General features: G+C 46.7%; 36 protein-coding genes (1 of these 36 cut by a window edge). 18 read left to right on the top strand and 18 right to left on the bottom strand.

Annotation, left to right across the window (positions count from 1 at the left end; genetic code table 11):
- Window positions 1-269: hypothetical protein (locus tag C943_RS22430; RefSeq protein WP_211208904.1), on the top strand; the 269-nt coding region annotated here is incomplete at its 5' end.
- A 7-nt stretch (window positions 270-276) separates the two neighbouring features.
- Here C943_RS22430 and C943_RS20265 read toward each other — a convergent pair.
- Together C943_RS20265 and C943_RS20260 are read right to left on the bottom strand one after the other, a co-directional pair.
- Window positions 277-2,682 carry a ribonucleoside-diphosphate reductase subunit alpha gene (locus C943_RS20265; RefSeq protein ID WP_008631701.1) on the bottom strand — a complete coding sequence of 802 codons (2,406 nt, stop codon included), beginning with the start codon at window positions 2,680-2,682 and terminating at the stop codon, window positions 277-279.
- Between the two features lie 36 nt (window positions 2,683-2,718).
- Window positions 2,719-3,699 carry a ribonucleotide-diphosphate reductase subunit beta gene (locus C943_RS20260; RefSeq protein WP_008631700.1) on the bottom strand — a complete coding sequence of 327 codons (981 nt, stop codon included), beginning with the start codon at window positions 3,697-3,699 and terminating at the stop codon, window positions 2,719-2,721.
- A 581-nt stretch (window positions 3,700-4,280) separates the two neighbouring features.
- Between C943_RS20260 and rplU the strand changes: the two genes are divergently transcribed.
- From rplU to C943_RS20240, 4 genes are all read left to right on the top strand, one after another.
- Window positions 4,281-4,592 carry a 50S ribosomal protein L21 gene (gene rplU, locus C943_RS20255; RefSeq protein WP_008631698.1) on the top strand — a complete coding sequence of 104 codons (312 nt, stop codon included), beginning with the start codon at window positions 4,281-4,283 and terminating at the stop codon, window positions 4,590-4,592.
- Window positions 4,593-4,624: 32 nt separating this feature from the next.
- On the top strand, window positions 4,625-4,885 hold the full coding sequence (gene rpmA, locus C943_RS20250; RefSeq protein ID WP_040481560.1) for a 50S ribosomal protein L27: 261 nt from the start codon (window positions 4,625-4,627) through the stop codon (window positions 4,883-4,885).
- A 216-nt stretch (window positions 4,886-5,101) separates the two neighbouring features.
- A complete protein-coding gene (locus C943_RS20245) occupies window positions 5,102-8,170 on the top strand; it encodes a WD40/YVTN/BNR-like repeat-containing protein (RefSeq protein WP_008631679.1) in 3,069 nt (1,022 codons plus the stop codon).
- Window positions 8,171-8,421: 251 nt separating this feature from the next.
- The gene (locus tag C943_RS20240; protein ID WP_008631677.1) at window positions 8,422-8,733 is read left to right on the top strand and encodes an HPF/RaiA family ribosome-associated protein; all 312 of its coding nucleotides are present in this window, start codon (window positions 8,422-8,424) and stop codon (window positions 8,731-8,733) included.
- A gap of 35 nt (window positions 8,734-8,768) precedes the next feature.
- On the opposite strand, the gene C943_RS20235 is transcribed toward C943_RS20240, so the two are convergent.
- The 8 genes from C943_RS20235 to lipB all read right to left on the bottom strand — a co-directional run bounded on the left by C943_RS20235 (window position 8,769) and on the right by lipB (window position 15,405).
- Entirely contained in the window at window positions 8,769-9,398 is a 630-nt protein-coding gene (locus C943_RS20235) for a rhomboid family intramembrane serine protease (RefSeq protein ID WP_008631674.1), read from the bottom strand.
- Between the two features lie 6 nt (window positions 9,399-9,404).
- Window positions 9,405-10,394: a polyprenyl synthetase family protein gene (locus C943_RS20230; protein WP_008631672.1), complete on the bottom strand. Its 990-nt coding sequence runs from the start codon at window positions 10,392-10,394 to the stop codon at window positions 9,405-9,407.
- Window positions 10,366-12,558 carry a ribonuclease R gene (gene rnr, locus C943_RS20225; protein ID WP_008631671.1) on the bottom strand — a complete coding sequence of 731 codons (2,193 nt, stop codon included), beginning with the start codon at window positions 12,556-12,558 and terminating at the stop codon, window positions 10,366-10,368. The genes C943_RS20230 and rnr overlap by 29 nt, the downstream gene beginning before the upstream one ends.
- Window positions 12,559-12,564: 6 nt before the next feature.
- Window positions 12,565-12,966, bottom strand: coding sequence for a type II toxin-antitoxin system VapC family toxin (locus C943_RS20220; protein ID WP_040481582.1), 402 nt, complete (start codon window positions 12,964-12,966; stop codon window positions 12,565-12,567).
- A gap of 2 nt (window positions 12,967-12,968) precedes the next feature.
- Window positions 12,969-13,205 (bottom strand): hypothetical protein, encoded by a 237-nt coding sequence (locus C943_RS20215; protein ID WP_008631667.1) that lies wholly within the window; start codon window positions 13,203-13,205, stop codon window positions 12,969-12,971.
- 151 nt (window positions 13,206-13,356) lie between these two features.
- Window positions 13,357-14,094 (bottom strand): 3'-5' exonuclease, encoded by a 738-nt coding sequence (locus C943_RS20210; RefSeq protein WP_008631663.1) that lies wholly within the window; start codon window positions 14,092-14,094, stop codon window positions 13,357-13,359.
- 85 nt (window positions 14,095-14,179) lie between these two features.
- Window positions 14,180-14,581, bottom strand: coding sequence for a hypothetical protein (locus C943_RS20205; RefSeq protein WP_008631661.1), 402 nt, complete (start codon window positions 14,579-14,581; stop codon window positions 14,180-14,182).
- Window positions 14,582-14,676: 95 nt separating this feature from the next.
- Complete coding sequence (gene lipB / locus C943_RS20200) at window positions 14,677-15,405, bottom strand: lipoyl(octanoyl) transferase LipB (protein WP_008631652.1); 729 nt, start codon at window positions 15,403-15,405, stop codon at window positions 14,677-14,679.
- A gap of 102 nt (window positions 15,406-15,507) precedes the next feature.
- Between lipB and C943_RS20195 the strand changes: the two genes are divergently transcribed.
- Entirely contained in the window at window positions 15,508-15,864 is a 357-nt protein-coding gene (locus C943_RS20195) for a YraN family protein (protein WP_008631650.1), read from the top strand.
- A gap of 15 nt (window positions 15,865-15,879) precedes the next feature.
- On the opposite strand, the gene ade is transcribed toward C943_RS20195, so the two are convergent.
- Window positions 15,880-17,514, bottom strand: coding sequence for an adenine deaminase (gene ade / locus C943_RS20190; RefSeq protein WP_008631647.1), 1,635 nt, complete (start codon window positions 17,512-17,514; stop codon window positions 15,880-15,882).
- Between the two features lie 293 nt (window positions 17,515-17,807).
- Here ade and cmk point away from each other — a divergent pair, with 293 nt between their 5' ends.
- The 9 genes from cmk (at window position 17,808) to C943_RS20140 (ending at window position 25,548) form a co-directional block, all read left to right on the top strand.
- Window positions 17,808-18,488: a (d)CMP kinase gene (gene cmk, locus C943_RS20180; protein WP_040481554.1), complete on the top strand. Its 681-nt coding sequence runs from the start codon at window positions 17,808-17,810 to the stop codon at window positions 18,486-18,488.
- A 4-nt stretch (window positions 18,489-18,492) separates the two neighbouring features.
- Window positions 18,493-19,395: a 4-hydroxy-3-methylbut-2-enyl diphosphate reductase gene (locus tag C943_RS20175; protein ID WP_008631641.1), complete on the top strand. Its 903-nt coding sequence runs from the start codon at window positions 18,493-18,495 to the stop codon at window positions 19,393-19,395.
- 129 nt (window positions 19,396-19,524) lie between these two features.
- On the top strand, window positions 19,525-20,889 hold the full coding sequence (locus C943_RS20170) for a Na(+)-translocating NADH-quinone reductase subunit A (RefSeq protein WP_008631639.1): 1,365 nt from the start codon (window positions 19,525-19,527) through the stop codon (window positions 20,887-20,889).
- A gap of 2 nt (window positions 20,890-20,891) precedes the next feature.
- Window positions 20,892-22,094: an NADH:ubiquinone reductase (Na(+)-transporting) subunit B gene (locus C943_RS20165; RefSeq protein ID WP_008631638.1), complete on the top strand. Its 1,203-nt coding sequence runs from the start codon at window positions 20,892-20,894 to the stop codon at window positions 22,092-22,094.
- Window positions 22,081-22,857, top strand: coding sequence for an NADH:ubiquinone reductase (Na(+)-transporting) subunit C (gene nqrC / locus C943_RS20160; protein WP_040481551.1), 777 nt, complete (start codon window positions 22,081-22,083; stop codon window positions 22,855-22,857). The genes C943_RS20165 and nqrC overlap by 14 nt, the downstream gene beginning before the upstream one ends.
- A gap of 26 nt (window positions 22,858-22,883) precedes the next feature.
- The gene (locus tag C943_RS20155) at window positions 22,884-23,564 is read left to right on the top strand and encodes an NADH:ubiquinone reductase (Na(+)-transporting) subunit D (RefSeq protein ID WP_008631636.1); all 681 of its coding nucleotides are present in this window, start codon (window positions 22,884-22,886) and stop codon (window positions 23,562-23,564) included.
- 12 nt (window positions 23,565-23,576) lie between these two features.
- Window positions 23,577-24,188, top strand: coding sequence for an NADH:ubiquinone reductase (Na(+)-transporting) subunit E (gene nqrE, locus C943_RS20150; RefSeq protein ID WP_008631635.1), 612 nt, complete (start codon window positions 23,577-23,579; stop codon window positions 24,186-24,188).
- Between the two features lie 131 nt (window positions 24,189-24,319).
- Window positions 24,320-24,877: a DUF502 domain-containing protein gene (locus C943_RS20145; RefSeq protein WP_008631634.1), complete on the top strand. Its 558-nt coding sequence runs from the start codon at window positions 24,320-24,322 to the stop codon at window positions 24,875-24,877.
- A 47-nt stretch (window positions 24,878-24,924) separates the two neighbouring features.
- Window positions 24,925-25,548 (top strand): 3-keto-disaccharide hydrolase, encoded by a 624-nt coding sequence (locus C943_RS20140; RefSeq protein ID WP_008631629.1) that lies wholly within the window; start codon window positions 24,925-24,927, stop codon window positions 25,546-25,548.
- Here C943_RS20140 and selD read toward each other — a convergent pair.
- From selD to dnaE, 4 genes are all read right to left on the bottom strand, one after another.
- Window positions 25,545-26,585 carry a selenide, water dikinase SelD gene (selD, locus tag C943_RS20135; RefSeq protein ID WP_008631626.1) on the bottom strand — a complete coding sequence of 347 codons (1,041 nt, stop codon included), beginning with the start codon at window positions 26,583-26,585 and terminating at the stop codon, window positions 25,545-25,547. The genes C943_RS20140 and selD overlap by 4 nt on opposite strands.
- Window positions 26,561-27,616 carry a tRNA 2-selenouridine(34) synthase MnmH gene (mnmH, locus tag C943_RS20130; protein ID WP_008631623.1) on the bottom strand — a complete coding sequence of 352 codons (1,056 nt, stop codon included), beginning with the start codon at window positions 27,614-27,616 and terminating at the stop codon, window positions 26,561-26,563. Before mnmH ends, selD begins: the two co-directional genes overlap by 25 nt.
- A gap of 76 nt (window positions 27,617-27,692) precedes the next feature.
- Window positions 27,693-28,013, bottom strand: coding sequence for a thioredoxin (trxA, locus tag C943_RS20125; RefSeq protein WP_008631620.1), 321 nt, complete (start codon window positions 28,011-28,013; stop codon window positions 27,693-27,695).
- A 149-nt stretch (window positions 28,014-28,162) separates the two neighbouring features.
- Window positions 28,163-32,449, bottom strand: a complete 4,287-nt coding sequence (gene dnaE / locus C943_RS20120) for a DNA polymerase III subunit alpha (RefSeq protein ID WP_008631618.1) — start codon at window positions 32,447-32,449, stop codon at window positions 28,163-28,165.
- Window positions 32,450-32,853: 404 nt separating this feature from the next.
- Between dnaE and C943_RS20115 the strand changes: the two genes are divergently transcribed.
- From C943_RS20115 to C943_RS20105, 3 genes are all read left to right on the top strand, one after another.
- Window positions 32,854-33,900 carry a sialidase family protein gene (locus tag C943_RS20115; protein WP_051069647.1) on the top strand — a complete coding sequence of 349 codons (1,047 nt, stop codon included), beginning with the start codon at window positions 32,854-32,856 and terminating at the stop codon, window positions 33,898-33,900.
- Window positions 33,901-34,087: 187 nt separating this feature from the next.
- Window positions 34,088-35,149 (top strand): AI-2E family transporter, encoded by a 1,062-nt coding sequence (locus tag C943_RS20110; RefSeq protein ID WP_051069646.1) that lies wholly within the window; start codon window positions 34,088-34,090, stop codon window positions 35,147-35,149.
- A 200-nt stretch (window positions 35,150-35,349) separates the two neighbouring features.
- Entirely contained in the window at window positions 35,350-37,932 is a 2,583-nt protein-coding gene (locus C943_RS20105) for a mechanosensitive ion channel family protein (RefSeq protein ID WP_008631611.1), read from the top strand.
- 125 nt (window positions 37,933-38,057) lie between these two features.
- On the opposite strand, the gene rsmG is transcribed toward C943_RS20105, so the two are convergent.
- The 3 genes from rsmG to C943_RS20090 all read right to left on the bottom strand — a co-directional run.
- A complete protein-coding gene (gene rsmG / locus C943_RS20100; RefSeq protein WP_040481575.1) occupies window positions 38,058-38,690 on the bottom strand; it encodes a 16S rRNA (guanine(527)-N(7))-methyltransferase RsmG in 633 nt (210 codons plus the stop codon).
- A gap of 112 nt (window positions 38,691-38,802) precedes the next feature.
- Window positions 38,803-40,161: a vanadium-dependent haloperoxidase gene (locus C943_RS20095; protein WP_008631607.1), complete on the bottom strand. Its 1,359-nt coding sequence runs from the start codon at window positions 40,159-40,161 to the stop codon at window positions 38,803-38,805.
- 149 nt (window positions 40,162-40,310) lie between these two features.
- Window positions 40,311-42,918 carry the 3' portion of a VCBS repeat-containing protein gene (locus C943_RS20090; protein WP_008631602.1) on the bottom strand. The gene runs 674 nt beyond the window's last position, so the window shows 2,608 of its 3,282 coding nt (coding positions 675-3,282); the start codon falls outside the window, past its right edge; the stop codon is at window positions 40,311-40,313.

Raw genomic sequence — 42,918 nt, 5'->3', positions numbered from 1 at the left:
AGCAATCTCTGCTGGCTTTTTGCTTTTTAGGCCTCCGTCAAAATCGCTTGAGAAACGGATTATTCCAGGAGCTATCAGTCTTTCAAATCGAAGCGAGTTGTGTACGGATTCTTAATTGTATGGAAATGGTTTGCAAAATTGAAAAGCTTGGGCGGAAGACTATCTTTCTTAAAAGTCAGGGCGCAGGTGATAGGCGATTCAGCATCCGCTCACTAAACAAAAAATCGCTTGAGAGCGTCAAGCGATTTTTTGTAAATCCAGTATTGTAGCGATTAATTAACTCCCACACATTTCACAATCTTCAGGATTGTCCAATGAGCAAGCTATCGCACCCTGTTTTTGGGATTTGGTCAAATCCATCGTTGGTGTTTGAGCCACAATAGTTTTATCGGGCTCCAATGCTGATTTGTCTACTGTAAACTGGATCGCAGCTGCAGCAGCCTGGGATCTCAAATAATACATTCCTGTCTTCAGCCCTTTTTTCCAAGCATAAAAATGCATGGATGTTAGTTTACCAAAGTTTGGATCCTGCATGAATACGTTCATACTTTGGGATTGACAGATATATGCCCCTCTATCAGCAGCCATGTCGATGATTACCCTTTGGGATAGCTCCCAAACAGTCTTGTAGATGTCTTTGATATTTTGCGGGATTCCGGGTATGTTTTGAACAGATCCATTTGCAGCGATCAGACGGTTTTTCATCGTGTCGTTCCAAAGCCCCAGTTTGATCAAATCCTTCATCAAATGCTTATTGACGACAATAAACTCTCCCGAAAGCGTACGTCTCGTATAGATGTTGGAAGTATATGGTTCGAAACATTCGTTGTTACCAAGAATCTGGGACGTGGATGCTGTAGGCATTGGAGCGACAAGAAGTGAATTTCTCAAGCCATGCTGAATAACATTCACTTTCAGTTCATCCCAATTCCATCTGCCAGACTTTGGAGTTACCCCCCACATATCAAATTGAAGGATTCCCTTGGATGCTGGTGAGCCTTCAAAGGTCTCGTAGGAACCTTGTGTCTTGGCCAATTCCATGGATGTTTCGACCGCAGCGTAGTAGATCGTCTCAAAAATATCCTCGTTCAATCCTTTTGCCTCAGCTGAATCAAACGGCATTCTCAACATGATAAACGCGTCTGCCAAACCTTGCACGCCTAGCCCAATTGGCCTATGCCTGAAGTTAGACCTGCGGGCTTCTTCGACAGGATAGTAGTTGATATCGATTACTTTGTTGAGGTTTCGAGTCGCAACTTTCGTTATCTCATACAACTTATTGTGATCAAAGAACAACTTGCCGTCTGGGCCTTCAGTAACAAACTTTGGCAATGCGATTGAAGCGAGGTTACAAACCGCCACTTCATCAGGGGCTGTGTATTCAATAATTTCGGTACAGAGGTTAGAAGACTTGATTGTTCCGAGATTCTGTTGGTTGGACTTCTTGTTGGCCGAGTCCTTATAAAGCATGTATGGTGTTCCAGTCTCGATTTGGGATTCCAAAATCTCAAACCAAAGTTCTTGGGCTTTTACTACTTCCCTCGCCCGGCCTTCCTTCTCATATTTTTCATACAGCCTTTCAAATTCTTCCCCATGGCAATCTGCCAATCCCGGAGCTTCATTTGGACAAAACAGCGACCATTCGTCATTTTGCTCCACCCGTTTCATGAATAAGTCTGGGATCCACATGGCATAGAACAGATCTCTAGCCCGCATTTCTTCTTTCCCGTGGTTTCTTTTCAATTCAAGAAAATCCTTAACGTCCGCATGCCATGGCTCTAGGTAAATAGCAAAGCTTCCCTTTCTCTTGCCGCCTCCTTGGTCCACGTAGCGAGCAGTCATGTCAAAATTTCTGAGCATTGGAACGATACCGTTTGAAACTCCATTTGTTCCTCGGATATAGCTTCCTTTTGCCCGGATATTGTGGATAGAAAGCCCTATGCCGCCGGCGGATTGTGAAATCTTGGCGCACTGCTTCAAGGTGTCATAAATGCCATCGATGCTGTCATCTTTCATCGTTAACAAGAAGCAGGACGACAATTGTGCCTTGGGAGTCCCTGCATTGAAGAGCGTTGGGGTGGCGTGCGTAAACCATTTTTGGGAGAGCAAATGGTAGGTTTCTATAGCAGAATCAATATCCTCTTTGTGGATGCCTACTGCGACGCGCATCAGCATGTGCTGTGGACGCTCGACCACTTTGCCATCCAATTTGATCAGGTAACTTTTTTCCAAGGTTTTGAATCCAAAGTAATCGTAGTCAAAATCCCTTGTGTAATCGATTGCCTCATCCAATTTGGCTGCGTGGTTTTTCACTACTCCATAAACGTCGGGGGCGATCAATGCCGCATTTTCCCCCGTTTTTGGGTTAATGTAGGTATACATCCTCTTCATGGTATTTGAAAAGGACTGTGATGTTGTCTTATGGAGATTGGAAATAGCGATGCGTGCCGCCAACACTGCATAATCCGGGTGTTTCACGGTCAAGGACGCGCAAACCTCAGCCGCCAAGTTATCCAATTCGGAGGTCGTTACTCCGTCATAAAGGCCGTCGATGACCTTTTTTGCAACTTCAATGGGATGGATGTATCGTGAATCCAAGCCATAGCAAAGGTTTTCGATCCTAGTCGTGATCTTGTCAAATCTTACCGATTCCCGGCGTCCGTCTCTTTTTATTACTAGCATGATTGAAGATTTTGGGTTGGTTTTGGTGGTTATAAATTAGAAGTCTTCGCCGATGCTGAATCGGTTGACTTCTACAGTTTCTTTTGATTTCATCACTCCAGCTTTCTGATAGTCACCCACTCGTTTTTCGAAGAAGTTGGTTTTCCCTTGCAGTGAAATCATATCCATAAAATCAAACGGATTGGTGGAGTTCCATACCTTAGCACAGTCTAGTTCGACCAAAAGTCTGTCAGCAACGAACTCAATATACTGGCACATCAAGTCAGAATTCATACCAATAAGCTTCACAGGCAGTGCGTCCGTCACAAATTCCTTTTCGATTGCCACCGCATCCATGATGATTCGAGTGACAGTTTCTTTTGGCAAGTGGTTGACGACGTGCTTGGTGTATAGATGGCAAGCAAAGTCACAGTGCAACCCCTCGTCCCTGGAAATTAGCTCGTTCGAGAAAGTCAATCCCGGCATGAGGCCCCGCTTCTTCAGCCAGAAAATCGAGCAGAAAGAGCCAGAGAAAAAAATACCCTCTACCGCAGCAAATGCAATCAATCTCTCTTGGAAGTTCCCGTTGTCAATCCACCTCAAAGCCCACTCTGCCTTCTTTTTGATGCAGTCGATGTGCTCTATAGCGTGGAGTAGCCTATCCCTTTCCACAGCGTCTTTGATATAGGTATCGATCAAGAGGCTGTAGGTTTCGGAATGGATGTTTTCCATGGCTATTTGGAATCCATAAAAGAATTTAGCCTCTGTATATTGTACCTCTGCCACAAAGTGTTCTGCGAGGTTTTCATTTACGATCCCATCGCTAGCAGCAAAAAACGCCAATACATGGGAAATGAAGTGACGCTCTCCGTCGTTGAGGTTTTTCCAGTCACGCAAATCCTGGCTCAGGTCTATCTCTTCAGCCGTCCAGAAACTCGCCTCTGCCTTCTTATAAAATTTCCATATGTCATCGTGCTGGATTGGGAATAAAACAAATCTGTCTTTGTTTTCTTGGAGAATAGGTTCTACGTGTTGCATTGCTTTTACTTGTTTGGTAAATCTTTGATTTTTCGAATCAAAAGGTCTCTAACATTCTCTGGTAAGTACTGGAAAGAAAAGGCCGTCTTTTTCAGAACAGCCTCGTACAAATATGGTCAACAAATACCAGAAATAAAACTGCAAATTGTGCGAAATGATTCGTTTTTTGACCCATGGTCAAATATTTTATAAAAATCTGTATTTAAGTATATTAAGTATATTTAAATAAAGTTTAACTTAAATCAAAAATGCTCTAAATCAGGTATAAATTTTTTTTTGAGGTTAGAAAACTTTTTTTCAGCGATATTTTCGATTTATATTTTTGAACATTGGTCAATTCGATAATTTGTTTTGCTCATGATGTGATTTCATCCTCAATCGCATGCGGTAGCCTTGGAAATTCCTCATTTTCCTTGGGTAATTTCGTGGGCTGGCTTTGTCGACCTGATTATAAAACAAGAGGATAGCGCCGGTTTGGCTTGACGGATTGCAGGACTGAATTTACTTGCGAAACTGGTTTTTGATTTCACCAAACAATTGTTATATTTGCACCTCAATTTCCTAATGCATCTCATTTATATATGTACGCAATTGTAAACATCGCTGGAACGCAGTTCAAAGTAACAAAAGATCAGCAACTCTATGCACCAAAAATGCAAGGTGAAGCTGGCGCGTCCGTGGAATTTGATCAGGTATTGTTGGCAGACGACAATGGCACTGTATCAATAGGGGCACCAACTATCGCAGGTGCCAAGGTATCCGGGAAAATCCTGGATCACGTAAAAGGTGACAAAGTAATCGTCTTCAAAAAGAAAAGGAGAAAAGGTTACAAGAAGAAAAACGGTCACAGACAGCAGTTCACCAAAATTTTGATCGAAAACATCACAATCTAAGGTTTCACAGGAAATCATAAACGAATAATACTATGGCTCACAAAAAAGGTGTAGGTAGTTCCAAGAACGGTAGAGAATCACATTCCAAAAGACTTGGCGTAAAGATATTCGGTGGACAGGATGTAGTTGCCGGTAATATCATTGTAAGACAACGAGGTACAAAGCACCACCCGGGAGAAAACGTTGGGATCGGAAAAGATCACACGCTTTTTGCTTTGGTTGATGGCAAGGTGGCTTTCAAGAAAAAATATGATGGCAAATCTTACATCAGCGTACTGCCATCTGAAGCATAATTAGCATTCGCTAAAAAAAGTAAAAAGGCTTCCCCAACGGGAGGCCTTTTCTTTTTTGTGTCAGTTGATTTGAAGAATTGTAGAATTTGGGTACCCAAGCCGCGATAACTAGGTAATCGCGGCCGATTTGGTTATTTTTTCGCCAACAGTAATTTTTTTTATGGGAATCATTATCTCTTGGACTAAATTGAAGTCCACTTAACTCGAAAATCTGCTATGTATAAAACCTTTAGAAATATCCTGCTCATAGGATTTTTGTTGGCATTTGGATTTCAATATGAAACCCAAGGGCAATCATATGATGAGAAACTCTACGACGCTGTCCAATGGCGTTCAATCGGTCCACACAGGGGGGGACGGTCTGCCACCGCAGTCGGTGTGGCCTCTGAAAAAAACACCTTCTATTTCGGCGCTACGGGAGGCGGAGTCTGGAAAACAACCGATGGCGGCAAAACTTGGGAGAACGTTTCGGATGGATTTTTCGGAGGTTCCATTGGTGCCGTTGCCGTTTCGGATTCCGATCCAAACATCCTATATGTCGGTGGCGGTGAGAAGACAGTCAGGGGCAATGTTTCCTACGGATATGGTTTCTGGAAAAGTGCCGATGCCGGAAAAACCTGGATCCATTTGGGAATGGAAGAGACACGATTTGTTTCAAGAATCCGCATTCATCCGACAAATCCTGATATTGTGTATGCCGCCGTTCTGGGGGATATTTTCAAGCCTACCGAAATGAGGGGCGTGTATAAGTCAGTCGATGGGGGAAAGACTTGGGACAAAACGCTTTTCGTAAGCCCGACAGCAGGTGCCGTGGATTTGGTGATAGATCCGAAAAATCCGCTTGTGATGTTTGCGACTACTTGGGAGGTCAAACGCACGCCGTATAGTTTGGAAAGCGGCGGCCCAGGTTCCAAAATGTTTAAAAGCACGGATGGTGGCGAGAATTGGACTGATATTTCCACAAACAAAGGCTTGCCATCCGGTCTTTTGGGAATTATCGGCGTCACGATCTCCCCAGTCAATTCCAACCGTATTTGGGCAATCATTGAGAACTTGGACGGTGGCGTATTTCGTTCGGATGACGGCGGTGCCACTTGGGAAAAAACCAACGATGACCGAAACCTCAGGCAGCGGGCTTGGTACTATAGCAGAATTTATGCTGACACCAAAAATGACAGTACTGTTTACGTCCTTAATGTCAGCTATCACAAATCCACAGATGGCGGCAAAACCTTCAAAAGCGCCAATGCCCCCCACGGTGACCACCACGACCTTTGGATAGATCCAAATGACAACATGCGCATGGTCATGGCCGACGATGGTGGCGCACAGGTTTCTTTTGATGGGGGGATATCGTGGACTACTTATTTTAACCAACCCACGGCGCAGTTTTACCGCGTGACGACTGACAACCATTTTCCCTACAGAATCTATGGAGCACAGCAGGACAATTCAACCCTCCGCATCAGCCATCGCAATGAAGGGAGTGGAATCACGGAAGAAGATTGGGAAGAAAGTGCCGGCAGCGAGTCAGGATGGCTGGCCGTGGATCCTTTGGACAATGATATCGTCTATGGGGGCAACTATGGTGGACTTCTCCAAATGCTCAACCACCGAACCGGTGCCGCGCGCAACGTAAACGTATATCCCGACAACCCCATGGGTCACGGTGCTGAGGGAATGAAGTATAGGTTTCAATGGAACTTCCCGATCTTTTTCTCGCCACACAATCCGAAAGTCCTGTATACCACCTCCAATCAGTTCCACAGATCTACGAATGGAGGCCAGTCATGGGAGACCTTTAGCCCTGATTTGACTAGAAATGCAAAGGACAAGCTAGGACCTTCTGGAGGACCGATTACAAAAGACAACACTTCCGTCGAATACTATTCCACGATTTTTGCGGCGACCGAATCACCGGTACAGCAGGGAGTTCTCTGGGCCGGTTCCGACGATGGTCTAGTGCACGTGTCCAAAGACAATGGAAAAACTTGGGAAAATGTCACACCAAAGGACTTGCCTGAATGGACGCAAGTGAATAGCATGGAAGGTCATCCATTTGAGGCAGGAGGATTATACTTTGCAGCGACTGCCTACAAAAATGGGGATTTTGCACCTTATCTATTCAAGACCACCGATTACGGAAAGACTTGGACAAAAATCGTCAGGGGAATCGACGCCCAGCATTTCACAAGGGTAGTGCGCGCTGATCCTGTGAAAAGAGGGATTCTTTATGCAGGGACGGAGACTGGCATGTACATTTCCTTCAATGACGGGGCAGATTGGAAACCCTTCCAGTTGAATCTGCCGATCGTGCCGATCACGGATTTGGCAATCAAACAAAACAACCTTATCGCCGCCACACAGGGCAGGAGTTTTTGGATCATCGACGACTTGACAGTTATCCATCAGTTGAATGACCAGATTGCCGCAAAGCCTTTCCACCTCTATAAGCCACAGGACTCTTACCGTATCGACGGCGTGAAGAGAGAATCCAAAACTGCAGGAACCAATCGACCGGGCGGAGTTTTGGTGTATTTTCATTTGCAAGATTCCGCCAAGGAAGAGCTGCGGATCGAGTTTCTCGACAAGGCAGGTAATCTCATCCGGGAGTTTTCCTCCAAAGGCATCGAAAAGGACACTTTGAAATACAAGCTTGGCGCTAATGAATTTAACTGGAACCTGAGAGTACCGGACGCAAAGGGCTTTGAAGGAATGATCATGTGGTCAGGTCCGCTTAGGGGACCGAAAGTCGTGCCGGGGGAATACATAGTGAAACTTACTGTAGACGGAAAGTACGAACAACAAAGCTTCAAAGTGTTACCAGACTTGAGGTATGAGGCAAGCCAAGAAGACCTACAGGCCCAATACGATTTCTTGTTGCAGGTCCGGGACAAATTGACCGAGACGCATGAGGCCATCATTTCCATCCGTCAGTATCGGGATAAACTGAATGCGCTTGCGACCGAAAAGCCGGGACAAAGGCGTCGGATCGAACCTATCGTCAAGAGCATTACCGCGATCGAACAGGAGCTTTACCAAACCCAAAACCGAAGCGGTCAAGATCCGCTGAATTTCCCTATCAGGCTCAACAATAAGTTGGCGCATTTGAATGTGATTGTCGGGACGGGCGAATGGCGTCCAACCGATGGCGCCGAGGCGGTGAGGGTCGAAATCACAAGACAGATCGACGTCCAATTGGCCAAGTTCAGGGATATCGAGAAAAATCAAATTTCGAAGCTCTTGGATATCAATGACCTGAGTCAGCCGATTTCCAAAAAATAGAAAAATCCCCGGTCGCAGGATCGGGGATTTATTGTTCCAATGAGTTTCTGCGAATTAAAATTGGGCCAATCCCATAACCTTACCAATCTCAATATGGATATTGGGAAACTCAAATTCGACATTTGTCATATTTTTAAAATGACTCTTTTAACATTTATTTGGAGAATATTCAATTGAGAAAATCAAATCGGAACTATATTTAAAAACATTTTCATTATCGTTTGACCAAAGTAACCTAAAAGTATTGTACTATGAATTACACGGAAAATTACAAAGGAATCAAAATAGATGTGCAAGCCCCGCAGGTGGATCTGCCCGACGGTGTGCAGGCTCAAATAAGGAAGGCCATTGACAAGCTTTCGAGGTTTACCAACAGCATCAATGCCATTGATTTGTATTTCAATATTTCGGGAACCGGAAAAACAGCGGAAAGAATTCTTGGAATGCGGGTCGGAGTTCCTGGTCCGGATGTTTTTTCCGAGGAAAGAGGGAAAGACCGCTGGAACACGATGCTGCGTGCCGTGACCGACAAGAATATCAGACAGCTCCAAAAAGACAAATAAATTATTGGAAGCCGCTCAATGGAAGAAACTTCAGGTCAAAAAAGCCTGAAGTTTTTTATTTGCTCCACAAACTGGAGCGCCGTTTGGGGTGCCAAAATCAAAATCGCCACAATCCCAAAAAGCGCCCCAAACAAGTGCGCGTCATGGTTGATGCCATCGTTTCCTTTTTTCGACTGCACGATCGAATAGATCAAAAACAGGCCTCCCAATGCAAAACCGGGAAGGCAAATAATCCCGAATAGGCAGATGTCAGAGAGTGGCATTAGCAAGATGCTACCAAAGACAGTCGCCGCCACGCCGCCTGATGCGCCCAATGCCCGGTAATATCCGTGCTCCCGGTGCTTGAAATAGGTTGGGATATCTGCCATCACGACGGCACCAAAGAAAAACCCAAGAAACCCGAGTATTCCCAAGCTCGGTCCAAATTGGTACAAGAAAAACCGCTCGATGATCCCGCCAAAGAAATAGAGCGTAAACATGTTGAAAAACAAGTGCGTGGAATCCTTGTGGATTAGACCTGAAAGTACAAACCTGTCCCACTGATTGGATTGGTGGATTTTCTTGGGAATGAACATCCACCGTTCCATCATGGCAGGGCGTTGCCACGCGAGATAGGAAGTCAATGCGGTGAAAATGATCAGGACAATGGTAGCCGATAAATCCATAAGATGCTATTTTTCCCGATTGGCCAGGTCCTGGGTCAGTTGAAGCAAAAGTGCCTTCATCTTTGGATTCGGTACTTGAAGGCTGGAGAATTGGCCAAATCCTTTTTCAAAGTATTGATGCATTTTGGCTTCCGTAAGTTCACGGATACCCAAAGCATCATAGATTTTGGTTACCGCCGCGACTTTTTTTTCCTTGTCAAATTCCTTCGCATCGATCCACCTTTTCAAATCTTCTTGCTTTTCTCCGGTAGCGAGTTCTTTTGCTTTGATCAGCAAAAAGGTCTTCTTGTTGGAAATAATGTCTCCACCGACCTGTTTGCCAAATTTCGCCTGATCCGCATATACGTCAAGCAGATCGTCTTTGAGCTGAAAACCGATTCCAATGTTGACGCCAAATTCATAGAGTCGGCCGGCATCTGCATCGGGTGCACCTGCGAGGATTGCGCCATATTGCAGCGCAAATCCCAGCAAAACTGCGGTTTTCAACCTAATCATATCGATGTAGGCTTCCTCAGAGACCGAATCCCGGCTTTCAAAGTTCATGTCGTGCTGTTGCCCTTCGCAGACTTCCGCAGCGGTTTTGTTAAAGAGTCGCATGACACTTGGGAGCTTTTCTTTCTCCACTTCCAACAGCATATCATAAGCTTTCACCAGCATGACATCGCCCGATAGAATGGCAATGTTTGGATTCCATTTTTCATGAACGGTAGCCTTTCCTCGTCGCAGCGGGGCATTGTCCATGATGTCGTCGTGCATCAGCGTGAAGTTGTGGAAAACCTCCACAGCCGCCGCCGGTGTGAGGATTTTTTCGTAGTCATCACGATAAAGTGAATAAGCCAACAGCGTCAACAGTGGGCGGATGCGCTTGCCACCCAGGTTCATGATGTAGGATATCGGCTCGTAAAGCTCTATGGGTGATTGTCCGTACTGATAAGTTTGGATATGTTTTTCGAAATCCCCGAGGATCTTATCTACGCTTTCTTTGTTTGGGTCCATTATCTGCAAATTCCAGGTCTATGGTTCTTCTATCAATATCCGTGTTAACTACCCGGACGGATACTTTGTCGCCCAAAGTGATCATTTTTTTGGTTTTGGAGCCAATCAGGCGCATGTTTTTTTCATCGAAATCGTAGTAATCGTCATTCATGTCGGCCACACGGACCAGTCCTTCGCATTTGGTTTCGGTGATTTCCACATACACGCCCCATTCGGTCACACCGCTGACGATGCCATCATAGTCTTTCTCTTCGGCCAATGACATGTATTCGACTTGCTTGTACTTGATGGAGGCGCGTTCGGCGTCTGCGGCTCGTTTTTCCCGTTCTGAGGAATGCACGCATTTTTCCTCCCATGGATCCGGGTCGGGCGATTTTCCATTGTCCAGATAATGCTGCAAAAGTCGGTGCACCATCATGTCGGGATACCTTCTGATGGGAGAGGTGAAATGGGTGTAATGCGCAAACGCAAGTCCAAAGTGCCCTTTAGCCTCGGTGGTGTACTTAGCCTTCGCCATGCTGCGGATCGCCAGTTGCTCGAGGACGTTTTGCTCGGGTTTGCCGACGATTTCATCCATCAGTTGGTTGAGTGCCTTGGAAATCTTGGCTCCCTCGGAGATTTTGAGGTCATGCCCGAATTTTTTGGCAAAGGTCGCGAAAGTCTCCAAACGCTGCAGATCCGGGAAATCGTGGATACGGTACACGAAGGTATCCTTGCCTTTATCCTTATTGTAGATAAATTCCGCCACGGTCCGGTTGGCCAACAGCATAAATTCCTCAATGAGCTTGTGGATGTCTTTTCTCTCCTTGACCATCAGGCCCAGGGGCTTTCCCTTTTCATCCAATTTGAATTTGACTTCCACGGTCTCAAAGTTAACCGCACCCTTATCAAACCTGCGTTTGCGGAGTTTTTTGGCTAGATCGTTGAGAATGGTGAGTTCTTGGTAAAAATCACCGCTTTGGTTGTCGATATTCTCTTGGCCTTCTTCATAGGCAAACCGGCGATTTGAATGGGTCACCGTCCGGCCAATCCAATGCTTGACCACGTCCGCATTTTCGTCCATTTCAAACACGCAGGAAAAGGTCAACTTGTCCTCGTTGGGACGCAGGGAGCAAAGTCCGTTGCTTAGCCTTTCTGGCAGCATCGGGATTGTCCTGTCTACCAAATACACCGAGGTCGCCCGATCAAAGGCCTCTTTCTCCAATTGGGTCTTGGGCTTGACATAGTAGGTGACGTCGGCAATGTGCACGCCGATTTCATAATTGCCATTGGGCAGGACCTGATAGGAGATCGCATCGTCGAAGTCCTTCGCATCCACGGGGTCAATGGTGAACGTGGGGACATCCCGCATATCGCGACGGCTTTGGATTTCCTGCTGCGGGATGGCTTCCGGGATGGCATTTGCTTCTTCCTCTGGACCGCTGGGGTACTCAAAAGGCAGACCAAACTCAGCCATGATGGAGTGGATCTCGACTTCGTGCTCGCCTGCTTTTCCCAAAACACGGATGACTTTACCCGTTGGGTTTTTGTCATCCTCCCGCCATTCGCTGAGCTTGACGACGACTTTTTGGTTGTGTTCGGCACCCTTCAAATCGCCCCGATGGACAAAAATGTCGTGGTGCATTTTCTTGAAATCCGGGACTACAAAGGCATAGCGAGGGGAAATTTCCACCCTGCCTACAAATTCATCGCGGACACGGCTGACGATTTCCAGGACTTTACCTTCGATTCTTCCGCTAGAACCTTTGGTCGGATACACCATGATTCTGACCCGGTCGCCATCAAGCGCATGCTTGAGATCGGCTTCCTTGATCATGATATCCTCCTCGATGCCATGCTTCGGGTCGGGCTTGATAAAGGCAAACCGCGGGTTGACATAGTCCACTTCGCCTTCGATAAACTCAGGTTCTTTGATCGAGGCAAAATAGTTCCTCGGACTTTTTGAAATGGACCCTGCCGCGGCCAGCTTGTGCATCGTCGGTTCGACGGCACCTTTGGCGACTGAATCCCGAATTTCGAGTTTTTTGATGATTTGTTTGGCGTTGAACTCCTGTCCAAAATGGTTGTCGAGGAAGCTCATGATTTTTCTGGCCAATTGGGCGGTATCCACCACTTTCCCTCCTTGTTTTCCTTTTTTACCGCCTCTGTCTGATTTTCTACCCATAGTAGTTTATTTCCAATTGTTTGTTTGCAGGCCTTCGATATGTCTGAAATGGCCCAAGTTGTTTGTAATCAATTCTAAATTGTGTTGGATCGCGATGCCTGCGATGAGGATATCAACCTCGCCTATTGAAATTCCTTTGCGCTTGAGTTCCGCATAAATCCTCGAGGAAATTTTGATGGATTCTCTCGAGGCTGGTAAAATCTCGCACTTGGAAAGGAAATCATCGAATTTTTCGATCCTTTTTGTGGCATTGCGATAATACAAACCACGGAGAATCTCAAAAATTGTCAGTTCCGCGATTGTGAGGCGACGATGTGCGGAAATGTAAAGCGCTACCGCTTGCGATGTGTTCTCATCATCATCGAAAAAATTCAACAACGTGTCTGTGTCCAAAATCGCCTTTTCCAAATTCAACTGTTCTTTGATCCTTCAAGTCGTATTTGCGGCAGTCTTGTCGTAAGATCTAGCTTAAAATCCTCATCCATGTCCTTTAAAAAACCCCTGAATGACATGATGTTTTCGATATTGGAATGCTCCTTTTCCAACGCATTGATTATCGACTCCAACGTAGCCAAATCCTTTTCACTCCACTTTTCCAGTCTGTGGCTGATGCGATTTTTGATCTCCTCGGCTGTGTTTTCTTTCATCACTTTAAGGATTTTTGATAAAGTTAAGAAAAACCATGGGCATCCTGATACGGCTTCCAATAACTTAATCTGTAATTAAATTTTGGGCAGAAAAGTTCATTTACCCAGTATTCAGCCATTGGTCCAAACTCGAATTCCGGTTTGGAAAGCCTCATTCCTCCTGCTTATCCGTATCGACCCATACCAGTTCCGACACATTTTGGTAGGCTTGCATGGCGAGGTAAATCTGCGCCGTTACCCATACGTCCCGCAGGCAATACTTCCGTATCGTCTCTACATCGCCTTTGAGATAATAGGTTTCATTGACTTGGCTGCCGTCGATTCCTTCCTTGGAGGTCGGTATGTCGAAGATCGCTGCCAGCAGTTCGAGCCGCGTATAGTGCTTATAGTCCCCAAAGCGCCACAGCTCCATGGTATCCAAATGCCGAATTTCCCAGGGCTTTTTGCCTGCGATCTGAAGGGGTTCGGGCAGGGGGATCTTGTTGACAAGCAGCCGGCGGCAGAGGTAGGGAAAGTCAAACTCCTTGCCGTTGTGGGCGCAGAGTGTCCATTTCTTCTTGGACAACAAAGCTGCAAATCCTGCCAATGTTTCCTGTTCGCTGTCTTCGCTAAAGCTCTTGGTCCTGAATTCGACTTTGTCTGAGTTGGGGTCGATATGGAAATAGCCCACACCGATACAGATCACTTTTCCGAATTCGGCATAGATGCCGGCTTTCTGGAAGAATAAATCCCCTGCTTGGTGTTCGGACTCGGGTCCCAGGATATGTTTTTCCTTTTTGGTCCATTCTTCCTGTAGGCGCTCAGGCAATTGCCCAAAATCCGCTTCCAAAGAAGCAGTCTCAATATCCAAAAAGAGGATGTCTTTCCATTCTGGTAGAAATTTATTCATATCTCAAGGTATATATGGATGCTGCGCAAGCTCATTTCTTCCCTTAAGATAGGTGTTTTCGTTGATGAAACAAAAATGAATAGTTTTACCTGTGCAGCACCCCTTCCAAACCCAAATCCGGTATAAAGCTGATGTTGGCAGGGTTCATGCTGCCCTCTGTAAAAATGAATTTCTTGTCAAAAATTTGGTCCAGGATGTAGTAGCTCACCCAAAATTCATTGTGAAGTGCAAACAGCGCTGGGTCAATCGGCTCGATCTTGGCGATGGATTGCGGCCCCAATTCCTTGATCATATGGCGAAGTACGGAGGTTTTCCTTTGCTCTCCGCCGATAAAACCATAGCCCTTGGAAGTGATCATCACGGTATTGAGTTCGATCAAGTTGTGGTTGATGATATAGACTGCCCACTCTGTTTGACCCTCGATTACTTCCTTGGCGATTGCCAATTTGACCCCAGCAACGGGGTGGAATTCAATGTCTTTTTTCATTTTTTAGACTTGAGACAATAGACGTTAGATATGAGACTTCGTGAAAAAAGGCGGATTTTGTTCAACTGTAGACATTACATCCGTCATTTGAAATTTCAAGGCTTTGGTGATTCAATCTCCATTCCGAACAACGCAGCAAGGTGTCTTTTGACTTTTCCCTTGACTTCGTCCTCGTCGATTTTCTTGCCCAGTTCCAGGTGCATGGAGGTCACTGCCTTGTCGGGAATGCCGCAGGGGACGATGTTGTTGAAATAGGCGATATCGGCATTGACATTGAATGCAAAGCCATGCATCGTCACCCATCGGCTGGATTTGACACCCATGGCGCATATCTTCCTTGGGTTCTTCTGCGCAACATGGTCCAACCATACACCTGTCAAACCCTCAATTCGGCCTGCCTCTATGCCGTACTCGGCCAATGTCAGGATTATCGCCTCTTCGAGCAGACGTAGGTATTTGTGGATATCTGTAAAGAAATTTTCCAAATCCAAAATAGGATAGCCGACTAGCTGCCCGGGACCGTGGTAGGTGATATCCCCACCGCGGTTGATTTTATAAAATGTGGCATTTTTCTCCTCCAATCCTTTTTCGTCCAACAATAGATGGGAGAGTTCCCCGCTCTTCCCAAGTGTATAGACGTGCGGATGTGTGACAAAAAGCAGGAAATTTTCGGTCGCCTTTTGTTCCGTTGGTGACAAACTCCGGTTTTGGATCTTGGTCGCGACGGTTTTTGCAAAAAGCGCTTCCTGAAAATCCCAGGTTTCCTTGTAGTCTTTTTGACCTAAGTCTATAAATTTTACTTTTTTATTGATAACTTGATTCACAGTTATAAAGTAATGCCATTTGGAAACGCCCGAAATCCCTGATTGGTTCTTTTGGGCGAGACTGAATGGGGTATTTGAAGCTCAAAAGTAACCAAAATAACCATGGCGGAACACAACCAAATCGGTAAGGAAACGGAACAAATGGCCAAGGAATGGCTGACTTCAAAGGGTTACGAATTTCTCGATGAAAATTACCGGCACGGGCATGCCGAGATTGACTTGGTGTTCAGATTCCGCGGTCTGTTGGTTTTTGTGGAGGTGAAGTTCCGCAGCGGCACGGGATTTGGGTATGCGGAGGAGTTTGTCGACGCGACCAAAAGAAAGCTATTGGTCAAGGCTGCCGACCACTATATCCATGAAAAAGACTGGCACAAGGATATCCGATTTGATATCGTCGGTGTCTACAAAGACCGAAACGGCAATGTGAACTTCAGGCATTTTGAGGATGCGTTTTATTAAGGAGGGGTGCAGCACTTATTCAGCAAAAACATCCACAAACCTAAAATTCTTCCCATCAAAAAGGCCCTTATCGCTCAGTTTGAGTTCAGGAATCACCAGCAAGGCCATAAAGCTGAGCGTCATAAATGGCGATTGGAGCCTAGAACCGAGGCTTTTGGCAAATTTGTCCAAAGCGGTGTACTTCCCGGCTACCTCATAGCCATCCCAGTCGGACATAATTCCTCCGACGGGCAGGGGCAAGACCATTTCCTTTTCCCCGTTTACCGCAGAGATACCGCCTTTTGTCGCCACCAGAAGATTTACAGCCCTACAGATCGATTCGTCGTCGACGCCCACCACGATGATATTGTGCGAATCATGTCCGACCGAGGAAGCAATCGCACCGGATTTCAGCCCAAAGTTGGTGATAAATGCGAGGGCAGGAATGGAATTCTCGTAGCGGTTGACGACGGCGATTTTGAGGATGTCTCGGTCTGGCTCACTGACTGCAAGGCCATCAAGTACCTTGACCTCCGTCATTTTCTCTGGCGTAACCAATTGCCCGTCCAAGGCTTCAATGACTCTGATTTTGGATCCTTTTGCCCTGATCTGAAAATCTGTGGGTTTCTTTTTTTCCAGGTGGAAATTGTTGATTGCCGAGACGGGGACCGATTTGATCAGGCTGATGCCGTTTTCGGCGACAAGCTGACCTTTGATGTAGGCTTGGAGCACTTTGAATTGCTCAAGGTTTTCGACAAGGATGAAGTCGGCCGGATCGTTGACACGCAGTTGGCCGACTTTGAGTCCATAATGCCATATCGGGGTGAGACAAGTGGCAGTCAGGATATCAAATAAATCTTTTCCTTTCGCCACGGCCCTTGCCGCCAGTTGATTGATGTGTCCCAAAGCCAGGTTGTCCGGGTGCTTGTCGTCCGAGCAAAACATCAGGAATTCGGCATATTGATCCATCAAGTCGATCAGCGCCTCGAAGTTTTTTGCAGCCGACCCTTCCCGGATGATGATCTTCATGCCCAGTTTGATTTTCCCCAAGGCTTCCTCATAGGTAAAGCATTCGTGGTCGGTGGTGATGCCAGCCGAAATATATTTCGTAGCCAAATCCCCCATCAGTCCCGGCGCATGTCCATCAATAGGTTTGCCGTGTTTTTGGGCAATGCGGATCTTTTCCATCACTTCGGGGTCACGGTTGACGGTTCCCGGCCAGTTCATCATTTCCGCCAGGTAGCAGATTTCTTCCCTGCCCAACAAATCATCGATGTCGTTTGCGGTGATTTCCGCCCCGGCAGTCTCAAACGGCGTGGCAGGGACGCAGGATGGCGCTCCAAAGTAAAAGTGGAAGGGGACCTGTTTTCCATTTTCGATCATGAATTCCACACCTTCCATCCCGCAGACATTGGCGATCTCGTGGGGGTCTGAGACCGTTGCGACTGTGCCATGTACGACGGCGAGCCTTGCAAATTCGGAAGGGACCAACATCGACGACTCGACATGGACGTGGGCATCGATAAATCCGGGCATTACAAAAGGAAGACTTTTGTCATCAGCAATAGGTTCAATCGCACGGATGGAGCCGTTTTCCACCTTGATTTCTGCGGCATAAATCCTGCGATTGGGAATATCGACGAGCTGTCCTTGGAGGCTGAAGGTTTGCATGATGTTGGGTATTTGTACGAAGGCTACTGAAAATGCAGGCCTATGGGACAAAATTGGCTTCAGGTAAAACTACCACATCTTCGTCAAAAGCCAGAGGATTTGATTCTATTTACGCTTTTTTCTATAGCTGCTTTCGACATTTTGCTTGATGAAACAAAAATTCGGCACCGACTTTTTGGCGCTTGGATCTGATATACTGCGGTTCGTTTCTAATTTTCCGAATACACTTCCAGTATCCCCTTTTATCCCTATATTTGCCCGAAATTTTGGATTTGTAAGGTCCCCACTATTCAATGCAAAAAATTGTGGTTGCGATTGACGGATACTCGGGTTGCGGTAAAAGCTCCACTGCCAAGGCAGTTGCCAAAATGCTGGGCTATACCTATATAGACTCCGGGGCGATGTATCGCGCAGCGACCCTTCATTTTTTGAACAACCACGTTTCCCTGGAAAATCCCAAGGAAGTATCTAAGTATCTCTCAAACCTTGAGATTTCATTTCATCCCAATCCCGATAATGGCAAACAAGAGACTTATCTCAATGGCATTAACGTGGAGGACGAAATCAGATCCATGCGCGTCTCGGAAAAGGTAAGCGAAGTCAGTAAGATCAAGGAAGTCCGAACCGAACTTGTGGCTCAGCAGCAGCGTATGGGAAAAAAAAAGGCCGTCGTCATGGATGGCAGGGATATCGGGACGGTGGTCTTCCCAGATGCACAGCTAAAGGTGTTCATGACTGCCGATTTGCAGATTCGTGCCGAACGCAGGCAGAGGGAGCTCTTGGAAAAGGGCGAAATGGTCGATTTGGAAAGCATCATCGAGAATCTCTCAGAGCGTGACCGCATCGATACCACGAGGGCCGAAAGTCCACTGAGAAAGGCAGAAGATGCCCTCGAGCTCGATACCAGTTTTCTCGAATTTGGGGAGCAAGTAGAAAGGATAGCACAATGGGCCAAGACAAAAATTGGCGACTAAATATATGGAAGTAACCATCGATAAAAATTCAGGCTACTGTTTTGGGGTGGAGTTTGCCATCAAAATGGCCGAGGATGAAATGGAAGTCTCAGACAAACTGTACTGTCTGGGTGACATCGTCCACAATGATATGGAGGTAAAACGGCTCACCGATAAGGGTCTTGTCGTGATAGACCGCGACCAACTCCAGGAATTGAGCGACTGCAAGGTCCTCATCCGTGCGCATGGCGAGCCACCGGAAACCTACCGCATGGCCATTGAAAATAATATCGAGCTGATCGATGCTTCTTGTCCGGTAGTGTTGAAACTTCAGCATCGCGTCAAGACCGCATTTGACAAGATGGAGCGCGAAGATGGCCAAATAGTCATTTACGGGAAAAAAGGGCATGCAGAAGTCATCGGATTGACGGGACAGACGCTCGAAAAAGCAATTGTCGTGATGGAAGACAAGGATCTCGACCTGATCGATTATTCCAAGCCTGTGACGCTTTTCAGCCAGACTACAAAAAGCACCAAAGGTTTTTATGCCTTGAAGGATAAAATAGAGGAGCGCATCAGGGCTGCCAAGGGCGAATTGAACGAGATAGACTTTAGCGCCAACGATTCGATTTGTCGGCAAGTCTCAAACCGAGAACCCCAGCTTCAGCGATTCTCCCAGGAAAATGACGTGGTGATTTTCGTCTCTGGAAAAAAGAGTTCCAATGGAAAAGCCCTCTTCCAAGTCTGTCTGAGCGAAAATCCCCGCAGTTACTTTGTGGAAAACGAAACAGAAATCGATCCATCCTGGTTTACTCCGCAGGACAAAGTAGGCATCTGCGGCGCCACATCCACTCCCATGTGGTTGATGGAACAGGTGATGAGGCACATCATGTCCATAGGCGAGAGCTTTGTTTTGGAGGAAAAGTAGAAAATCAGAGAGCTGATGCATTTCCGGGCGGTTTCCGTCCAACAAATAATGCAATTCTAAGCTTCCATTCAATGAGTATTTTATTAGATTTGAGGCGTTTTTCAAAAGACCATACAGTTAAAAAATCATATGTCTAAAACAATAAAGCTTAAGAAGGGATTCGATATTAAGCTGGTAGGTAAGGCCGAAAAAAAGCTGATATCCATGTCCCCGGCAAAAACTTTTGCCCTGAAGCCGACCGATTTTCTTGGCATGCAGCGTCCAAAAGTTACTGTCAGTGAGGGAGATACAGTCAAAGCTGGTACCCCTATCCTGATGGATAAAGCCCTGGACAAAGTGCAATACGTTGCGCCGGTTTCTGGTGAGGTCATTGAAATCAAGAGGGGCGACAAAAGGAAATTGTTGGAGATCAAAATCCTCGCCGACAGCTCGGTTGATTTTGAAGTTTTCGAGAAGTTCACCGACTCAGCGCTGAAATCCCTTTCCAAGGTTCAAGCGATCGACCACATGTGTAAAGGAGGTGTGTGGCCACAAATCATCCAAAGGCCCTATGGTATCGTTGCCAACCCCGACGAAACACCCAAATCCATTTTCGTATCATGCTTTGATACACATCCTTTGGCGCCCGATTATGGATTCACGCTACAGGGTGAAGGTAAATACTTCCAAGCAGGTATCGATGTCCTCAAGAAACTCACCACCGGTAAAGTCCACGTCAATATCAATGGCGAGGGAGAAGTTGCCAGCGTATTTTCAAACTTGAGTGGTGTAGAAGTGAACAAAATTTCCGGGCCGCACCCCGCTGGAAACGTAGGCACTCAGATCCACCATCTTGACCCTATCAATAAAGGTGACTTGGTTTGGACAGTAAGTCCTTACGGGGTTGTTCAGATCGGCAAACTCTTTTTGGAAGGAAAATATGATGCATCCCGCATCATTGCGGTCACTGGTTCTGAGGCCAAAACCACTGGGTATGTAAAAACATACATTGGCTGCAATGTTGAAACCTTTGTGTCTGGAAACGCCAAGCAAGAACATGTCAGAGTGATTTCTGGAAATGTTCTGACTGGTGAAAAAATTGACAATAAAGGATATTTGGGATTCTATGCCAGCCAAATCACCTTGATTCCTGAAGGAGAATATGAGGAGTTTCTGGGGTGGCTGAAACCAAGCACTACCAAACTTAGCTTCCATAAGGCGCTTGGTTTGTTTTCTTTCCTCAACAGAAACAAGGAATACGTGGTTGATACGAATACACATGGAGAAGAACGTCCATTTGTTGTGACCGGAGCCTTTGAACAAGTAATGCCTATGGATATCCTGCCGACATATCTCTTCAAGGCCATCGTAGCGGAGGATTTTGACGAAATGGAGGAATTGGGCTTGTACGAGTTGGTGGAAGAGGATGTCGCACTTTGCGAGTTCATCGATCCTTCCAAAAACGAGCTGCAGAAAATGCTAAGAAACGGAATTGAATTATTAATGTATAGTTAAGTATGAAGGCGTTACAAAATCTCTTCGATAGTCTAAAGCCAAACTTTGAAAAGGGAGGCAAATGGGAAAAGTTCTATACCCTTTACGAAGGCCATAGGACAATCGCCTTTGCACCTGATTTGGTAACCGGTACCAAAGGCACCCAAATCAAGGATGCGGTTGACCTGAAAAGGGTCATGATCACCGTGGTCATTGCAATGGTCCCGACCTTGTTGTTTGGAATCCTGAACGTCGGTCATCAGCATTTTCTTGCCGTCGGTGAAGAAGCAACATGGCTTGACAAAGCTTTGATAGGGGCACTTGCGGTACTTCCAGTTTTGATCGTATCTTATGCGGTTGGTCTCTTGACGGAATTTACCTTCTGTGTTATCCGAAACCACCCCATTAGTGAAGGTTACTTGGTGACGGGGATGTTGATCGCATTGGTCATGCCTCCCACCATTCCACTCTGGCAGGTTGCTTTGGCAACCATTTTTGCGGTAGTGATCGGAAAGGAGGTTTTTGGAGGTACGGGAATGAATATCCTCAACGTCGCCATGACCGCTAGGGCATTTCTATATTTCGCTTATCCGGCGCAGATTTCTGGAGACCAGGTATGGACCTATCTTGGTGACAAGACTCCGGTGGATGGTTTTTCTGGAGCGACGGCATTGTCGGTAGTGTATGATGCGGGCGTGACAGGAACACAGGCTACCCAAGCATTGTCCCAACATAACTCTGTCCTCGGTGAGGGAATATACAGCTTCTACAATATGTTTATGGGCTGGATTCCGGGATCTATCGGTGAAACATCAACATTGATGGCATTGATCGGTGCGGCGATTTTGATCGGAACCGGCGTAGCTAGCTGGAAAATCATCGCAAGTGGCTTTGCAGGCGCCTATGCAATGGGTCTTTTGATGAACTTGCTTGCAGTAAATGAATACATGGCTTTACCACCACAATATCACTGGGTGATGGGAGGCTTGGCGTTTGGTGTGGTGTTTATGGCTACTGACCCAGTCTCAGCAGCACAGACAGAAACTGGAAAATGGATTTATGGATTCTTGATTGGTGTATTGACCATCATCATCCGTGTTTCCAACCCGGCATATCCTGAAGGCATCATGTTGGCGGTATTGCTGATGAACGTCTTCGCACCATTGATCGATTATTATGTAGTAAAAGCAAATAAGAAAAGGAGGCTACAACGTGCAACAGTCTAACGCATATATCATCACATTTTCGATAATCCTGACCGTTATCTTAGGATTATTGTTGTCTGGGACTTCCCAAGTGTTGGGTCCTTTGCAGAGAAAGGCAGAGGAGCTTGATACTAGAAAGCAAATTCTGGGTGCGGTCGTTGATGGCGAGACCCTTAGGAAAATGAAGGCGAACGAGGTGTTGGAATATTATCAGAATAGGATATCTTCCATCGTAGTCGACATTGAAGGAAACAAAATCGAAACTGCTCCTGATGGCAGCCCAATGGTTGCTGAAAAAGTGAACGTAGGCAAGAATTACAAAATGCCAGCTGAGAAGCGTGTTTTCCCTGTTTTCATTTACCATGCAGAAGGAAACCCTGATGCCGTCGAATCCTATATTTTGCCCGTTTATGGTGCAGGCCTTTGGGATGAGATTTGGGGGTACGTTGCTTTGAAGACCGATTTGAATACCATCGCCGGTGTGACTTTTGCCCACAAAGGTGAAACTCCAGGCTTGGGTGCAAGAATCACAAGTTCCGATGTTCAGGCCCGCTACCAAGGCAAAGAGATTTTCGATGAAACCGGTACGCTCCAGGCAGTAGCCATGCAAAAAGGAGAAGGCAAGGACTACGACGCCGATAAGCACAAAGTCGACGGGATGTCCGGTGCCACCATCACAGCAAATGGTGTGAACAACATGGTGAAGAACTATCTGCAATACTACAGTGCATTTTTGGAGAAGACCAAATCTGCCAAATCCTCTGATGTAGTAGCTTTAAATTAATTTGAACCATTCAATCCTTCTAGATAATGAGTACAGAAACTACAATAGCAGAAGTAAAAAAGCCCGCAGAGGCGCTTCTGTCAAAGAGGAGAAAAAAACTGGTTACTGACCCTTTGGTTGATAGTAACCCCATCACGATCCAAGTTTTGGGAATCTGTTCGGCCCTTGCGGTGACTACACAGATGCAGCCAACTTTGATCATGGCCATCTCTGTTATCTTCGTGGTTGCCATGTCCAACTTCGTGATCTCTGTCATGAGGAATACGATCCCCACAAGGGTGAGGATCATTGTGCAGTTGGCTGTTGTTGCGACTTTGGTAACAGTGGTGAGTGAGATTCTGAAAGCTTTTGCCTATGACATGTACAAGGAACTTTCGGTCTTCATCGGTCTGATTATTACCAACTGTATAGTAATGGGTCGATTGGAAGCATTCGCACTTGGCAATAAACCTTATGACTCCGTGTTGGATGGATTAGGATCAGCCTTGGGCTATTCTTGGATCATTTTGGCAGTAGCATTCTTTAGGGAGTTATTTGGATCTGGCAGCGTATTTGGCTTGCCGATTTATGACAGCATCGCAGGTCTTTTTGGTGAAAATTTCAGCCTCGCGACAAATGGTCTCATGGTGACTCCCGTCGGTGCATTTATCATCTTGGGACTGATCATTTGGGTACAGCGTACCAAAACAGGTTATGTTGAACATTAATCCGATAACGACATGGAATTAATTAGCTTAGGAGTAAGATCCATCTTTATTGACAATATGATTTTTGCTTACTTTTTGGGAATGTGCTCGTTCTTGGCAGTTTCCAAAAAAGTGAGTACAGCGCTTGGACTTGGTGCTGCGGTTATCTTCGTGTTGACCGTAACCGTTCCGATCAACTGGCTTTTGAATGAGTTGGTTTTGAAGGAAGGTGCGCTTTCTTGGGCAGGTGCTTCGTTTGCGACACTTGACCTTTCGTTCCTCAGATTTATCATGTTCATTGCCATCATCGCGGCAATTGTACAATTGGTGGAAATGATCGTGGAGAAATTTGCGCCTGCGCTCTATGGAGCATTGGGTATTTTCCTTCCTTTGATTGCTGTAAACTGTGCGATCTTAGGAGGCGCTTTGTTCATGGCGCAAAGGGATTATACCTTGGCTGAAGCCACGGTTTATGGATTCGGATCCGGAACCGGCTTCTTCTTGGCGATTGTTGCTTTGGCTGCTATCCGCGAGAAGATGAAGTATTCCAACGTACCTAACGGCTTGAAAGGTCTTGGCATCACGATGCTGCTTACAGGACTGATGGGCATCGCCTTCATGTCCTTCATGGGTATCGATTTGTAAAAGAAACAATATTCGCTGAAGAGCCCCGGTTGATAATCGGGGCTTTTTCTTTTTCAAGTGGTTGGAAGATTTTATTTCGGCAAACAGGATATGGTCAATATTCTTTATTTTTAATTCGGGAAAATTGGGCTATGGCATTTACATACAGAAGGATCATCACGTATTTCTTTCGGGGCTTATTGTTTGTGGTTCCGATCGCGCTGACGGTCTATGTGATCGTCCTTACGCTTCAGTTTTTGGATGGGATCTTGCCAATCCCATTCCCGGGATTGGGGATTTTGATCATCCTGGCATCCATCACTTTCGTAGGTTTTTTGGCAAGTATTTTCATTACCAAACCGCTGTTTGAAATTTTCGAAAAGTGGGTTTTCAAGATTCCACTGATCAACATTCTATATACCAGTATCAAAGACTTGATGTCGGCTTTTGTGGGGGACAAAAAGAAATTCAACACCCCAGCAATCATCAAAATTTCTTCAGATGTTTCAAGATTGGGCTTCGTGACGCAGGAAGATCTTTCTGTATTGGAAGAACCTGGAATGGTAGCGATCTATTTGCCGCACAGCTATAATTTCTCAGGAAATCTGTTTCTAGTTCCCCGGGAAAACGTGCGCATCTTGAAAAACGTGAAGAGTACCGAAGTCATGAAATTCATCGTATCAGGCGGTGTTTCCCAGCTGCATCATTGATGCCTGCTTGAAATTTGAATAAAAAATGAACCTCAAATAACCAAACTATGAAAAAAACTTTGCTTGTTTTTTCCCTAATGCTTTTGGGAATGAATCTCTTTGCGCAGTCGGATTGGATAACATTGTTTAACGGGAAGAATTTCGACGGATGGAAAATCGCTGAAAACCCCTCATCCTTCAGCATTGAGGATGGATTGATAAAGATCGACGGCCCAAGGGCACATGCCTTCTATGTCGGTCCAGTCAATAATGGGGAGTTCAAAAATTTTGAATTGATGGTCGAATTGAAAACCATGCCCAAAGCCAATTCGGGTATCTTTTTCCATACGGCCTATCAAGAAACTGGCTGGCCCAATAAGGGCTACGAAGTCCAGGTCAATCAGACCCATAGTGATTGGAGGAAATCAGGAAGCCTGTATTCATTCAGCGATGTCCGCGAGGTGCATGTCAAGGATGGAGAATGGTACACGACACACATTATCGTGAGGGGTGACCATGTTGTGATCAAAATCAACGGTAAAACTGTCACTGATTACACAGAATCCAAGGACAATAACCGCCCAGCAAACGCGGGCGAGAAAAAATTTGATAAGGGTACTTTTGCAATCCAAGCCCATGATCCGGAGAGCGTGATCTATTACAAAAGTATCAAGGTCAAAGTGCTTGACTAGACCACTTTGACCACTTTGGCTGATTGGGCGATAAACTCCCCGATCAGCCAAGCTTTTTGTCGGTGCTTTTCGAGGAATGACTCAAATGCTTTTTGGGATTTTGGGTCCACGGCGACCATCAGCCCTCCGTTGGTCTGCGGATCGCAGAATTTGACCAGTTCCATACCGTTGATTCCTTCCGTCTTTCCGCTGTACGCATTCCAGTTTCGGTAGGTATTGTCGGGAAAGATAAATTGTGAAATGTAATCGCTTACCCCATCGATCAGCGGAAGACTGCTGCCTTGGATCACTGCGCTGAGTCCCGCGCCTTCCGACATTTCTACCAAATGCCCCAACAACCCAAATCCTGTCACATCGGTCATCGCATGGATATATTCCAATTGCCCAAACTCCGAGCCGATGGAATTGATCTGCGTGGCAAAATGGATCATTTTGACATAGTCATCCTGGTTGATTTTGTCACGTTTCAAAGCAGTAGCCAATACGCCGATTCCCAAGGGCTTGGTGATATAGATCAAATCACCCTCCTTTGATCCCTTGTTTGTCTTTATGCTTTTGGGATGGATGATCCCATTTACCGAAAGTCCAAAAATCGGATCTTTTGCCGCGATGCTGTGTCCGCCCGCAAGGGGAATTCCAGCTTCTTGGCAAATCGCTCGACCCCCTTCCAAGACCTCAGCTGCCAGCATTGGATCAATTTTCTCGACTGGCCAACTCAGGATGGCGTTGGCAAAAAGGGGCTTTCCTCCCATGGCGTACACATCCGACAATGCATTTGCGGCAGCGATCCTGCCAAAATCGTAGGGGTCATCCACGATTGGGGTAAAAAAGTCAACGGTGTTGATCATCGCGATTGTCTCGCTAATCTGGTAGACTGCGGCATCGTCTTTGGTAGAGTTTCCAACCAAAAGATTCGGGTCCTCCAAGTCCACGGATTTTCTGTTTCCAAGAATACTGTCCAAGACTGCCGGGGCGATCTTGCATCCGCAGCCAGAACCTTCACTGAATTGTGTTAATCGGATAGTTGGGGTTTCCATTGATTGATGTTGTTTTTGATCTCCAATAGCCGGCGAACTGCGTTTTCACCTTCGGTATCGCCCAATTCAAGCGGGAATACTTGCGCCCGTTGGTGCTTGGTGAGTTCGAATTCATAAGCCTTGTCATAATAAATCAACAAATTGGCAATCCAGGAGTCATGCCGCTTCGCCTTGATATCTTCTATAGCCTCGGATGTCCTTTTTCCACCCAATTTTTTTTGGAGTCTTTTCACCGCTTCAATCAGGTCTTTTTCGGGTAAAAGACCATATTCATTGGAAATATGGGCGATCCTTTCCGACTCCGATTTGGTGATTTCGATCAGCGGAGAGGTGATGATATTGTTATAGAACTCCTCAGATAGGACTACTTTTCCAATTCTCCGGCTTTCATTTTCTATCCAGATTTTCGCCGAAATCGGGAATTTGAGAAGCTCTTCGGCAAGCAGATTCTCGAAATGCTCTATACTCGGTTGGGGTGCTTGGCCGATGCCACCGAAAGAAGATCCTTTGTGGTTGGCGATTTTTTCCAAGTCAATGACTGGTTCGCCGGCTGCTTTTAATGCTTGAAGCAAAACGGTTTTACCGACGCCGGTTTTTCCCCCCAACACGATGAAATTCCTTTCCTTCCTGACGGCCTCATAGGTCAGTGTGCGGTAGGTTTTGTACCCTCCCTTCAGCCGTAGGATTTCAAATCCCGCCATGCGTAGTAGCCAGGACATGATCTCACTCCGCATGCCTCCCCGCCAACAGTAGGTCATTATTTTCTTATCTGGAAAAAGCCTGAAAGCATCCTGGATGATGGAATGAAACCTTGGCCCGACGAGCTCGAAACCCTTGACCACCGCCTCCTGACTTCCTCGCTGCTTGTAGATCGTTCCTACAATTTTTCTTTCTTCATTGTTGAGGATTGGTAGATTGATGGATCCGGGAATATGTCCTTGTGCGAATTCCCCCTCACTCCGGGCATCCAAGATCGGAATACTTCCCCGTAATTGAAGGAATTGCTCGAGCTCAATCAAGGTTTCTTTCATAGATTTATTCTACCCACAAATAAAAATAGCCACAAAGAACGAATCTCTGTGGCTATTACTGTGATTTCTATATCAATTAGAGCTGCGCGTCCAATTTTTGGGACAAAACGACTTTTGGAACAGCCCCGATTTGCTTGTCAACCAATTTTCCACCTTTGAAGAACATCAATGTAGGAATGCTTCTGATACCAAGAGCCTGCGCAACGGCTGGATTGGAGTCGACGTCTACTTTGCCAATGATGGCCTTTCCTTCATAATCGCCTGCGAGTTCCTCTACCACTGGTCCGATCATTTTGCATGGGCCGCACCATTCTGCCCAAAAGTCCACCAACACGGGCTTGTCTGACTTCAATACTTCTTCAAAGTTTGCATCGGTAATCTCTATTGCTTTTGCCATTGTAATGTATAGTTTGTGAATGCTTGATTTTCAAATATACTCATTAAGCAGATTGGGCTTCAATAAGTTCCCAGCCTCTGAGAATAAAATTCGTGATTATCTCGACGCCTGCTAACGTTCCAACCTTCCAACTCCCTAACCTTCCCTCCTCATACAATCTCATACACCACTTCCGGAATGCGTCCCAATTCCTTGATCATCTCGTTAGATGGATCTACGGTAAAACGCTTTGACATCAAGTCTAGGGTGATGTTTTCTTTGGAGTCGATGATGTTGATGTACAGTTTTGCATCACCGCGATACCGCTGGGTAATGGCTTCCAGTTTTTCCATTAATTCGAACGACAGATCATCCAGATCGATATTTACACGGAGCCCCTTGACCATTTTGCCGCGCACCTCATTGAGGAGCATGATCATGTTGATTTTGAACTCAAACTCATTTTCCTTGAACTTGTTGGGATGTACGGACCCGCTGAGGTACAGGAACCAACCTGTCATGAAGTAGCCCTTGAATTTGATGTAGTCATCGCCGAAAAGGAAGAAGGTATGGGCCCCATGGTAATCCTCCATACTGAGCGTGCCAAAAGGCTTTCCGGTCTTGGTAGTCCGGTGGGCAAAGGAAGTAACGATTCCTGCAGCCTTGATGTCGCTTTTTTTTCTGAGGTTTTCGATATCCGCAAATTCCGGTAGGGGTGTATTGGTAAAGGCATCGATTTCCACCCGGAACTGGTCCAGAGGATGCCCGGATATATAAAGCCCAACGACTTCTTTTTCGATGTTGAGCTGCTGCAATTGGCTGAAAGGCTCCATGGAGGCCACGGTAGGAAGCGAAACTTCCATGCCGGAACCTCCTCCAAACAGGCTCACTTGGTTGCTTTCTGATTCTTGTTGGACTTTTTGGGCATACTTCACCGCTTTTTCGAGCAGCGTCACATCACCCTCGGGTGCTTCGAGGTATTGTCGCCGGTGGTGTTGCGGGAAGCAATCGAAGCTTCCTGCCATCGCCAATGCTTCCAGCGTTTTTTTGTTCAAAGCCCTGGAATTGACTCGTTTGCAGAAATCGAAGATAGTTTGGTAACGCCCGCTCTTTTCCCGCTCGACAATGATCGCTTCTACCGCAGCGGCACCTGCCCCCTTGATAGCTGCCAAGCCAAAGCGGATCTGCCCGTCTTTGTTGACCGTGAAGCCGCTTTTGGATTCGTTGACGTCTGGCCCCAACACGGAGATGCCCATGCGCTTACATTCTTCCATGAAAAATGTCACCTGCGTGATATCGTTCATGTTGTTGCTGAGCACGGAGGCCATATATTCCGCGGGATAATGTGCCTTCAGATAGGCTGTCTGATAGGCGATCCAAGCGTAGCAAGTGGAGTGCGATTTGTTGAATGCGTAAGAGGCGAAGGCCTCCCAGTCCTTCCAGATTTTTTCCAGCTTTTGGGCATCATGTCCTTTGGCAGAAGCCTGTTCGACAAATTTCGGCTTCATTTTGTCGAGGACGTCTTTCTGTTTCTTACCCATCGCTTTCCGGAGCACGTCCGCCTCGCCTTTGGTGAAGCCAGCCAATTTTTGGGAAAGCAACATGACCTGTTCCTGGTACACGGTGATACCATAAGTTTCCTCCAGGTATTCCTTCATGTCGTCCAGGTCATAGGTGATCGGTTCCTGTCCGTGTTTTCGCCTGACGAAAGATGGAATATATTCCAATGGCCCGGGTCTGTAAAGCGCGTTCATCGCAATCAGGTCGGCAAAGACCGTTGGCTTCAGGTCCCGCATGTACTTTTGCATCCCGGGAGATTCGTATTGGAAAATGCCGACCGTTTCACCGCGTTGGAATAGCTCATAAGTCTTCGCGTCGTCGATTGGGAAATTGTCAGGATCCAAATCTATCCCGTGTCTTTCCTTGACGATCTTGACCGCATCCTTGATCAGGGTGAGCGTCTTCAATCCCAAGAAGTCCATCTTGAGCAAGCCGGCGCTTTCGACGACCGAGTTGTCAAATTGGGTGCAGACCATGTCAGAATCCTTTGCCAAGGCAACCGGTACAAAATTGGTGATGTCATCCGGTGTAATGATGACTCCGCAGGCGTGGATTCCTGTATTCCGGACAGAGCCTTCGAGCACCGTCGCTTGGTTGACGGTTTTGGAAAGTTCGTCCTGCCCTTTTGAAATGCGGATCAGTTCTTCGGCTTTTGACAAATCTTCCCCGTTGCCTTTTAGCTTGTCTGCCAGTTTTGCCCTGTCTTTTGAGAGGTCAAAAAGTGCCTTGAGCTTGATGTCGGGGACTAGCTTGGCGAGTTTGTCAGCTTCCGCCAAGGGGAGATTGAGCACCCTCGCCGTGTCCCTGATCGCCGATTTGGCGGCCATGGTACCGTAGGTGATGATTTGTGCGACTTGGTTGGATCCGTATTTGTCGATCACATATTTGATGACCTTATCCCGGCCTTCGTCGTCAAAGTCAATATCAATATCGGGAAGGGAAACCCGGTCGGGGTTGAGGAACCTTTCGAAGAGGAGGTCATAGGCGATTGGGTCTACATTGGTGATACCGGTACAATACGCCACCGCCGAACCCGCTGCGGAACCCCTGCCTGGCCCAACAGAGACGCCCATTTTTCGCGCTTCTCCCGTAAAATCCTGCACAATCAGGAAGTAACCCGGATAGCCGGTTTTTTCGATTGTAGCCAACTCAAAGTCAAGCCGTTCCTTGATTTCGTCCGTGAGATCGGGATAACGTTTCTTGGCGCCTTCGTAGGTAAGGTAGCGCAAATAGGCATTTTCCCCACGCTTGCCCCCGTCGATTTCATCCTGCGGGTCCTTGAACTCATCTGGAATGTCAAACTTCGGCAACAAAACGGGCCTTTCCAGTTTGTAGGATTCGATCTTTTGCACAATCTCATCGGTGCAGGCAATCGCTTCGGGAAGGTCCGCGAAGAGCTTTTTCATCTCCTCGGGGCTTTTGATGTAGAATTCATCATTGGGAAATCCAAACCTGAATTCCCGTCCGCGCTTTCCGATGTATTTTTTCGGCTTCTCGACGAGTTCGCCGTCTTTCACACAGAGGAGGATGTCGTGGGCCTTGGCATCTACCTTTTGGTTGTAATAGGCGTTGTTGGCGGCGAAGAATTTTACACCGTATTTTTTCGCAAAATGAAGCAATACTTCATTTACTTTTTCCTCTTCGGGAATGCCATGTCTGTTGAGTTCCACATAGAAATCCTCCCCAAACTGCTCCTTCCACCAGATAAAGGCCTCTTCTGCTTGGGTATCGCCCACGTTGAGTATCAGGTAGGGGATTTCAGACCAGAGTCCGCCCGTCGTGGCGATCAGGTCAGACTTGTATTGCACCAAAAGTTCCTTGTCGATTCTTGGCACGTAATAGTAACCCTCAATATTGGCATAGGAGGCCAACTTCGCGAGGTTATGATAGCCGCCTTTGTTCTTTGCAATGAGGACTGTTTGGTATCCGTCGTCCTTTTGGGATTTGTTTTTGCGGTCTTTGCAGAGATTAAACTCACAGCCGATGATCGGTTTAATTCCTTTGGAAAATGCTTCTTTGACAAAATGAAACGCGCCCATCATATTGCCATGATCTGTCATCGCAATCGCCGGCATGTTCATCGATTTGGCCAAAGCGATCAAGGAAGGTATCTCGGAAGTCGCCTGCAGGACCGAGTATTGGGTATGGACATGCAGGTGCGTGAAAGGTAAATCCTGCATTTGGGAAATATCCGCCGTTCCGGCTGCCTTGAGGATTTCCTTTGCAGCGGTTTTGGTGTCGTCCTTGGCGTTGGCAAAGTTGGCCGCGTCCAAACGGGGCGGCTCATAGACTACTTCTGCCAGGGGAATGCCTTTTTCGGGTTGAATGACCCGCTGCGTGATGAGGCCAAAGAAGCACTTGGCCGTCGCGTCCACGTCATAGGCGGCGTCGTGGGCATCCGCGAATCCGTTCCCGAAAAGTTTGTGGTGCAGTTCGGTCAGGGTTGGCCATTTGAATTTACCGCCTTTTCCGCCAGGGATTGCGCAGAAATCGGTCGAAAGGTCCTTGGTATCCAACTCCTTTCTATCCCTGAGTTTCATTGGGAGCTTTTTCCTCAAAAACTCCGAACCGACGACATTGATATCAAAGCCGATATTGTGGCCGACCACATAGGTGGCCTTTTTCAAATCCTCGTCAAAAATCCCCAAGACCTTTTCCAAGTCATGCCCTTCCTTCAAAGCCCGGGCGGTCGATATCCCGTGGACTTTTTCGGCATTGTAGGGAATGGTGAATCCCTCGGGCTTGACGATGTAATTGTGGTTGGAAAGCAGCTTTCCCCTCGCATCATGGAGCTGCCAGGCAATCTGGACAAGGCGGGGCCAATTGTCCAAATCCTCCATCGGCGCATCGTAATTCCGGGGCAAGCCTGTGGTCTCAGTATCAAAAATGATGTACATAATTTGGGTCGGATTGGGGGTCTAAAATAAGACTTATCCCTTGGAGGTACTACCGGCTTGGCGGAAAATGTCGGGAATTAATTTGAGGCAATTCTAGTGCTCGCGGATGTGGATTTTGAAAAGTCGTTTGAAAATGGGAGGAAATCGCTTTTTTGAGCTGGTGTACCTTTCCTAAAAGTATTGAAGCAGCGATTGAAATCTTTGCAAAAACCCATCAAGGCGCATTTGGATCCAGTTGGATAGTCAGCGTTTCAAATCATCGTCAGGGTGACATCGCGTGATATTTGATTTTCACCTATTTGGATAGTTTGGCAGTCGAGTCATGCCGAAATTCGAACAATTGTATTTTTGACAGTACAAATCTGTTCGAAAATTGTATCTTGATAAATACACTTCAAATCCCCATGAGCGCAAAAGCCACCATATTCTTTTTCTTCATTTGCATACGATTGGTAGGGCAGACGCTGGACTTACAAATAGTGAAATGCGAGTTTATTTTCGGTGACGAACGCCCATTTCCCCAATGCCATGCCTCCACGATAGAGAAACTTGGTAACGGGGAGTACATTTTGGCTTGGTTTGCAGGCTCCCATGAAAAAAACGACGATGTGGCGATTTGGACCGCCAAGGGCAAACCCGGGGCTTGGACCGCACCGAAGAAGCTCGCTAAAGTACGGAATGACCCCCACTGGAATCCGGTGCTTTTTTCGGCGCCAGATGGTCGCTTGGTGCTTTATTTCAAAGTCGGAAAGGAGATCGACGATTGGGAAACTTGGGTAATGGAGTCTCTTGATAAGGGCGAAACTTGGTCCGCACCAAAGGAATTGGTGGCTGGAGATCGGGGAGGACGGGGACCTGTCAGGAACCATATTCTTGTCCTATCAGACGGCACTTGGCTGGCACCGGCATCTGTGGAGAAAAACAGGGTTTGGAATGCTTTTGTTGATTTTTCCACTGATGCGGGCAAATCTTGGCAGCGCACCGATACGCTGGCTTTAGATCGGCATTTGGTGCTTGGCGAGGGTGTGATCCAGCCTGCACTTTGGGAATCCGAGCCAGGCCATATCCACATGCTGCTCAGGTCGTCCACCGGGAAAATCGCAAGGGCGGAGTCAAAGGATTTTGGAAGGACCTGGTCGCCCGTGTATTTGACTGATTTGCCCAATAACAACAGCGGAATCGACCTGGTCAAGATGCCCTCGGGTGTCATTGCCCTAGTATATAATCCCGTCTCTGGCAACTGGGGCAAACGGTACCCGATGCAGTTGGCGCTATCATTGGATAATGGTGTAACCTGGCCCATCCAGCAGGAAATCGAAGCTGGATCGGGAGAAGATGAGTTTTCGTATCCATCGATCATCGAGGATGAAGGCGATTTGGTTTTTTGTTATACCTGGAACAGGCAGCGGATTCGCTTTGTGAAAGTCAAGTTGGAGTCCAGTCGAAACTAGCCTCCTTTGTTCTACCCGTGTTTTGTAATTGAGGTTTTAGGAAAAACATCGAAAGGGAATTTTCTCCATTTTCTAAACAAATAAAGGATATTGCTCACGATAAAATTTTTAATCAGTATTGCCCTATAAACTGATCTTAAATTTGCATAAATTCAAATTTTTGGAATTTTCTCCTTTCTTCAGTTCTATGGACAATACACATCTAACTCCCGGGCCAAAGCCGTCTCAAATTCATTTCGTACTTCAGATTTTGGCATTGGGCATCTTGCTGCTTTTGTGTTTTTATATTATCCAGCCATTTATCACGTTGCTGATTTGGGGAAGTGTATTGGCAATTTCATTTGGGCCACTTCACCATTTTCTCTCACGGAAAATGGGCGACCGACCAGGTTGGGCGGCAACGCTGCTGGTGGTGACATTGTTGCTGATTATTATCTTGCCTTCTGTCATGGTCATGCTGAATACCGTGGATGATTTCAAAACCTTGGTGTATGCTTTTCAACATAATGACCTTCACCTGCCACCACCTTCTGAAAGTGTGGCATCCTGGCCTGTAATTGGCCCAACACTTCATGGAATATGGACTGAAGCCTCTCAAAACCTATCCGCGACTTTTGTCAAACACCAAGATCAAATCAAGCCAGTGCTGCTCAAGTTTGTCGGTCTGGCGACGCATACAGCTTCAGGGATACTCATATTCACCCTTTCCATCATCGTCAGTGGATTTATGATGACCTATTCGAAGTTGGAAGGAGAATTGGCCACCAAGTTTTTTACAAGGCTTGCCGGTAAATCGGGTGAAAGGATGGCGGAAGACACTCGCTCCACGGTAATCGCCGTGGCGAAGGGGATATTGGGCGTGGCGGTAATCCAAGCGCTCTTTTGTGGATTGGGAATGTTTATTGCCGGGATTCCATTTGTAGGGATTTGGATATTATTGTGCCTGATTTTGGCGGTGTTCCAAATCGGCTTGTTTCCAGTAAGTATCGGTGTGATCATCTACATTTGGATGCAGGATAGCACCGGAATGGCCATTTTCCTTACTGTTTGGATGCTCGTGGCGGGTGTTTTGGACAATTTCCTGAAGCCGATTTTATTGGGCAAAGGAGCGCCAGTGCCTGCCATGGTGGTTTTTTTTGGTTCCTTTGGGGGATTTCTCTATTCAGGGATTTTGGGATTGTTTACGGGGGCGATTGTTTTGACGCTCGGTTACAAGCTTGCAAAAGCTTGGCTGGACGGTGAAATCTGATGGGTTCACTCATTAAGCAACTTTGTCTTCTATGTGCTGGAAGTGAACGCAGATAAGGGTATTTGTACTCTAGGCCCCCGGCTAATGCATTTGAATGACTTGATTCCCTATCGTTTCTATACCAAGGGTACATCGCCATTCCTTATTTTTAAGATTGTCGAAATCATTTCATTCCCAAAATCCGCAACAAAATTTCCGAAATGATTATTTTCCCATTTGTAATGACTCAGCGGCAGGATGACAGCCTGAGTCCAGTTCAGGATATGGAATCAAAAGCAAATCAGCCAAATCATTTCTTGTCGCTGTTGAGATCGTGTAACCGCATGCTTTTTGTGCTGGGGTTGATGATTGTATCTAATCACATGATTTTGGCGTCTCCCATACGGTCGGGTATGGAGCATCAAGATTCGGATTCTGTATCAGCAAAGTCTTTTTCGCGGCGTCTCCAGGAGGTTGGTGATGCGGGGTATCTCAAAAACCTGGAGGAGTTTGAAACTACCCGGAATCAATCTGTGCAACGGAAAGTAATGGCTGAAATACGGCGGACGATTCAAGAAGCACGGAAATACCTTTCTGACGAGGTGGATTCTATCGGCGTAGAAAACCAGCTTTCCCAGATCAAGGCACAGCGCGAACTCGTGGAAAAGGGCGTATTTGAAGGGGATACGGTCATCCAATCCGATAGGAATCTGGGGGTGTCAGGAGCGATCTTGTCAGAACTGGAGCAAAAAACCCAAGCAATCAGGGACAATATTACAGACCGTTCGGATCGGCTTTTCGGTTTGAGTTTCCAAATCGATTCCCTCTCGACAATTGAAGAGCTCTTTAGATTTTCCTCCGATTCGGCCATCGCGGCGACCTATGCCAAAAAGTTTGTATTGATCGCCAAGGAAATCGAGCCGACCTTCAATGACCTGCATGCTACCCTCGCTACGCTCGACAGATTACAGGCAAGCGTTGAGGCCGAGCTGATTTTGATCGAGGCTTCTATCCTTGAGATACAGAGAAAACGGGACGAGCTCAACAGCGGTATGTTTTCCACAGAGTCAAAGTGGTTTTCGCGTTCTGGTTTTTCGGATCTTTCTTTTGGGGAAATCATCAAGATGTCCCACGAAAAGGAACTGATTGCCTTTAGCCTGTACTTTGAGATTTTTTCGTCCCGGATATATTTCTTGCTGTTGGTGGTATTGCTATTGGGTTTTTTCATCTATAACCTCAGGGCGAAATCCAAGGAGGAGGGATTTGCAGAGAATACAGACAACCAGCAGCTCGTTCTCAAGAATCCTTTGCTTTCCGCTCTGATTATTGTGATTGGCGTTGCTCAATTCTTCTTTCCATCTCCACCATTTGTATTTCATTTTTTCCTGTGGATGCTCGCTGCACTGGCGCTTACGGTTTTGTTTTTCCGGTTTTTGTCCAGGTATTGGCTTGGGTTTTGGCTGGTCGTGTTGCTGATTTTTTTCCTTTCAAGCTCGCTGAATTTGGTGCTGGTTTTTACCCGGGTGGAAAAAATGCTGATGCTGATGCTCTCGATGGTGGGTGTGGTCTATGGTTCATTGATTTTCTTGACAGGAAAAAAATCCGAACTCAAAGAAAAACGCATCCTCTATTTTGTCGGCTATATGGTTTTTATGCAGGCGCTGTCATTTTTGTTTTGCCTCTTTGGGAATTTGAATTTCGCCAAATCCTTGCTTGTCAGCGGCTACCTTGGCGTGGTATTGGGAGTGATTTTGCTTTGGACTGTGAGGTTGATCAACCAAATGCTCGGTCTTGCCTCATCGCTTTATAATAAACCTGACAAAAAGCTTTTCTTCATCAATTTTGACAAGATTGGAGAGAAGGTACATCCGATTTTTTATTTCTTATTGACGCTTGGTTGGCTGATTTTGGTGGGTAGAAACTTCTACACCTTTAACCTGGTTTCCGGCGGTTTCAATTTTTTCCTAAATACCCCCCGAGTTTTGGGTAGTTACGAGTTCACGATCAACGGTCTCTTGATCTTCTTTGTGATTTTGGTTATTTCCGTGATTCTGTCCCGAATCGTTTCGTTCTTCAGTGCGGATCCGGATGCCAATACCACCACGACCAAAAGAAAGAGCATCAGCTTGGGAAGCTGGCTATTGTTGGTACAGATATTTATCATCAGTATGGGCCTTTTCTTAGCTGTCGCTGCTTCGGGAGTTCCATTGGACAAGGTCACGATCGTATTGGGCGCATTGGGCGTAGGCATTGGTTTGGGACTACAGGGATTGTTCAATAACCTGGTAAGCGGGGTTATCATTGCCTTTGAAAACCCAGTCAAAGTGGGTGATTTGATCGAAATCAACGGAAAGCCAGGGGTGATGAAGTCGATCGGATTTCGCAGCAGTGTCGTCAATATGCTTGAGGGCGCCAGCATCATCATTCCCAACGGGGATCTGCTTAGCCAGCAACTTGTCAATTGGACCATGGGACGGGGAAAGAAAGTCACTGTGGTAGTTGGCGTAGCTTACGGTACCAACTTGTCTGCAGCTTGTCTCTTGGTGAAAGGATTACTCACCAGCGATTCCAGGATACTCAGCTATCCTGCACCAAGGGTTTTGCCAATGGATTTTGGAGATAGTCGCATTGACCTGGAAGTTTCCTTTTGGGTAAACAATTACCTTGAGGTGCCATTTGTCAAGGGCGATATCGTCCATCAGATCGACGTGATGTTCAAGGAAAAAGGAATCGTCATTCCATTTCCGCAGCGCGATGTGCATTTATCCTCCGATGGGGATAATGGACGGGGGATCAAGCCGTAGCATGCCCCGTCTCGCTTTATTCGGGGTTGTTACCATAGCCATTTAGCGCCTGTTCCGCTTTGGTGGGGAAAAACAGGCTATTGAAATCGGGAGCCTGAAGCCAATGCTGCTAAATTCCTAAGGAATTACCTTTTCCCTTCCCAGGGCACGTAGACGACCTTTTTTGTCTGAAAAAATTCTTCTTGGAAATAGTCCTCCAGGTGAAAAGTAATATAACCTGCCCGCGTTTCCTCCATTTCTTCGTCCACATCGCCACCCTTGAGTAGTAGTAGACCGTTTTGGAGTTCGTTGAAATCTTCCTTCTTGAATTTTCCTTTGACCCAAGGCAGCATACTTGCAAATCTCGTAACTGCCCGGCTTACCACGAAATCATAGCGCCTGACGAGGGTTTCGACCCGTACTTGTTGGGCCTCGATGTTGGAAAGCTTCAACTGCTTCGCTACATCCTTCACCACGCTGATCTTTTTGCCAATCGAATCTACCAAATGGAAATGCGTATCAGGAAACATGATCGCAAGCGGAACTCCCGGAAACCCGCCACCAGTACCCAAGTCAAGCACTTTGGTCCCCGGCTTGAATTGGATCACTTTGGCAATGCCCAATGAATGGAGCAGGTGCCGCTCGTAGAAATGGTCCATGTCCTTTCGGGAAATCACGTTGATTTTTTCGTTCCACTCTTGGTACAAAGCCCCCAGCCGACTGAGTTTTTCTATTTGCTCTGCCGTCAGTTCGGGAAAATACTTGATGATGCTATCCATACTGTCCATGGGTCAAAAATAGCGATTCGGACATTCAAAATGCGAGATTCCCGAATACCCAAAAACAAAAAGGTCGGAATTACCGACCTTTTGTTGAAATATCTTGCCGCGATCAATTCTTGGAGGTTACGGGTTGCAGCTCAGCTTTGCTTGTTTTGATGTTGGCGATCAGGTTGTTTCCAACGTTCTTTCCTTTTTCGGAGCCATTGACAATGGCCGGCATATAGTGGATACCACCATACAGCCTGCTGATAGCCGCTTCATCTGCAGCTTGTCTGAATGAGTCGAATTCCCGAATCGGCAATCCATAGGCGACTTCTGTGGAGTCCACAAAATGGAAAGGCTCTCCAAAGACGCTGGTCAATGTCTCCGCAGCGGCATTGGAAGCTACGCTGTGGCCACTGGTGTATTCAGGAAACGGAGGCGTTTGCAGCAGCGGAAGCCAATCTTCATCCATATACTTGTTGATGTACGTCTCAGGTCTGATGAGGATGCTGCGGTATTTTTCATCCCAACAGGCGATAAAGGCATCAAAAATGGCGATACTTGTCTTTGCCAAGGCCTCTGAGGTTTTCTTCCAGTCGGCATTTGCCGTTTTGGAAGCAATGGCAGCGATGCCCATCCAATGTCCGCCGGGTGTGATTTTCTTCGTGGCAAACATGACGTGGCCTTTCACATTCACTTTGTAGGGATTACAATCCCAGAAGTAGGCAATGTCACTTTGCTCTTTGGTCAGATTTTTCACCGTAGTGAATACTTCCTCGGCCTCTTTGTAGAATTGGCTCCCAGGTTCGGTCGAAAAGGGAGTAGGAGGTGCCACTTTAAATTGTGATGCAGAGTCCATTGTAAACGGCCTGATCTTGTTCCAATGCGGTTCTATGCCTTCCATGTAGGCTGGCGGCGTAGGTTGCCAGGTGTTTGGGTCATTTTTCACCGTATATTTTTCAAAGGAGCGGCTTTCATGATAATTGTCCTTTTTGGCGTACGCGATCACATGGGCACCTACTTCCTCGCCCAGTTTTACGGATCTTTCAAATACATCCTCCGGAACTCCTTTCTCCTTGATCTCCGCAAATGCCTTTTCCTTGTGTTCTTTCATGAGGTTTTCGGAAAAAATCAAAGCTGTCCCCACTTTGTAATAGGCGGCGAGCGAGGCCAAAGGATAGTAAATCTCCCCCGATGTATCAAAGCTCGCTTTCTCAAACCCTTTCAGCTGGCCCATCAGGCTTTGGTATTGTGGATCTGCCAAGGCTGTGACCTCATAGGCGGCGATGGAGGGATAGGCATAAATCCGGCTGGCGACCGGAGGAGAAAATATGTCGTGAATGATGACATCCGTGAGCTTCAGCTGGGCGGCAATCTGGTAGGAGCCATCCGTAATGGCGGACTGGTAATCGGTTTTTTCCTTACAGGAGAACGCAAGCAGCACCATCCAAACCGCTGTCAGGAACTTTGGGAATAGGGTTTTCATACCAATAAACTTTTTGATTTTTCTTCTTTTTGCAGTTTCCAATCTAAGAAACGCTTTGTTTGCGCGTGGGTTTTCGGCTTCAAAGCTACTTATTTCCATCCGAAACCTAGCGAATTTTGGTGGCAAAGGAACTGATTTTTAGCAGGTTTTCAGGGATTGATTTTCATAAAAACCGCGCTGTCGTTGTTCCTGACAGCAATCAAGCATTTTTCTCCCTTGATCGTGATCGGTACAATTCTGCGGTACTCTCCCCAATACCTGGAGATATCGGGTGACAACTCCACGGATTTCCATCCTCCCTGAGACCAGGTCAGTATCTGCACTGCTTGGGCGGAGCTTCTGCCCAAATCATTTCGGAATCCGTCGAAATTTCCCACAGCGACCATTGACTTGGATCCATCTCCAGTTTCAAGCAAAACCATATCCCGGATCGGGCTGAACTGTGCTTCTACGGGGAAAGGCTCAAATTGGAAACCCTCTTTGCCCTTGTTCCACCAGATTCCGGATGACAGGTTTTTGACAGGTACTTTTCTGATTTGATCGAGCTCCTTTTCAAACAAATCCTCTGGGCCTGTTATCTGCGCGTAATCCACGTAGCTTTTGTGCTTTCTTTTGATCATCGGGATTTGCTTGATCAAATCATCCCGGGTAGCAAAGGGAACCAAATTTCCGCCCATATAGTGGAAAATCAAGGGATCTTCCTGTCCGTTGCCATCGACATCGTGGTGGTAAAGCCAAAGGGGTTTTTCGGGCGATGCTTTCAGCTTTGTATTGAGCCCCAGAGCACCCACCAGGATTTCTGGTTTGCCGTCTCCATCGATGTCAGCTACCGAGACCGAATAATTCCAGCCACCCTGATCTGCCATTTTTTCGTCGATCAATTCGAACGTGTTTCCTTGATTGAGGCCATAAACCTGGATTCCCATCCACTCTCCAATCAAAAGCAATTCTTTACCCCCATCTCCATTGATATCGGCCCATAGCGCCTTTTGAACCATCCCGGGCCGAAAATCCGCTCCAAAGTATTGGTTTGTCGCTTCACGGAAAATGCCCCTGCCGTCATTGATCAGGAGGTAACTCTTCGGAATAGCACCATAATTTCCAGTGACGACCGATGCTCCGACAAAGATATCTGGTGCACCATCGCCGTTGACGTCGTGGACAGCTACCGTGGAGGTGTTCTCGCCAATAGGCGGGAGTGAATTCATGGAAAAGCGGAGATTGCCGGTACCATCATTTAGAAAAATCCTGTCGAAATTGAACATCTCGCCTTGCTTGTGCTCATTCCCGGCGCTTCCGATGTACAGGTCCAAATGCCCGTCACCGTTGAAATCCGCAAACTCGGCTACCACATCCTCGGCAGGGCTCAATTGCTCGAATATCGGATTGGGGATTTTTTCAAAATCTCCGTTTTTGGTTTGGAAGAAAAGGGAAGCTGCTTGCCCTTTGGCACCACCAAGGAAAATATCCTCCAAGCCATCTCCATTGACGTCGCCGACTGCCAAAGCGGGGCCTTCCGTGCCGTACTTTCTTGGCAAAAGATACTCACGCCGAAATTCATCCGTGTCAAAGTTTTCGGTGTGGCTCCAAGGCAGGGAATAGGGGAGGATTGTGAGCGAGGGATCCTTTTGTTTTGTAGGAAAAGGAGTTGTTTTTCCCTTTCCCTGCTCCAGGTTCACTTTTTGGTTGACAGATGGGACATTGAAGTGCTCGATGTTTTTTGCATCCCAAGCAACCAAAACGGAGTCGATTTGGGATTTTTTTCCAAGGCCAAAGGTCAAAGTCATCGAAGGCCCGGATTGAAATCCCCGGGACGTACTGAGTGTTTGGTAGAATACCGTATCTCCAGCGTACACCCAAACCTGCGCGCCAAGCCCAAAGCGGTTGTAACCCGCAGCCTTCAAATCAATTTGGAGGAAATGATTGCCTACCTTTTCTGCCTTGTTTTGATACACAAAGGCTTCCTGATCGGTATTGTTGATCACCAAGTCCAAGTCTCCGTCATTGTCCAAATCCGCATAGGCAGAGCCATTGGAATAACTTTCCTGTGCAAGTCCCCAAGAATCCGCGACGGGCGAGAACTTCAGATTCCCCTCGTTTTTGAAGGCAAAATTCGGAAGCTTGACCGTGGGAAGCATATCGATTTGCTTTTGGGTCAGCTGCTCAGGAGTGAGATTTGGTTCCGGTTCTTGGCTGTACTGGATAAAGTCGAGGTCGTTGGGCCGCTTCACGATGCCGTTGGTGACGTGGATATCGGCGAGTCCGTCATTGTCCATGTCAAATACCAGCGGCGACCAGCTCCAATCGGTGGCAAAAGTTTCGGTCAGCAACCCAACCTCGCTGAACCTGCCATCCCCGCGGTTGAGTTGAAGGTGGTTGCGGACATATTGGTCCCCATAGCCGAGGTTTTTTTTGATCTGATAAACTTCCTGTTTGTCTTCCCCCACCGATTTCATCCATATCTGCGGATCTGCGGGCAACATATCGGTCGTGAAGATATCGGGGAGTCCATCTCCGTCGATGTCTGCGACGTCATTCCCCATGCTGTATCGGGAAGTGTTGGAGATCATCTCCTTCAATGCCTCGCGAAAAGTACCGTCGTGTTGGTTGATGTAGAGGTAGTCATCCTCCGTGAAGTCATTGGAGACGTAGATGTCCATCCATCCGTCCGCATTGAAATCGCCGATTCCCACGCCCAAGCCAAAACCCAGGCTACTCGAGAGGATTCCGGCTTCGGCGGTGACTTCTACCATTCTG

Origin of the sequence: Mariniradius saccharolyticus AK6, assembly GCF_000330725.2 — a bacterium.
GTDB lineage: Bacteria > Bacteroidota > Bacteroidia > Cytophagales > Cyclobacteriaceae > Mariniradius > Mariniradius saccharolyticus.
This window is presented reverse-complemented; position numbering and strand designations above follow the sequence as displayed.

Bases quoted from the DNA above. Each gene is read 5' to 3' on its own strand.
- rpmA (WP_040481560.1), top strand. From the start codon at position 4,625: ATGGCTCACAAAAAAGGTGTAGGTAGTTCCAAGAACGGTAGAGAATCA.
- C943_RS20110 (WP_051069646.1), top strand. From the start codon at position 34,088: ATGGACAATACACATCTAACTCCCGGGCCAAAGCCGTCTCAAATTCAT.
- C943_RS20215 (WP_008631667.1), bottom strand. From the start codon at position 13,205: ATGAAAGAAAACACAGCCGAGGAGATCAAAAATCGCATCAGCCACAGA.
- rsmG (WP_040481575.1), bottom strand. From the start codon at position 38,690: ATGGATAGCATCATCAAGTATTTTCCCGAACTGACGGCAGAGCAAATA.
- C943_RS20235 (WP_008631674.1), bottom strand. From the start codon at position 9,398: ATGGATTTATCGGCTACCATTGTCCTGATCATTTTCACCGCATTGACT.
- selD (WP_008631626.1), bottom strand. From the start codon at position 26,585: ATGGAAACCCCAACTATCCGATTAACACAATTCAGTGAAGGTTCTGGC.
- C943_RS20105 (WP_008631611.1), top strand. From the start codon at position 35,350: ATGATTATTTTCCCATTTGTAATGACTCAGCGGCAGGATGACAGCCTG.
- C943_RS20230 (WP_008631672.1), bottom strand. From the start codon at position 10,394: ATGGACCCAAACAAAGAAAGCGTAGATAAGATCCTCGGGGATTTCGAA.
- nqrE (WP_008631635.1), top strand. From the start codon at position 23,577: ATGGAATTAATTAGCTTAGGAGTAAGATCCATCTTTATTGACAATATG.
- C943_RS20195 (WP_008631650.1), top strand. From the start codon at position 15,508: ATGGCGGAACACAACCAAATCGGTAAGGAAACGGAACAAATGGCCAAG.
- rnr (WP_008631671.1), bottom strand. From the start codon at position 12,558: ATGGGTAGAAAATCAGACAGAGGCGGTAAAAAAGGAAAACAAGGAGGG.
- mnmH (WP_008631623.1), bottom strand. From the start codon at position 27,616: ATGAAAGAAACCTTGATTGAGCTCGAGCAATTCCTTCAATTACGGGGA.
- trxA (WP_008631620.1), bottom strand. From the start codon at position 28,013: ATGGCAAAAGCAATAGAGATTACCGATGCAAACTTTGAAGAAGTATTG.
- C943_RS20265 (WP_008631701.1), bottom strand. From the start codon at position 2,682: ATGCTAGTAATAAAAAGAGACGGACGCCGGGAATCGGTAAGATTTGAC.
- C943_RS20115 (WP_051069647.1), top strand. From the start codon at position 32,854: ATGAGCGCAAAAGCCACCATATTCTTTTTCTTCATTTGCATACGATTG.
- C943_RS20260 (WP_008631700.1), bottom strand. From the start codon at position 3,699: ATGCAACACGTAGAACCTATTCTCCAAGAAAACAAAGACAGATTTGTT.
- dnaE (WP_008631618.1), bottom strand. From the start codon at position 32,449: ATGTACATCATTTTTGATACTGAGACCACAGGCTTGCCCCGGAATTAC.
- C943_RS20175 (WP_008631641.1), top strand. From the start codon at position 18,493: ATGGAAGTAACCATCGATAAAAATTCAGGCTACTGTTTTGGGGTGGAG.
- C943_RS20095 (WP_008631607.1), bottom strand. From the start codon at position 40,161: ATGAAAACCCTATTCCCAAAGTTCCTGACAGCGGTTTGGATGGTGCTG.
- C943_RS20170 (WP_008631639.1), top strand. From the start codon at position 19,525: ATGTCTAAAACAATAAAGCTTAAGAAGGGATTCGATATTAAGCTGGTA.
- C943_RS20245 (WP_008631679.1), top strand. From the start codon at position 5,102: ATGTATAAAACCTTTAGAAATATCCTGCTCATAGGATTTTTGTTGGCA.
- C943_RS20145 (WP_008631634.1), top strand. From the start codon at position 24,320: ATGGCATTTACATACAGAAGGATCATCACGTATTTCTTTCGGGGCTTA.
- C943_RS20205 (WP_008631661.1), bottom strand. From the start codon at position 14,581: ATGAAAAAAGACATTGAATTCCACCCCGTTGCTGGGGTCAAATTGGCA.
- C943_RS20140 (WP_008631629.1), top strand. From the start codon at position 24,925: ATGAAAAAAACTTTGCTTGTTTTTTCCCTAATGCTTTTGGGAATGAAT.
- cmk (WP_040481554.1), top strand. From the start codon at position 17,808: ATGCAAAAAATTGTGGTTGCGATTGACGGATACTCGGGTTGCGGTAAA.
- rplU (WP_008631698.1), top strand. From the start codon at position 4,281: ATGTACGCAATTGTAAACATCGCTGGAACGCAGTTCAAAGTAACAAAA.
- C943_RS20165 (WP_008631638.1), top strand. From the start codon at position 20,892: ATGAAGGCGTTACAAAATCTCTTCGATAGTCTAAAGCCAAACTTTGAA.
- C943_RS20210 (WP_008631663.1), bottom strand. From the start codon at position 14,094: ATGAATAAATTTCTACCAGAATGGAAAGACATCCTCTTTTTGGATATT.
- C943_RS20240 (WP_008631677.1), top strand. From the start codon at position 8,422: ATGAATTACACGGAAAATTACAAAGGAATCAAAATAGATGTGCAAGCC.
- C943_RS20155 (WP_008631636.1), top strand. From the start codon at position 22,884: ATGAGTACAGAAACTACAATAGCAGAAGTAAAAAAGCCCGCAGAGGCG.
- ade (WP_008631647.1), bottom strand. From the start codon at position 17,514: ATGCAAACCTTCAGCCTCCAAGGACAGCTCGTCGATATTCCCAATCGC.